This window comes from Rhodococcus sovatensis (genome assembly GCF_037327425.1).
GTDB lineage: Bacteria > Actinomycetota > Actinomycetes > Mycobacteriales > Mycobacteriaceae > Rhodococcoides > Rhodococcoides sovatense.
Genome location: NZ_CP147846.1, coordinates 5,864,175 through 5,920,486, shown reverse-complemented (window position 1 = coordinate 5,920,486; position 56,312 = coordinate 5,864,175). Strand labels below are relative to the sequence as shown.

Annotated in this window: 57 protein-coding genes and 3 pseudogenes (2 of these 60 cut by a window edge); 28 read left to right on the top strand and 32 right to left on the bottom strand. The window is 62.5% G+C overall.

Annotated elements, in window-relative coordinates:
* The 6 genes from WDS16_RS27705 to WDS16_RS27680 all read right to left on the bottom strand — a co-directional run.
* Positions 1–580, bottom strand: partial view of a GntR family transcriptional regulator gene (locus WDS16_RS27705; protein WP_338889422.1) — the 5' portion only. Its footprint begins 161 nt before the window's first position; the window shows 580 of its 741 coding nt (coding positions 1–580); the start codon lies at positions 578–580; the stop codon falls past the left edge of the window.
* 67 nt (positions 581–647) lie between these two features.
* Entirely contained in the window at positions 648–1,730 is a 1,083-nt protein-coding gene (locus WDS16_RS27700) for a zinc-binding dehydrogenase (RefSeq protein ID WP_338889420.1), read from the bottom strand.
* Positions 1,706–3,310: a phosphonate ABC transporter, permease protein PhnE gene (gene phnE / locus WDS16_RS27695; RefSeq protein WP_338889418.1), complete on the bottom strand. Its 1,605-nt coding sequence runs from the start codon at positions 3,308–3,310 to the stop codon at positions 1,706–1,708. Before phnE ends, WDS16_RS27700 begins: the two co-directional genes overlap by 25 nt.
* Positions 3,307–4,116: a phosphonate ABC transporter ATP-binding protein gene (phnC, locus tag WDS16_RS27690; protein ID WP_338889416.1), complete on the bottom strand. Its 810-nt coding sequence runs from the start codon at positions 4,114–4,116 to the stop codon at positions 3,307–3,309. The genes phnE and phnC overlap by 4 nt, the downstream gene beginning before the upstream one ends.
* An 11-nt stretch (positions 4,117–4,127) precedes the next feature.
* Positions 4,128–5,096: a phosphate/phosphite/phosphonate ABC transporter substrate-binding protein gene (locus WDS16_RS27685; protein WP_338889415.1), complete on the bottom strand. Its 969-nt coding sequence runs from the start codon at positions 5,094–5,096 to the stop codon at positions 4,128–4,130.
* 47 nt (positions 5,097–5,143) lie between these two features.
* Positions 5,144–5,866, bottom strand: coding sequence for a phosphonatase-like hydrolase (locus WDS16_RS27680; protein WP_338889414.1), 723 nt, complete (start codon positions 5,864–5,866; stop codon positions 5,144–5,146).
* 107 nt (positions 5,867–5,973) lie between these two features.
* Here WDS16_RS27680 and WDS16_RS27675 point away from each other — a divergent pair, with 107 nt between their 5' ends.
* Complete coding sequence (locus WDS16_RS27675) at positions 5,974–6,687, top strand: GntR family transcriptional regulator (protein ID WP_338889413.1); 714 nt, start codon at positions 5,974–5,976, stop codon at positions 6,685–6,687.
* Positions 6,688–6,708: 21 nt separating this feature from the next.
* Here the strand turns inward: WDS16_RS27675 and WDS16_RS27670 are convergent, their stop codons facing one another.
* The 6 genes from WDS16_RS27670 to WDS16_RS27645 all read right to left on the bottom strand — a co-directional run bounded on the left by WDS16_RS27670 (position 6,709) and on the right by WDS16_RS27645 (position 11,131).
* Positions 6,709–7,749: an alpha/beta fold hydrolase gene (locus tag WDS16_RS27670; RefSeq protein WP_338889412.1), complete on the bottom strand. Its 1,041-nt coding sequence runs from the start codon at positions 7,747–7,749 to the stop codon at positions 6,709–6,711.
* Positions 7,750–7,903: 154 nt separating this feature from the next.
* On the bottom strand, positions 7,904–8,197 hold the full coding sequence (locus WDS16_RS27665; protein ID WP_338889411.1) for a DUF2834 domain-containing protein: 294 nt from the start codon (positions 8,195–8,197) through the stop codon (positions 7,904–7,906).
* 53 nt (positions 8,198–8,250) lie between these two features.
* Entirely contained in the window at positions 8,251–8,739 is a 489-nt protein-coding gene (locus WDS16_RS27660; RefSeq protein WP_338889410.1) for a hypothetical protein, read from the bottom strand.
* Positions 8,721–9,854, bottom strand: coding sequence for an NAD(P)/FAD-dependent oxidoreductase (locus WDS16_RS27655; RefSeq protein WP_338889408.1), 1,134 nt, complete (start codon positions 9,852–9,854; stop codon positions 8,721–8,723). The genes WDS16_RS27660 and WDS16_RS27655 overlap by 19 nt, the downstream gene beginning before the upstream one ends.
* 51 nt (positions 9,855–9,905) lie before the next feature.
* Positions 9,906–10,214 (bottom strand): EthD family reductase, encoded by a 309-nt coding sequence (locus WDS16_RS27650; protein WP_338889407.1) that lies wholly within the window; start codon positions 10,212–10,214, stop codon positions 9,906–9,908.
* A 50-nt stretch (positions 10,215–10,264) separates the two neighbouring features.
* Positions 10,265–11,131 carry an alpha/beta fold hydrolase gene (locus tag WDS16_RS27645; RefSeq protein WP_338889405.1) on the bottom strand — a complete coding sequence of 289 codons (867 nt, stop codon included), beginning with the start codon at positions 11,129–11,131 and terminating at the stop codon, positions 10,265–10,267.
* 114 nt (positions 11,132–11,245) lie between these two features.
* On the opposite strand from WDS16_RS27645, the gene WDS16_RS27640 reads away from it, so the two are divergent.
* The gene (locus tag WDS16_RS27640; RefSeq protein ID WP_338889404.1) at positions 11,246–11,896 is read left to right on the top strand and encodes a TetR/AcrR family transcriptional regulator; all 651 of its coding nucleotides are present in this window, start codon (positions 11,246–11,248) and stop codon (positions 11,894–11,896) included.
* Here WDS16_RS27640 and WDS16_RS27635 read toward each other — a convergent pair.
* Positions 11,887–12,477 (bottom strand): TetR/AcrR family transcriptional regulator, encoded by a 591-nt coding sequence (locus WDS16_RS27635; RefSeq protein ID WP_338889403.1) that lies wholly within the window; start codon positions 12,475–12,477, stop codon positions 11,887–11,889. The two genes, WDS16_RS27640 and WDS16_RS27635, sit on opposite strands and share 10 nt — an antisense overlap.
* 74 nt (positions 12,478–12,551) lie before the next feature.
* Between WDS16_RS27635 and WDS16_RS27630 the strand changes: the two genes are divergently transcribed.
* A complete protein-coding gene (locus WDS16_RS27630; protein WP_338889401.1) occupies positions 12,552–13,322 on the top strand; it encodes an alpha/beta hydrolase in 771 nt (256 codons plus the stop codon).
* A gap of 296 nt (positions 13,323–13,618) precedes the next feature.
* Positions 13,619–14,275, top strand: a complete 657-nt coding sequence (locus tag WDS16_RS27625) for a hypothetical protein (protein WP_338889400.1) — start codon at positions 13,619–13,621, stop codon at positions 14,273–14,275.
* A gap of 56 nt (positions 14,276–14,331) precedes the next feature.
* On the opposite strand, the gene WDS16_RS27620 is transcribed toward WDS16_RS27625, so the two are convergent.
* From WDS16_RS27620 to WDS16_RS27610, 3 genes are all read right to left on the bottom strand, one after another.
* Entirely contained in the window at positions 14,332–15,264 is a 933-nt protein-coding gene (locus WDS16_RS27620; protein ID WP_338893628.1) for a DAPG hydrolase family protein, read from the bottom strand.
* A gap of 98 nt (positions 15,265–15,362) precedes the next feature.
* On the bottom strand, positions 15,363–15,587 hold the full coding sequence (locus WDS16_RS27615) for a hypothetical protein (RefSeq protein ID WP_338889399.1): 225 nt from the start codon (positions 15,585–15,587) through the stop codon (positions 15,363–15,365).
* Positions 15,588–15,743: 156 nt separating this feature from the next.
* Entirely contained in the window at positions 15,744–15,890 is a 147-nt protein-coding gene (locus WDS16_RS27610; RefSeq protein WP_338893644.1) for a hypothetical protein, read from the bottom strand.
* Positions 15,891–16,031: 141 nt separating this feature from the next.
* On the opposite strand from WDS16_RS27610, the gene WDS16_RS27605 reads away from it, so the two are divergent.
* The 5 genes and pseudogenes from WDS16_RS27605 (at position 16,032) to WDS16_RS27590 (ending at position 21,668) form a co-directional block, all read left to right on the top strand.
* The gene (locus WDS16_RS27605) at positions 16,032–16,988 is read left to right on the top strand and encodes a LacI family DNA-binding transcriptional regulator (protein WP_338893627.1); all 957 of its coding nucleotides are present in this window, start codon (positions 16,032–16,034) and stop codon (positions 16,986–16,988) included.
* A 207-nt stretch (positions 16,989–17,195) separates the two neighbouring features.
* The gene (locus WDS16_RS27600; RefSeq protein ID WP_422395729.1) at positions 17,196–19,766 is read left to right on the top strand and encodes an AMP-binding protein; all 2,571 of its coding nucleotides are present in this window, start codon (positions 17,196–17,198) and stop codon (positions 19,764–19,766) included.
* A gap of 79 nt (positions 19,767–19,845) precedes the next feature.
* Positions 19,846–20,367: pseudogene (locus WDS16_RS28285) on the top strand (alpha/beta fold hydrolase); the annotation flags it as partial.
* A gap of 128 nt (positions 20,368–20,495) precedes the next feature.
* Positions 20,496–21,080 (top strand): TetR/AcrR family transcriptional regulator, encoded by a 585-nt coding sequence (locus WDS16_RS27595; protein ID WP_338889397.1) that lies wholly within the window; start codon positions 20,496–20,498, stop codon positions 21,078–21,080.
* Positions 21,081–21,107: 27 nt separating this feature from the next.
* Positions 21,108–21,668 (top strand): hypothetical protein, encoded by a 561-nt coding sequence (locus WDS16_RS27590; protein ID WP_338889396.1) that lies wholly within the window; start codon positions 21,108–21,110, stop codon positions 21,666–21,668.
* Between the two features lie 362 nt (positions 21,669–22,030).
* Here the strand turns inward: WDS16_RS27590 and WDS16_RS27585 are convergent, their stop codons facing one another.
* The 3 genes from WDS16_RS27585 to WDS16_RS27575 all read right to left on the bottom strand — a co-directional run bounded on the left by WDS16_RS27585 (position 22,031) and on the right by WDS16_RS27575 (position 23,314).
* Complete coding sequence (locus WDS16_RS27585; protein WP_338889395.1) at positions 22,031–22,240, bottom strand: hypothetical protein; 210 nt, start codon at positions 22,238–22,240, stop codon at positions 22,031–22,033.
* 153 nt (positions 22,241–22,393) lie between these two features.
* Positions 22,394–22,714 (bottom strand): hypothetical protein, encoded by a 321-nt coding sequence (locus tag WDS16_RS27580; RefSeq protein WP_338889394.1) that lies wholly within the window; start codon positions 22,712–22,714, stop codon positions 22,394–22,396.
* A 177-nt stretch (positions 22,715–22,891) separates the two neighbouring features.
* Entirely contained in the window at positions 22,892–23,314 is a 423-nt protein-coding gene (locus WDS16_RS27575) for a phosphate acetyltransferase (RefSeq protein WP_338889393.1), read from the bottom strand.
* Between the two features lie 19 nt (positions 23,315–23,333).
* Between WDS16_RS27575 and WDS16_RS28280 the strand changes: the two are divergent.
* Positions 23,334–23,572: pseudogene (locus WDS16_RS28280) on the top strand (helix-turn-helix domain-containing protein); the annotation flags it as partial.
* Positions 23,573–23,752: 180 nt separating this feature from the next.
* On the opposite strand, the gene WDS16_RS27565 reads toward WDS16_RS28280, so the two are convergent.
* Entirely contained in the window at positions 23,753–25,153 is a 1,401-nt protein-coding gene (locus WDS16_RS27565; protein ID WP_338889392.1) for an Nramp family divalent metal transporter, read from the bottom strand.
* Between the two features lie 231 nt (positions 25,154–25,384).
* Between WDS16_RS27565 and WDS16_RS27560 the strand changes: the two genes are divergently transcribed.
* The 3 genes from WDS16_RS27560 (at position 25,385) to WDS16_RS27550 (ending at position 28,606) form a co-directional block, all read left to right on the top strand.
* Complete coding sequence (locus WDS16_RS27560; RefSeq protein WP_338889391.1) at positions 25,385–26,098, top strand: GntR family transcriptional regulator; 714 nt, start codon at positions 25,385–25,387, stop codon at positions 26,096–26,098.
* 85 nt (positions 26,099–26,183) lie between these two features.
* Positions 26,184–27,110 carry a dihydrodipicolinate synthase family protein gene (locus WDS16_RS27555; RefSeq protein ID WP_338889390.1) on the top strand — a complete coding sequence of 309 codons (927 nt, stop codon included), beginning with the start codon at positions 26,184–26,186 and terminating at the stop codon, positions 27,108–27,110.
* Positions 27,111–27,163: 53 nt separating this feature from the next.
* Positions 27,164–28,606, top strand: a complete 1,443-nt coding sequence (locus WDS16_RS27550) for an aldehyde dehydrogenase family protein (RefSeq protein WP_338889388.1) — start codon at positions 27,164–27,166, stop codon at positions 28,604–28,606.
* 133 nt (positions 28,607–28,739) lie between these two features.
* On the opposite strand, the pseudogene WDS16_RS27545 reads toward WDS16_RS27550, so the two are convergent.
* A pseudogene (locus tag WDS16_RS27545) lies at positions 28,740–29,073 on the bottom strand (IS21 family transposase); the annotation flags it as partial.
* Between the two features lie 174 nt (positions 29,074–29,247).
* The gene (locus tag WDS16_RS27540) at positions 29,248–30,021 is read right to left on the bottom strand and encodes an SDR family NAD(P)-dependent oxidoreductase (protein ID WP_338889384.1); all 774 of its coding nucleotides are present in this window, start codon (positions 30,019–30,021) and stop codon (positions 29,248–29,250) included.
* Between the two features lie 346 nt (positions 30,022–30,367).
* Here WDS16_RS27540 and WDS16_RS27535 point away from each other — a divergent pair, with 346 nt between their 5' ends.
* The 4 genes from WDS16_RS27535 (at position 30,368) to WDS16_RS27520 (ending at position 34,399) form a co-directional block, all read left to right on the top strand.
* Entirely contained in the window at positions 30,368–31,726 is a 1,359-nt protein-coding gene (locus tag WDS16_RS27535; protein WP_338889381.1) for an MFS transporter, read from the top strand.
* A complete protein-coding gene (locus WDS16_RS27530) occupies positions 31,723–32,628 on the top strand; it encodes a transketolase (protein ID WP_338889379.1) in 906 nt (301 codons plus the stop codon). Before WDS16_RS27535 ends, WDS16_RS27530 begins: the two co-directional genes overlap by 4 nt.
* On the top strand, positions 32,625–33,614 hold the full coding sequence (locus WDS16_RS27525; protein ID WP_338889377.1) for a transketolase family protein: 990 nt from the start codon (positions 32,625–32,627) through the stop codon (positions 33,612–33,614). Before WDS16_RS27530 ends, WDS16_RS27525 begins: the two co-directional genes overlap by 4 nt.
* 125 nt (positions 33,615–33,739) lie before the next feature.
* Positions 33,740–34,399 carry a GntR family transcriptional regulator gene (locus WDS16_RS27520; protein WP_338889374.1) on the top strand — a complete coding sequence of 220 codons (660 nt, stop codon included), beginning with the start codon at positions 33,740–33,742 and terminating at the stop codon, positions 34,397–34,399.
* On the opposite strand, the gene WDS16_RS27515 is transcribed toward WDS16_RS27520, so the two are convergent.
* Complete coding sequence (locus tag WDS16_RS27515) at positions 34,396–35,361, bottom strand: alpha/beta hydrolase (RefSeq protein WP_338889372.1); 966 nt, start codon at positions 35,359–35,361, stop codon at positions 34,396–34,398. The two genes, WDS16_RS27520 and WDS16_RS27515, sit on opposite strands and share 4 nt — an antisense overlap.
* Positions 35,362–35,567: 206 nt before the next feature.
* Positions 35,568–36,221 (bottom strand): helix-turn-helix domain-containing protein, encoded by a 654-nt coding sequence (locus tag WDS16_RS27510; protein ID WP_338893625.1) that lies wholly within the window; start codon positions 36,219–36,221, stop codon positions 35,568–35,570.
* A 143-nt stretch (positions 36,222–36,364) separates the two neighbouring features.
* Here WDS16_RS27510 and WDS16_RS27505 point away from each other — a divergent pair, with 143 nt between their 5' ends.
* The 11 genes from WDS16_RS27505 (at position 36,365) to WDS16_RS27455 (ending at position 46,599) form a co-directional block, all read left to right on the top strand.
* Positions 36,365–36,649 carry a putative quinol monooxygenase gene (locus tag WDS16_RS27505; RefSeq protein WP_338889370.1) on the top strand — a complete coding sequence of 95 codons (285 nt, stop codon included), beginning with the start codon at positions 36,365–36,367 and terminating at the stop codon, positions 36,647–36,649.
* A 33-nt stretch (positions 36,650–36,682) separates the two neighbouring features.
* Positions 36,683–37,909 (top strand): NAD(P)/FAD-dependent oxidoreductase, encoded by a 1,227-nt coding sequence (locus WDS16_RS27500; protein WP_338889367.1) that lies wholly within the window; start codon positions 36,683–36,685, stop codon positions 37,907–37,909.
* Between the two features lie 49 nt (positions 37,910–37,958).
* Complete coding sequence (locus WDS16_RS27495; protein ID WP_338889365.1) at positions 37,959–38,897, top strand: VOC family protein; 939 nt, start codon at positions 37,959–37,961, stop codon at positions 38,895–38,897.
* Positions 38,898–39,008: 111 nt separating this feature from the next.
* Positions 39,009–40,166, top strand: coding sequence for an alpha/beta hydrolase family protein (locus tag WDS16_RS27490; RefSeq protein ID WP_338889362.1), 1,158 nt, complete (start codon positions 39,009–39,011; stop codon positions 40,164–40,166).
* A 78-nt stretch (positions 40,167–40,244) separates the two neighbouring features.
* Entirely contained in the window at positions 40,245–40,538 is a 294-nt protein-coding gene (locus WDS16_RS27485; protein ID WP_338889360.1) for a putative quinol monooxygenase, read from the top strand.
* Positions 40,539–40,562: 24 nt separating this feature from the next.
* On the top strand, positions 40,563–41,528 hold the full coding sequence (locus tag WDS16_RS27480) for a fumarylacetoacetate hydrolase family protein (RefSeq protein ID WP_338889357.1): 966 nt from the start codon (positions 40,563–40,565) through the stop codon (positions 41,526–41,528).
* Positions 41,525–42,340, top strand: a complete 816-nt coding sequence (locus WDS16_RS27475; protein ID WP_338889355.1) for an SDR family NAD(P)-dependent oxidoreductase — start codon at positions 41,525–41,527, stop codon at positions 42,338–42,340. Before WDS16_RS27480 ends, WDS16_RS27475 begins: the two co-directional genes overlap by 4 nt.
* On the top strand, positions 42,325–43,755 hold the full coding sequence (locus tag WDS16_RS27470; protein ID WP_338889354.1) for an aldehyde dehydrogenase family protein: 1,431 nt from the start codon (positions 42,325–42,327) through the stop codon (positions 43,753–43,755). Before WDS16_RS27475 ends, WDS16_RS27470 begins: the two co-directional genes overlap by 16 nt.
* A complete protein-coding gene (locus tag WDS16_RS27465; protein ID WP_338889352.1) occupies positions 43,752–44,813 on the top strand; it encodes an SMP-30/gluconolactonase/LRE family protein in 1,062 nt (353 codons plus the stop codon). The genes WDS16_RS27470 and WDS16_RS27465 overlap by 4 nt, the downstream gene beginning before the upstream one ends.
* A gap of 50 nt (positions 44,814–44,863) precedes the next feature.
* The gene (locus tag WDS16_RS27460) at positions 44,864–45,949 is read left to right on the top strand and encodes an S-(hydroxymethyl)mycothiol dehydrogenase (RefSeq protein WP_338889351.1); all 1,086 of its coding nucleotides are present in this window, start codon (positions 44,864–44,866) and stop codon (positions 45,947–45,949) included.
* Positions 45,946–46,599, top strand: a complete 654-nt coding sequence (locus WDS16_RS27455; RefSeq protein WP_338889349.1) for an MBL fold metallo-hydrolase — start codon at positions 45,946–45,948, stop codon at positions 46,597–46,599. The genes WDS16_RS27460 and WDS16_RS27455 overlap by 4 nt, the downstream gene beginning before the upstream one ends.
* A gap of 47 nt (positions 46,600–46,646) precedes the next feature.
* On the opposite strand, the gene WDS16_RS27450 is transcribed toward WDS16_RS27455, so the two are convergent.
* The 8 genes from WDS16_RS27450 to WDS16_RS27415 form a co-directional block, all read right to left on the bottom strand.
* The gene (locus tag WDS16_RS27450; RefSeq protein WP_338889347.1) at positions 46,647–47,858 is read right to left on the bottom strand and encodes a cytochrome P450; all 1,212 of its coding nucleotides are present in this window, start codon (positions 47,856–47,858) and stop codon (positions 46,647–46,649) included.
* A 28-nt stretch (positions 47,859–47,886) separates the two neighbouring features.
* The gene (locus WDS16_RS27445; protein ID WP_338889345.1) at positions 47,887–48,882 is read right to left on the bottom strand and encodes a PDR/VanB family oxidoreductase; all 996 of its coding nucleotides are present in this window, start codon (positions 48,880–48,882) and stop codon (positions 47,887–47,889) included.
* Between the two features lie 99 nt (positions 48,883–48,981).
* On the bottom strand, positions 48,982–49,743 hold the full coding sequence (locus WDS16_RS27440; RefSeq protein WP_338889342.1) for an IclR family transcriptional regulator: 762 nt from the start codon (positions 49,741–49,743) through the stop codon (positions 48,982–48,984).
* 133 nt (positions 49,744–49,876) lie between these two features.
* Complete coding sequence (locus tag WDS16_RS27435) at positions 49,877–51,793, bottom strand: propionyl-CoA synthetase (RefSeq protein ID WP_338889340.1); 1,917 nt, start codon at positions 51,791–51,793, stop codon at positions 49,877–49,879.
* Positions 51,794–52,134: 341 nt separating this feature from the next.
* On the bottom strand, positions 52,135–52,677 hold the full coding sequence (locus WDS16_RS27430) for a DUF779 domain-containing protein (RefSeq protein ID WP_338889339.1): 543 nt from the start codon (positions 52,675–52,677) through the stop codon (positions 52,135–52,137).
* Positions 52,677–54,200, bottom strand: coding sequence for an aldehyde dehydrogenase family protein (locus WDS16_RS27425; protein ID WP_338889337.1), 1,524 nt, complete (start codon positions 54,198–54,200; stop codon positions 52,677–52,679). The genes WDS16_RS27430 and WDS16_RS27425 overlap by 1 nt, the downstream gene beginning before the upstream one ends.
* Before the next feature lie 371 nt (positions 54,201–54,571).
* On the bottom strand, positions 54,572–55,798 hold the full coding sequence (locus tag WDS16_RS27420; RefSeq protein ID WP_338889335.1) for an NADH:flavin oxidoreductase: 1,227 nt from the start codon (positions 55,796–55,798) through the stop codon (positions 54,572–54,574).
* A 448-nt stretch (positions 55,799–56,246) separates the two neighbouring features.
* On the bottom strand, positions 56,247–56,312 hold the final stretch of the coding sequence (locus WDS16_RS27415) for a DUF1326 domain-containing protein (RefSeq protein ID WP_338889334.1). Its footprint extends 636 nt past the window's final position; only the last 66 of its 702 coding nucleotides appear in the window; its start codon lies beyond the right edge, outside the window; it ends in the stop codon at positions 56,247–56,249.

Sequence of the window (56,312 nt, the reverse complement as noted above, 5' to 3'; positions counted from 1 at the left end):
TACCGAGACTGTCGGCGTCGACCGAATCGGCAGATACCGCATCGAGAACGTGCGACATCGACTCGAACCGCACCCCGCGGCCGGTGAGGTAGTCGGTGATCGAGCCCGAATCGGTATCGAAATCGAACAACAACGACCCCACGGTATCGACGAAGACACTTCGTTCGATCATCGTGGGTTCGTTGTCGAGATACCGAACACGAACAACTTCGACCACGAAATCACTGGACTCGATCCCCAACGCTCCTGCAGCCGACGACGATGCCCGACGACGTGAAACCTCGAGAGTCTTGCTTCCTGCCTCCCGCCCCGTTCTCCGAGCCCACTGGGAGAACGGAGTGAAGGTGTCCAACGTCTGTGCCGCATCACCGGAACGAACCACAGCCGGACGTCCCTGGGACAACTGAATCAGTCCCTCGGCGGACAGCGACGCCAGTGCCTGACGTACCGGGCCACGGGAGACCTCGTACTGCGCGCACAACGTGCTTTCGCTCGGGAGCGACCGGCCTACCGCGTATTCGCCGCTGGTGATCAGTGAGCGGAGTTGCCGGGCGACGAACTCGTGCCTGGCTTCGGCCACGTTCGATCACCTCCCAGGACTGGAACAATTCACCTCATCGTATGCCGTTGCCGACAGATCAGGGACCTCAGGTGTTCGCCAGCGAATCGGTGGGAGTGCCGCCCTGAGTCGGTGCCACCGATGACCGCAGTATTCCAGGAGGCGCCACAGCCAGGACGCGGGTCAGCTCGGTGAGAGGCACCGGCGCATCGACCAACTCGGCCCACGGGTACTTTTCGCGAGTCGCATCGAGAAATGCAATTGCCTGTGCGAGATGGCGAGGCTCGTAGTTGTGTATTCCGGTGATGGTCAACCACCGTCGTACGACCGCCTCGGGATCGACGGCGATCGGCGGGCCCGGAGTGACCGATCCAGCGAGGACGAGACGTCCACCGGTATCGAGCCGTCCGAGCGCAGTTTGCACCGCCGCCGCGGAACCAGTGAAGTCGATGGCCACGTCCGTCGATTCTCCGTCATCGTCGATCGCCCCGAATGAACGAGACAAGTTCTGCCGCAGTGGATTGTGATCGATGACGCGGACCGTCGAGGCTTCCCGTTCTGCTGACGCAGCTGCCGCGGAGACACCGAGCATCCCGGCGCCGTAGATCAACACCCGTTTGCCGGCGAGGGCGCCCGCAGCTTCCAGCGCTGCCATGACGGTCGCCGTCGCACATGCTGCGGGCGCGGCGACCGCGTCGGGCATCGAGTCCGGAACCTGTACGACGGCTGTGCCTCGCGGCAGGACGATGTGCTCGGCGTACGATCCACTCAAAACCCAATCACCGACGGCTGATTCGTGCCCTACCTTGCGCACATCGACACACTTGGCGGTGAATCCGGACGCGCAGCGTGGGCAGTTCCCGCATGGGACGGTGACGGACCACACAACACGGTCCCCGACGACGACCGACGCGGCAGCCCCGGCTCCGGCCGGTCGGCCTCCGTCGCCGACAGCGACCACGCGGCCGACAGCCTCGTGGCCGAGAACGGACGGGCACGCGGCGGGGCGTCGACCCGACACGGTATGCAGGTCACTCCCGCACACCGTGGCCAGGTCGACACCGACAAGGATGTCACCCGGCCCCAACTCAGGGATGTCGAGCGTCCGAATGTCGATGCCGTCCGGGGTCCATACCGCGGCCTGCGTTACACGAGGAGTGATCTGATCCATCCGGAGATCCTTTCGACTGCGTAGACGACGACAAAGATGACGAGAACGATGGCGCCGGCGACGTCGAAATTCAGAGTGCGAATCGACTCGAACAACAGGAATCCGATGCCGCCTGCGCCAACGATTCCAAGGATGGTCGAGGTCCGGATGTTGACATCGAGCAAGTAGAGGCTCGACCCGACCATCGACGGCACTGCCTGCGGGATCACCGCATTGACGATCTTGTTCCACCACCCACCACCGACGGACGCCACAGCTTCGAGCGGACCGGGATCGATTTCCTCGACGGCGTCCGCGACGAGCTTGCCCAGAAACCCGACCGAACCGACAGCGAGGGCACACGTGCCTGCGACCGGCCCGAGTCCGAGCGCGGCGACAAAGACCACCGCGAGTATCAGTTCGGGTACCGCGCGCACCAACAGAATCCACGCCCGCGCCAGCCAGTAGACCACCGGATGTGGCGTCACGTTGCGGGCAGCGAGTATTCCGACCGGAATCGAGAGCACGACGCCGATCGCCGTGGCGACGATACCGATCGCCGTGGCGACGATACCGATCGCGACGGTCTGAACGGCGGCATCGACCAGTTCGACGCCGAGAGAGGAGAAGTCCGGCGGCACCATGCGGCCGAAGACCTCGATCGACGGTCCGATCCAGGTGAACAGAGACCAGGGGCTGATCTCGAGTACAACGAACGAGGCGACGGTGGACACGACCAGTACCGCAGAGGCACCGATCTTCATCGCTCGATCGCGACGGGGTCCGGCCGCGGACGGAACGAGCAACATCCGCCTGAGCGCGATGGCCGCGAGTTCCATTGCCGCGATGATGACCAGGATGACCAGAACGATTCCGAGCGCACGCGGGTAGATCAGTCCCCGCAGCGCATCCTGCAACGCGAAGCCGATACCCCCTGCCCCGACGAAGCCGAGGACGACAGACATTCGCAGGTTGATGTCGATCCGGTAGACGAACGCACCGATCCACGCTGGAACCACCTGCGGAACAACGGCATTGACCATCTCCCGGATGTACCCCACACCAGTCGCGCGAATCGCTTCGCGCGGGCCGTTGTCGACCTCCTCTATGGCGTCGGCGAACAGCTTGCCGAGCATGCCGATCGAGTGCAGTGCGAGCGCGAGAATGCCGGGTAGCACGCCGATCCCGAGTGCCCGCACGAACAGGACCGCGAACAGCAGATCGGGCATCGCGCGACAGAACGTGATGACGGCCCGCGCCACCGTGTACACGATCGGGTGTGGGGTGGTGTTGCGCGCGGCGAGAAAGGCAAGGGGGACCGAGACGATGGCGGCCAGGACAGTCCCGAGAACCGCCATCAGCAAGGTGTCGAACGCCAGGGAGACGATCCGGCCGGTGTCGTCGACACGTGGTGGAAGCATTCGCGCCACCAGACGCTGGACGTCTTCGACGCCGTCGATGAGCGCCGTGGGGGCGAACTCGATGTAGTTGGCCGACAGGATCGTCAGGACGACAGCGATCGCACCGAGTGACGGAAGGAGCCAGCGTCGCCGCGTCACGGGCTGCGGTCGTTCGGTTTTCGGTTCCAGGGTGATCGTCATGTGGACTCGGCCCGTGTCGTTTCCGTCATCGTCCGTATATCGCCTGCTGGGGCGATGCGCTGGTAGATCGGCATGATGTCCTCGCGTGACAGACCTGCTGCCGGCCGATCGAGCACGACCTCTCCATCTCGAAGACCCACGAGCCGATGGGCCCAGCCGAGAGCGAGATCAACCTGGTGCAGGGTGCACACGACCGTCAACTTCTCCTCGGTACAGACGCGTTGCAGCAGATCCATGACGATGCCCGCGTTCTCCGGGTCGAGGGAGGCGACGGGTTCGTCGGCGAGAACGATGGAAGGCCGCTGCATCAACGTGCGTGCGATAGCGACGCGCTGCTGTTGTCCGCCGGACAGGGTGTCCGCGCGGCGCTCGGCGAAATCGACGAGGCCGACGCGGTCGAGGCACCGCAGCGCCTCGGCCCGCATTGCCTTGGGGTAGGTCACCGCGCCGTAGCGCGGAATCGTCAAACGACCGAGGCCACCGACGAGAACGTTCTCGATGCAGCTGAGACGTCCGACGAGGTTGAAGTGCTGAAAGATGAAGCCGACGTTCTTGCGCAGCTCCCGCTTTCGTTTTCGAGATGCCAGGTCGACACGGGTGTCGAGTGCGGTGATGTTGCCCGAGGTGATCGGGTGCAGTCCGTTGATGCAGCGCAGCAGCGTGGACTTTCCAGAACCCGAAAGCCCCAGCAAAACCAGCATTTCGCCGCGATGTACGTCGAGGTTGACGTTCTTCAATGCGGTCGTGGAACCGAACTTCTTGGTGACGTCGTGTGCGCTGACGACGATGTCCTTGCGATCGATCATTCCGGACATGATCAGCCCTGACACTTCTCGGAGCCGGTGACCTCGCATACGTGGCGTACGCCGTCGTAGTCACTGTCCTGTGCAGGCACCACGCCCCATGCGTCTTCGTCGGTGATCCGGCATTCTTCGGCGCAGATCCCGTCGGCAACGAAGGCGTCGGAGTTCATCCCGTCGCTGAAGACGTCTTCGAGTTTCGCGATGGCCTCGGTGCCGAGATCGTTGTTGGCGGCGAAGAGCGACCCTGCGATCGTTTCGGACTTCCACACCGTCTTGAGTTCACCTGGCGCCAGTTCACCGTTGTCGATCATGGTCCGGTCGACCATCGTGTCGAACGCGAACCCGGCGTCGCAGTCTCCAGCCTTGACGGCGAGCGCGGAGGCGTCGTGCCCGCCCGCGTAGATAGGCGTCACACCGGCCGAGATATCCCCCTCGGATCCGGACGCCACGACTCCTTCCTCGATCAGCCCTGCCGACGGGTAGAGGAATCCGGACGTCGAACTCGGGTCGACGAAGCACACCTTCTTGCCTGCATAGTCGGCGAGAGAGTTCACGGAAGCGTTGTCTGCACGCGTGATTCCGTAGGACTGGTAACCGGGCGGGGTTCCTTCGTCCTGTACGACAGCGCCGAGGGGCGTCATCTGCGCCCCGTTGATGCCTGCAACCACGTACGCGAACGGTCCGAAGAAGGCGAGGTCGACGTTGCCTGCGATCAAACCCTCGACGACTCCTGCGTAGTCCGAAGCCTGGACGAACTCGACGGTCGCGCCGGTTTCGCGCTGGAGGCGCTCGATGACCGGGTCGTAGCTGGCCCGCAGATCCGAGGAGTTCTCAGCGGGAATCGCTGCGAGGGTGATTGTTTCAGGAAATCCTTGCTCGGTTGTGGCGTCGGAGTCGGAGCTGGAACAACCCGCCGCAACGAGAGCGGTGACGGAGAGCAAGGCCGCGGCGATACCGGTGCGACGAGCGGTGAGAGTGGTCATGGCTGTGGTGTCCGTTCGGTGAAGTGTGGAGTTCGAGGAAGGAGCAGTCAGGACAGAATCAGAGCGGGGAGATCGGCGACGCTTGCGAGAACATGGGTGGGGTTGGCAGTGCGCAGCTGGTCTTCCGAATGCGCACCGGTGAGTACACCGACGAGCACGGAAGCGCCTGCGCGTCGGCCGGACATTATGTCGTTGGAGGTGTCACCGACGACGGCGACGGCCGCGATGTCGCTGACTTCGGAGTGGAGAGCTGCGGTCAGGACCAAGTCGGGGTGGGGGCGCCCGCGGCCTGCTTCGCCGGGTGCCAGGCAGGCGTCGGCGAGATCGTTCCATCCGAGTGTGTCGAGGATGCGCTGCTGGGTCGACGGTGAGAAGCCCGTCGTCAGAATGACTCTGATACCGGCGTCGCGTAGTTGCGTGATGGTCTCGGCGGCGCCGGGCACGGCCTTCACGCCGTCGTCGATGCGGGCGTCGTAGGCCGCCTCGAATGCAGTGTTGGCGGCCTGCGCTCGGTCCTCGGCGTCGAAGAGTGCGCGGAACACCTCGATCTTCGATTGGCCCATGGTGTCGAGCACGTAGCGGCGGGCGTCGTCGCGCTCGAGGCCATGTTCTGCGAGGCCGACAGAGGATGCTGCGGTGTCGAATGCAGCAATCACCAGGCCATCGTCGGTCACCGTGGTTCCGGCCATATCCATGACGACAAGTTCGATGGCCGGGCCGGGGGCATCGCCGAGTAGGTGGGGCGCGGTGAGCGAGGTCGTGTTGGGCATGGGAGAGACGATGCCGTTTGGTATAGACCAAAGGATGGAACAGAGGTGAACTCGAAGTGAACGGTCTACGACCATTTGGTCTAGACCGACTGCTGTATCGTGAGCCCATGGTTGTCGACTCCGAACCCCGGATGCTCAAGCATCAGGTCGTGCGCAAGAACCTCGACGCGCTCCTCGACGGCCTGGCGCCCGGAGATCCGTTTCCATCCGAACGAGACCTGGCCGAAGAGCACGATGTATCGCGGGAAACGTTGCGGCAGGCTATCCGTGAGTTACTCGTAGCCGGTCGGATAGAAAGACGGGGCCGCGCGACTGTGGTTGCGGCTCCGAAGGTGGTGCTACCCCTTGCGATCGGTTCGTACACCGAAGCAGCTCGCGACAAAGGGCTGTCGGCATCTCGCATCCTCGTCGGCTGGAGTGTCGATGAGGCGAACGAAACGCTCGCCGAACTACTGCACATCGACGCCGGAGATGCCGTCGTGCAACTCGAGCGTGTCTTCACCACCGACGACACCCGAGTGGGTTTGGAGACGACCCGCATCCCTGCCTACCGTATTCCCGGTCTTGTCGAGACTTTCGACTACCGAGTTTCGCTGTATGCGGAACTACGTTCGCGCGGAATCATATTCGGACGCGTTGTCGACAGTATCGAAACGGTTTTGCCCGACGCCCGAGAAGCGGCTTTGCTGTCCGTCGACAGCCGGACACCGATGTTTCTGCTCAACCGTGTGTCCTATGACCGTACGGGCGTACCGATCGAGCATCGACGCTCGCTGTATCGCGGCGACCGTATGACTTTCACGGCCGAGATGGATGCGTGAACTCTTGGGGATGAGCGTTCATCACCGCAGCATGGCCGAGATCCGAGCAGTGGTGTCAGCGGCGGTTGTGGCCACGACATCGTAGTGTGTTGCACCCGGAATCGGAAGATACGTCAGGTCACCGGCGCCGCCCGCAAGTAGTTGAGCGGCTAGGGCGGTAGTTCCGAGCGGGGGCACTACGGCGTCGGCGAGACCTTGCTCGATGACGACCGGGCGCGTGTACCCGACGACAGGCACAGCCATGTAGTCACGGAGAGCCGCGACCAACGTCGGATCGGACAAGGGCCGACTCAACAACTGCTGCGGAGCGATACCGTCGACCGACTGCCGGAGATCACCGATGCACATGTCCTCAGCAGACGCGACCCTCTCACGTCCGAGGTCGCTGAGATAGCTGTTGATGTCGATGTCCGGTCGAGCGTCCTGCAGCCCGTACAGAATGTAGATCAGCGTGGCAGTGATGTTGGTCAGCTGCGCGACCCGCGGCGTCTGCGGCGTCAACACGGCGATGATGTTCTCCACATTCGACGAGGGCGCAATGGCGACGACCCCACGTAAGTCGGGCGAGTTCCCGTATGCAGCGGCCTGGACCCCGGCGGTCAAGGCCGCCGCTCCCCCCTGCGAGTGCCCGGCGGCCACCCAGGTCTGCGACAACTCCGGAAGTGAATCTGCCGCTGCGCCAACGATATCGATCACCGCGCGGGATTCCGATTCGCTGTTCAGGTATTGGTGCCGATCCACAGTTCCCAGGCCGATGTAGTCGGTGGACACGACCGCGATTCCGCTCTCGAGCACATCGGTGAGCAGTGGTTCGGACAGCGCCACCGCAAACGGATCGGGGAGGCCGCGTGCAAGTGCAGTACTCATGGCACAGCCGTCACCGACGCCGACCGTACCCTTCGCCCACGACACCACTGGCCACCCGCCCGGAGGCGGGTTGCCGACAGGCAGGTAAACCTGACCGTTCGCAACCGTCGGACGCCCGTGTTCGTCAGAGGTCGGGTAGGAGATCGCGTAACCGATGCCTGCGCCCCCGATCAACCGCGGGAGCGGACTGAGCACCGTAGATTCGGTGGGGCTCCTCGATGGAGCGGCTGCCGCGACCGGACACCCGAGAGTCACAATCACCACAGACGCCGCGACCACCGCAGATATCCTTTGGAAGCTCACACGCATTCTCCCGCTCGATCGAACTCGCCGGTCCGGACTCGGCCAGTCATCTCGTGTATTCGCGCATAAGAAAATACAGAGGCACGGCGAAACAAATGCCCACCGAGCAGGTACCGAACGGCACCAACCACCAGTGTTTCACGCCGTTCGCCTTCGAATCCAGCCCGGACCAAAGCCAGAACACCACGCTGGTAATCCCGAGATCTGCCGTCAGCGCACGCGTCGGAGTAGATCCGACCCACTCGGAAAAGAACGCGGTTGCGCTGTCCCGACTCACTCCATGTGCCCTGAAGTGAACGACGACGAACGCGTTGGGAACGACGAATCCTAGGATTGTCATGAGCAGTAGCAGACGGCGACGTGTGCGGATCGTGGCGACTCCATCTTGTTTATTCACGCGGACACCATATCCTCGATCGCGTTTCGCCCGAGTACCGCGGAGGCGGCGATGATTCCGCCCTGGGTCGCGCCTACCACTCCTGCTGCAGCTACATCCTGGCCGGCTAGGTACAGACCGGGGACCCCACTGTGCGCACCGAGATCTCGAATCGCAAAACGCGCTGGGCTCGCGGCCAGGGACATGAAGTCGCCGTGACTGCGGCCGAGAAAGTGGTTGAAGCTCAGTGGAGTTGCCAGTTCGGTGTGGTCGATTTTTCCGCGCACCTGCGGGCAAAAATGGTAGACCTGGTCGAGCAGTTCGTCGATGAGTCGAGATTTCAGCGCCTCGTACTCGACGCCACGGTTCATCCACGCGGTGTCGGAGAACTTCTCGAACAGCGACCAGCTGGTCACCCCTGCAATGTCGATTGTGGCCCGATTCGGATGTCGGGCCTCCCAAGTGGAGTCCTTGACCGACGGGAAGGTCAGGAAGAACAGTGGCATCGGTGACGTAGCTGGCTTCTTTTGGAAAGTCTTGATGTGAGCGTCGATATCAGGCTCGGGATGGATCCAGATATTGCCCTGCGGTAGGCCGAGGTCTGCTGCGGACTCCGCGATTCCGATGTTGAGCACGACCCACGGCAAGGACGGGCCCGCGGCGGTGCTCGCGTCGAGTACCGCACGAGCAGTTGGGTTGTCGACCGTGTCGGGCAACAATCCGCCCAGAGTAGGAGCCACACCCGCGCGTCACTGATCACCGCGCTCGCTGTGAACTGTCGCCCGTCTGCCATCTTCACGCCCGTCGCCGTTCCGGTGTCGTCGACCAGAACCGAGGCCACTTCGGCACCGACGAGGACTGCTCCGCCCGCCGAACCGATGACCGCGCCGATGGTTTCTGCGAGCCGCCCGGACCCACCGCGTGGATAGCTGGCACCATCGATGTAGTGCCGAATAAGCATGGCGTGCACGGCAAATGAAGCATCACCCGGGGACAGGCTGTAGTCACCGCAATGGCCGCAGAGTACGGCAATCAGCTCACTGTCGTCGGTCAGTTCCGACAACACCTCGATGACGGTACGATCGGAGTATTCACGGAAGGGACCGCACATTTCGTCGTACGCAGATTCGCCAAATTGTGGCGGCAGCGCGCGATGCGCAAAGAACATGCGTGCCGATCTGTTGACCTGCGATACCACTTCGAGGTATCTGTCGATCGCTGCCACTTCGCTCGGAAAGTACTCTTGCATGCGGGCCGCAAAAGCCTTTTGGCCAGAGGGATACTCATAGGTGTTGTCTCCGACGACTATCGTGTTGTACACGTCGGACATCGGATCCCACTCGAGCTTGCCGTTGCTGATGTAGTCGAAGATTCGACGCAGGCCGCTGTCCGGTCGATGCACCTGACCGATGTAGTGCAACCCGGCGTCCCACTCGTAGCCCGCTCGTCGGAACGTCTGAGTAGCTCCTCCTGCGGTGCTGTGTTTTTCGAGGACGAGGACCCGCTGGCCCGCACGCGCCAGAAACGCTGCAGCGGTGAGGCCTCCGATCCCCGAGCCTATGACGATCGCATCCCAAGACTCGGCGGGACGACTACGCTTGTAGCTTTCTCCGACTGACATGGCATTCTCCTTTTGTTCGTTCGAGTGAGCGACGGGTCCGGCAGAGCCGCGCTAGCCGCAGATGAGATCCTCGGCGGTGTACATGGTCACCTCGGACGCGAAGTTCTTCAGATCTTGTCCCGCCGATGTCATTTCGCTGGACCGCAGTGCCGCTGCCAGGTCGTCCGCAGTCCCGAAACTCAACTGAGCAACCATGTAGAACGGTGTCGAACTGCCTGGACCGAGAGCCCGGCATCGACTCGCAGTAAAACTCGCCAAACCCGGAACCGTCCGAACGATAGGGGCATGGACGGTTGCGTAGTACTGGTCGAACGCGGCTGCGTCCGCCGGCTCGTGGTAACAGATGGAAACACTGAACATGCGTGGAACGCTCCTTGATGTTGAGGTCGATGGGTGAGAGTAATGCCCGATCACTGCGGTGGGCAGTGGCTATCGGGTGCTGTGCGGACGCGCGCGGCGATCAGGGCGGCGAGCGCACGCGGATGCTCGTCGGGAATCCAGTGGGAGCCGTCCAGTATTTCGAGGCGGTAGTCGGCCCTAACGTAACGGCCGGTGAGCTCGGCCCCCGATCGCGCGAGGGAGGTATCTCCGGTGGACCAGACGTGCGTGGTCGGTACCAACACCGCCGCTGAAGTGCGCGGCGATGCGATCATCATTGCCCGGTACCAGTTGATCCCTCCGGTGAGCGCGCCGGACGGGACCACTTCGGTGACGACGCGCTCGACCTCCGAGGGACTCATACCCGTTCTGCGCAAAACCTTTCCGAATGCAGATGGGTTGCTTCGAATCCACCGTTCGGGAAGCCATGGCAGCGCAAAAATTGCCATGTAGACCGCCCGCTTGCCCTGGTCGCTGGTCACCATCGAACACAGAAAGGCCTGGGGGTGCGGAACCGAGACCGTCGTCAGCGATGCCACCGAGTTCGGTCGTGTGGCAGCGACAGCCCACGCCACGAGCGCGCCCCAGTCATGCCCGACGACCGATACCGGTCGCGGCCCGAGCATGTCGATCAATACCGACACATCCGAAGCCAACGCCCCGACCCGATAGGCGAAACGGCCACGCGGGCGAGCCCTAGGCGCGTACCCTCGCTGGTCGAATGCGACTGTGCGGTGTCCACGCAGATGCAGCTCGGCTCGCACCATGTCCCAGGAATGGTGATTCTGCGGAAACCCATGCAGGAGAACAACTATCGGGCCGTCCATCGGACCCTCATCACTGACATCGAACAACAGACGCCCATTCCGGAAGTTCGCGATCCGCGTTGGTTCACTCACGAAATGCCCCTTCGAGTTGCCCGGACCCGCTTACTATAGCATGTGTTATAGCGAGTGAAATAGCCGTCGACCGCACCTCGATCCGTCTACGCACGCCGTGAAATACTCAGATTCATGTCACGATCGACCGACCCGAAAGTACGTTCCGACCTGCTGCACAGCGCAGCGCGACTGATCGCCCAGCACGGCCCCGACGCAGTATCCACGCGAAAGGTCGCTGCAGAGGCCAATACGTCGTCGATGGCCGTGTACACGCATTTCGGCTCTATCGGTGGGTTGATCTCCAGCGTGATCGAGGACGGATTCGCAGCCCTGGCAGAGGAACTCGAATCCGTTGAAAGTACCGATGATCCAGTCCGAGACCTCTTGGCGCTGCTACTGACGAGCATCGGGTTCGCCCGGCGTGAGCCCAAACTGTACGAAGTCCTCTTCGTCACTGCGTCGCTCGGGAAGTACCGTCGTTCGGCACCCACCGAGATGCTCACCGGGCGAGACGGCACCTTTCGTCGCGTCGAGGAAGCCTGCCATCGGGCATGCTCTGCTGGGCGCTTCGTAACGGACTCCGACATCTCCCCGTTGGCCTACCAGTGGTGGAGCGCAGTACACGGCTACGCGATGCTGGAGGTCGCAGGGTTCATCGACCCTGCACCGGGCAGCGAGAAAGTTCTCCTTCCGCTTCTCAGGACCCTGGCACACGGCCTCGGCGACGCACCGATCGACACCGAAATGTCACTGCGCTCGGCGCTGGCGGGATCTCACAACTGACTGGCCATCGCGTCGACCACCAGGTGATACGCCGCCTCGACCCGATCCCTGTCTCCCGTCATCGCAAAATCCATATGCAGCCCGCGCAGGAGCGACAGCACGACCGTGGCCAGGGCTCTAGCCTGCGAGATCTCGGTTCCGACTTCGACCAGAACATCCTCGATCGGTGCGAGCCAATCCGAGATCACCGATTCGGCGAACCAGCCGTACCGATCCGGATCACGCAGTGCGACACCGAACAGCTCGAACAAGAATGTGAACTGCCGGGCCTGGGCGGGGTCCAACCACCGGCCCCACAGAACATCCAACGTCTGTCGGGGATCGAGACCCGCGAGCTCAGGATCGTACGCGAGAGTATCGAGCATGTCGAGATGGATGCTCCGGCAAATCTGTTCGAGCAGTTCATCTTTCGAACCGAACCGCCGAATGAGGGTGGCGATCGTGACCCCGACCGCCTCGGCAAGGGGCCGCATCGTCAGTGTGGCGACACCGTGATCGAGTACATATTGGGTGGCTGCTGCCAACAACTCACCGTCACGGTGCTCCCACCGGACAGTTCGCCCATCGGGCACCGCGTTCATGATCCCACCGTAGCGGGCGAGAAAGTTTTCGACAAGACTTACTCAAACCGTTCGATTCGGATACATTGTCAGGTATGACACAGAACGTTCTCCTGATCCACGGCACCTGGTGCAACGGCGACTCGTGGGCACCGGCTCGTGCACAGTTCGAATCGCGCGGAATGACCGTGCACACCCCCACGCTGCGGCATCACGAACTTCCACTCCTTGAAGGTTCCCCGTTCATCGCAGGCCTGAGCCTGACCGATTACGTCGATGACCTCGTAGCACTGACGGGAACGTTCGACACCCCGCCGCTGATAGCAGGACTGTCGATGGGCGGGCTCATCGCACAACTCGTCGCCGCTCGCGTCGAGAACGTTGGTTTGATTGCTGCCGCACCGGCACCCGCCGCGGGAATCTTCAACCTGTACCCGTCGATGCTCCGTCTTTTCTACGGGCATTTCTTGCAACTTCGGCCACGGGCAAAGCCGCTGTATCCCACCTGGGAGCGCTTCTACTGGGGAGCTGCAGGCAACATGAGCGAACGGGACGCCCGGGTAATGTTCGAGACGCTGGTGACCGAGTCGGGCCGAGCCTACTTCGAGATGGGGTTCCCGTGGCTCGATCGACAACATGCGGCACGGGTGGACTTCGATCGAGTCAACACTCCGGTACTGACGGTCAGCGGAACCCGCGATCGGATAGTTGCACCGCGAGTCGCTCGCGTGACCGCGTCCAAGTATGCGAACGGCACCTTCGTCTCGATACCTGGCGCCGATCATATGGTCTTCGACGGAACCGCACTTCCGGTCACCATGAGGGCGGTCGATAAGTGGCTCGAGACAGTCCGGTGGAGTCGGTAGCGCTGCCAGCAGAGCAGTCCGATAGCCGTCCTGTATTTTCATCAGCCCTTCACACCACTTTCCGTTTGGGCCGGTGTCCGACCGCCCCGCTCAAAACGGGATCGATCGGAAGCCGGGCCTCGAACGGTCTACTCGGTCCACCAGTTGCAGCCCCAACACTTGACGGCCACCGGACGCCGTGGAAGTCGACAAGTTCAACACATCAAGTCGAGCAAGGGATTCGGATGAACGCGCCTCGCTTCGAACGAGTGTCGTCAACTCTTGGATTTCGGGAGTCGAAGGGTCAGACTTGGGAGATGGGGGAGGCAGCAATTCGGTACATCAAGCGTGACTATTCGACGTGGACGGCCCTCGGGCCCGGTGGGCTGCCGTCCAATCCATTCGGATGGGTTGTCACTACAATTCTGCGCGCGTTCAAGCGCCCCGATCCACTGACTGTTCGCGGAGCATCGAACTCCTCGAACACGTGGACCCTCGAGCCTCGACTTGCACCGCGACCGTTCATCGCACCCCATCCGGTCCCCCATCGCCAACTCAGCGGCCACAGCACGCCCTCCCTCATACATCAGATCGGCGGCGTCATCGCCGACGAAGCGCGTAGGAACGACTCGCTCCTTCATCTCGGCCGCAGCAGACTCGAACGTAGAGGGGACGCGTTGTACCTTTCGGACCCGTCGTTGGCAGACCCCAATATCTCCCGCACACAGTGCGAAATCGCCCACGTCCATGGAAGCGACGGGTCTCTGCATGTCGTCATGACAGAAGATGATGCGCAGACAGTGATCTCGGCAGGATGGGGTGAACTTCACCCGCTCGCAGGGCGACCGCTCATCGGACTTCCCGAATCATACGTACTCATCTATGCACCCACTTCCGACCATGAGGTCAACTGCATTGCGCACATTGTCCGTCGCGCAGTTCATACCGCCTGCATCACCGGGCCGTGCCAATGAGACTCAGGCTTTACTCGACAGACTTTTGCGCCCCGTTCTCGGTCGCGCCGGTCTTGCTAGGAGCCGAATTCTGCGTAAAGCTCAGGCAGAAACCCAGCTAGATGGTTCATCTCTTGTCCGCAATGCAACATCAAGTCTCGGGCTAGATCCAGTCCGATAACCAGATCGGCAGGATCCACCGAAGCGCCACGGCGGACGGCGCACGCAACCTGCTTCAGGTCGGGAACGTGCAGGCCACGCAGGTTCAGATAGAAGCGACTTCGCATTTCGGCACCACCGTCGCATGGCCTGACCTGATGAGCGAGCCAGCCCAAGTCCACCGGTGCGATGACGCTACCGACCCGCCCCAGAATCACCGTTTGGTCCACGGGGACATCGAACCCGTGCGCTACCGGATCACGAAAGCCGATCATCAACTGCTGCAGCTTGGGGCCGACGTATTCGTCCACGAATGTTGTGTTGCCGATGTACTTTGCCTTGTCGGGAATGTCGAAGCCTGTTCGGTCCTCCGCGAGGGCGGCATACAGGTGAGCGTCGGGATGCCAGAGTTTGTAGCGGGCAGCCTCGGTGGAGTGCCATCCGAACCACCAATCCCACATCGCTGCCGTGACACGCGGCATCACAGTGTGGACAGCGACGAAAACCACTCCATCGGCAAGTTGTCCGTAGCCTGTCTCGATCGATGAGTAGCCGACCGCCCCGAGATCGGTTGTAATCGAGGCGAATTCGGGCACCGAGTCGGGCTTCAGGGCCGGGCCCGCGTAGGCGTCCTCGACGGCGGCCGGTGCCGGAGCCGTTCGGTCTGCCATGTAGCGGGCATACGGTCGACCTCGATCGGCTTCACGATAGCCCTGGTATCGACCGCCGCACTCCTCGACAGAGCCGCCCCTGGGTGCAGCACTCGACTTCGCCGACGGACCGAGAACAGCTGCGACCACCCCTGCTGCCGCGCCGATGACCATCTGGCGTCGCGTCGGTCCCGCCCGCATCACAACGCATCACTCAACATATGTTGAGATTATGGCCTTGGGGCGGTACATGTCAACGCTGCGACACCGAGCTATCGACCCGGAGACGCGGTGCCGATTCAATCCGGCCGCACTGCCTTACGCGAACTCCGCACGATTGCCACGATGCCGATGATCAGGGGCACCTGTAGGAACACGATCGCATTCAGGGCATCGTGCGGGAGCGGAAGCCGATCGAAAAATTGCGCTGTCCCCGTGACGATCAGGACCAGAACCGTGGCCTGCATCGCCGCGGCGTGGCGACGCTGCCAATCCCGGCGTCTACGGAACGCCACCTGTGTCACTCCGTACCCCGTCAGGGCGATCAGCAGAATCGAGAGACCGTGAAAGACGCTGGGGCCTGCGCGTAGTCACCTTCCTGATGCGACCGGTCGGCTCGTGGTTCTTCGGCCGCTACGCGGACCGCAACGGTCGACGCGCTGCCCTGACGTTCAGTGTTTTCATCCCGCCGTCGATGGCCGCGCGAGCGGCGGCGAACCCGGCGTCGAACCGCCGGGCACCCGTCGGGCAACGATCTCGGCATGGTTCCTGCCGATTCGACCCGCCCCGACGAGGGCCACCCGGACGGTTTCGCATGACGATGACATCTTTTCTCCAGACTGGAACTGCTGCTCAGCGGTACTAGTACGTTCTAGTTGCACTACGGTAGAGCCACTGGGCAGATGCGTCAACTACCGTTTGACCGAACGAACGGACGGAGCACGGTGACCAACGGGACTCGACCCACGATGGCCGACGTCGCACGGATCGCGGGGGTCTCCCCCGCATTGGTGTCGATCGTCATGCGCGGCGTTCCGGGCGCAAGCGAGTCGACGCGCACGCGCATCAAGTCGGTAGCCGACAGCATCGGATATATCCCGGACCGCCGAGCGCAGAAATTGCGTCAAACCACCTCACGCCTCCTCGGCGTGACCTTCGATCTGCAGGAGCCGTTCCACGGAGACCTGGTCGAACACATATATGCCGCAGCCGATGCGCGCGGGTACGACGTGATGCTCAGCGCCACGGCGCCGAGCCGCGACGAGGACGCCGCCGTTCGGTCGCTGATCAGGGAACGGTGCGAGGGCACGATCTTGCTCGGATCGAATCTCGAGTCGGACTACGTTGCAGCACTGGGCTCCTCGGTCCCGACAGTGACGGTGATGCGCCGCAGCGGGACCGAGGGCGTCGGTTCGGTACGCAGCGACGACGTCGCCGGCGTCGGGCTCGCCGTCGACCATCTTGTCGAGCTAGGCCATCGACGAATCGCGCACATCGACGGCGGCAGCGCACCCGGCGCCGTTGATCGCCGCAACGGATTTCGTGATGCCATGACTCGTAACGGACTGTCCGACTTCGCCCTGTTCACGGTGGGCGGAACAACGGAAACCGACGGCACGGAGGCCACCAAGAGATTGATGCGTAGCGAACCACCCTCTGCCATAATCGCTTTCAACGACAGATGCGCGACGGGTGTCCTCGACTACCTCGTCCGAACTTCCGTGTCGGTTCCCGAGACGGTCGCTGTCGTCGGCTATGACGACTCACGCCTGGCCAGCATCGCGCACGTGCAACTGACGTCCATTGCGCAGGACGCGACAGCTCTCGCCGACGCTGCGGTCGACGCTGCGCTCGCACAGATCTCGGGTGCCGACGCACGCGATACCGTCCTCACACCCAGGTTGGTCCGCCGCTCGACGACGTAGCACCACGCCCGCCACCAGCTGCACGGGCGCCGGACCTCCCTGCACACTATCGCCCGAATCCGACGGATTTCAGTCGATCCCCGACGGTAGTGTGCAGCAGGGTCCGCAGCTGGAGTATCCACCCGAGCGCCGACGCCCGTTGGGCGGTCTTGTCGGATCAAGGCACGATGCCGTGAAGTTAGGTTCGGCATGCCTTATGATCCGTCAGTGCCCAGCGAGATCAACTACGTCGACCGGCCCGGTGTGCGCTTCGCGTGCGACCTGGGCCGCTTCGGCGATGCACCAGCGCTGGTCACGGCGCACGAGACGCTCTCCTACCGCGAGCTGGACGAACGTGTCGAGCAGCAGGCGTCGAAACTCGGGACTGAACGTGGTCTCGTGCTCATCGCCGGCGCCAACGAGATCGACGTCGTCGTCACCTATATTGCGGCGCTTCGAACAGGACATCCGGTGTTGATGGCTCCGGGTGACAATTCCGACCATCTCGACGGCCTGATCGATGCGTATCGGCCCGATCTTGTGGTGCGAAACAGCGACGGTCGCACTGCCATCGAGAAACACGGCCGACAATCCAAGCATCAGCTGCACCCCGACCTCGCGTTGCTGCTGAGTACTTCCGGTTCGACCGGATCACCCAAGCTCGTCCGCCTATCGCACCGAAACGTGCAGGCCAACGCCGAGTCCATCGCCGAGTATCTCGGTATCCGCGCCACCGACCGCGCAGTGACGACGCTGCCCATGCACTACTGCTACGGGCTGTCGGTAATACACAGCCACCTTCTACGCGGCGCCACACTGATTCTGACCGACTTCTCCGTCACCGACCCCCAATTCTGGGACCTCGTGCGGACCGAGCGTGGCACCACGTTCGCGGGCGTGCCGTACACCTTCGATTTGCTCGACCGTATCGGGTTCGACCAGCTGGATCTGCCCGAGCTGCGCTACATCACGCAGGCCGGTGGCAAGATGCCGCAGGACCGCGTCCGGCGATACGCCGAGCTGGGTCGGCGTCGGGGATGGGACTTGTTCGTCATGTACGGGCAGACGGAAGCAACCGCCCGGATGGCCTATCTGCCACCGGAACTTGCCGCCACCCACCCGCACACCATCGGCCGTCCGATTCCCGGGGGATCTTTCCATCTACAGGTGGTCGACGACGCCCCGGACGGGACAGGTGAGCTTGTCTACTCGGGGCCGAACGTCATGCTCGGCTACGCCGAGGGTCCCGACGACCTGGGCCTCGGTGACACCCTCGACGGAGAACTGCATACCGGTGACCTAGCCCGGCGCACGGACGACGGACTGTACGAGGTGGTGGGCCGCCTCAGCCGGTTCGCAAAGGCGTTCGGCCTGCGTATCGACCTGCAGTACGTCGAGTCCGCGCTCGCGCAACGCGGGCTGACAGCGTGCTGCACCGGCGGTATCGACGAGCTCGTCGTGGTCGTGGAGGATGGCGACGTCGACGTCGTCCGACGCACAACAGCGCAGGCCAGCGGACTTCCCGCGGCAGCGGTACGGGTGTGCCTCGTCGACCAACTACCGCGAACATCCACCGGCAAACCCGATGTGCGAGCGGTCTCCGAGATCGCGGGCCGACCCTACCCGTCGGACACTGTCCCGACTACCGCCGACGTGAAAGCGCTGTACGCCGAGATTCTGCACTGTTCGCACGTCGGCGACGACAGTACGTTCGTGAGTTTGGGCGGCGACTCCCTGTCGTACGTTCGGATGTCGTTGCGGCTGGAGGAAATGCTCGGCCGCCTCCCCGAGAGCTGGCACACCACCCGAGTACGGGACCTCGATCAGGCGCCGCGTCTGCGCCGAGGCTGGCGCCGAGTGGAGACGAACGTTCTGCTGCGTGCCCTCGCGATCGTCCTGATCGTCGGCTCGCATATCCACCTGTTCTCGGTGCTCGGCGGGGCGCATGTGCTTCTCGGGATCGCCGGCTACAACTTCGCCCGCTTTCACCTCGCGGCGGCCGAACGCACCGAACGAACTCGCCGTGTGCTCCGAAGCGTCGCCCGGATCGCCGTCCCCAGCATGGTGTGGATCGGGGCCGTCATCGCCCTCACTGGGGACTATCGAATCACCAGTGCATTTCTGCTCAACGGGATCCTCGGCCCGGACGGTTGGTCGGCGGAGTGGCGGTACTGGTTCGTCGAGGCGATCGTGTACATCGTGCTCGCCGCCGTCGCCGTACTGTCCATTCCATTGTTCGACCGTCTCGTGCGTCGTCACTCATTCTGGTTCCCGATGGGGGTCGTGGGCCTTGGACTCATCACCCGCTACGGGCTGATCGAAGTCGACGACACCCCCAACCGCATACTGACCGCGTCGGTAGTCTTCTGGTTGTTCGCCTTGGGTTGGGCTGCAGCGCAGGCGAACACGGTGTTGCATCGAGTGTGGGTCACCGCAGCGATCGTGGCAACGGTGCCCGGGTACTTCTTCGGCGATACGCAACGAGAAGTCATCGTCGTTATCGGCCTCTGCATGCTGGTGTGGCTGTCGTCGGTTCCATTCCCCGCGCTGCTGAGCCGAGTGGCAGGAGTGTTGGCGAGCGCTTCCCTCTACATCTACCTGACTCATTTCCAGGTGTACCTACCGTTGCGCGACGACCATCCCTGGCTGGCATTCGCCCTGTCGATCATCGTCGGGATTCTGTACTGGCAGGCGGTGAACTTCGCACTCTCTCTCGGTAGACGGGTGAGATCGCGCGCTCGACACGCTGACCGGAGCGGCGCCACCGAGCCGGATATGCGGGTTTCCGAAGTCGGCTGACAGCAGTGGTGCCGCCTTGACGTAGAAAGCTACGTTCACTAGCTTCCAGCTATGACACCGCTTCCTCACCCCTGCACTCGTGTCAGCTGAGTACAGGGTGGCGAACCACGACCTTCGTGGTTGCGGTGAATCCAGCCTCGGATGGGACGGCTACACCCGCACCGACATCGCTAGTGACCTGGTGGCGCTCGTGCGTCACCTGGGCGGGCCAGCGGTCATCATCGGCCAGTCGATCAGCGGGGTCGTCGAGCTGGCGCCGTTTGCGCGCGCAGTGTCCTACTCAGTCCGTGGGCAGCTGACGAACAAGGGCTACCGCAGCGGAACTATGCTGCTTGGACAAACCGTGATGACGGGCAGCCTGAAAGCCTGGGAGAAGTACCTCGACCTGGCCTACCCGACCAAGCCTTCCGACTGGGATGTCGAACTGGACCGCATCGAGAACACGCTCCGAGAACCGGGCAGAATGAAAGCCCTTCAAGCCATGTGCAAGTCCAAGCCCACCGACGCCGGCGAGCAGCTGAAGAACGTCCGCTGCCCCGTCCTGGTCGTCGAGGGCAGTGCGGACCCCGACTGGACCGACGCCCGCGCCGAAGGAGAGAAGATCATCGCCGACCTACCGTCAGTCTCGGAGAACTCGCCGTTCTCGACGGCGTCGGCCACTACCCGCACGCCCAGGCGCCCGAGCAGACACTTGCACTGCCCTGCCTTTCCTGGCTCGGACTCTCCCTCGTGCCTAGGGCCGGACTCGCGTCATCGTCGGTCACCGAAGCCGGGGCCGCGCTCGCCGAAGAGGTCGGTTTCTCGCGCCTGTCCATGGGCCTGCTCGCCGAGCGACTCGGCATCAAACCACCCTCGCTGTACAAGCATGTCGACGGCATGGCCGACCTCGCACACCGAATAGGTGTGCTGGCCATGACCGAACTCGCCGATGCCATTCACGATGCCATCCAAGGGCGGGCGGGCCGCGACGCGCTGGATTCCGGAGCGCGAGCCATGCGTATCTGGGTCCGAGAACACCCAGGCCGTTATGCCTCTGGTAATGCCGCCGAAATCACCGGTCCCGACGATCCGCTCATCGCAGCGGCGAATCGAGTCATGGACTCCTGGGGCGCGATGCTGCACGGTTACCGCATCGAACCCTCACAGCAGATCCACGCTCTACGAATGCTGCGCAGCCAGCTTCATGGCTTCGTCACTCTCGAAACAGCCAGCGGGTCCCAGGTCCTCACCGACATCGACGAGAGCTTCGACTGGATCGTCGGCTTCATCGACCGCGGACTCCAGGTGCCCACCCCTGAAATGAGATCACCATGAGTGCCGTGGTTGCGGAAGACTACGTCCATGCAGATTTCTGGACGGATGACCCCGGAACAGTTTTGGCGGCACATCGACGAGACTGACGCGCAGGTGCGTCTCGCCGCGGCGAAGACTCGCCTGTTCGGGATGGAGCAGTGGGACGAATCGCCGATCATGATCGGCGATTGGGGATGGGAGTGCCAGCGGCTGAAGACGGCTGGTCTGGCGTACGCGACACCCGAAGAAGACGTGTCGGTTCACATCGCGACCGTAGTCGGGGACCCACGCCGCGAAGCCTTCCGCGTAATCAGCCGCGCGACCGGCGTCCTACCAAGTGACCCCGCCTACAGGGACGAACGACGACGCATCCGAGAATCCCGGGGTGAGGCCGTGACTCTGCGGATCGACGGCGTGGGTGTCGAGTTCGAGATGTGGGGAGGTCCGAGCCGATGGTGGGCGGCCGGCCACGTCGACGGCGTCGGGATCACGATCGAAAGCCGCAACTACCCGGTCGAACAGCTCAGCCTCATCGAGGTCCACGACGTCGAGCCGTACTTGCTGGGACGCCGCACATTTCTCCAGGCCGCTCGGGGAGAACTCGAATAAAGTTCCGCCCCATTCGAACCCCGGCCACGACCCAGCTTGCACCGACGAAAACACCGCAAATCATTGCCCCCGATACTGAGAAAATTTGCGGGATCCCGTCGATCCGCCGAAGTATCGGGCACTCCTTCCCAGATACTGTGCCGAACTTGAGCAACGAGGATCCGCGGTGGCGCTGCGGTCCACACGCCTACACGACAACGACTTCCCGAATCGGTGATCAAGGTCGTACCTGGTGGAATAGGCGCCCAGGCATGGAAGGGTTTCTGCCCAAGCGTTACTGGATGCGCGCTCCATCCTCAGCTTTTTCAACTGCGTCTGCTCGGAGCCGGCTTCGCAGATGCGGGGAAGCCGCCGGTAATGCTCTATTGGCCTCCGCTGGAGGAACCTGAGCTGAGCAGCACGAGCAGGTCGAGGATAGGACGGATGGGGCAGGGGTTGAGGTCGGTGGAGGTGCAACCGAGCGACGACGACCCGGAGCCTGCGACTGGAACCGGGGCTGCCTGAGCCGAACCGAACGGCACTGCGACAGAAAGGGCTACGGCCGCGAGTGCTCCGGTCACAATGCGCTTCATCAATCCACTCCAAGTCTCGGTGCGCCGGTCAAGCCGACCGACCAGGGCGACGATACTGACCTTCCAGGCTTCGAGAAAGCCCCGAATTCTAGGGTGTCGGTGCCTACCCGAGCGAGGCGAAGATGTGGCCTGGTCAGCCCTGTCGACCCGCAGCTACCTGAGCAGCGAAGTCAGCTGAGGCCGTTTGGCTGTACGACTGTCGCCCGACGAGCGTCTGCGGACTCGGCGAGTCAACCACGGCGCGAGGAACATTCCGGCCCAGGCGAGGTCGGCACGAACTCGCGAGAACAGGTGCGGGCGTGCGAGCGGCGCCAGAGGGCGATTCCATGCGTCAGTGGCACCCGGCAGACCAAGTGCGAAAGCGGCGGCCGCGGCAAGCCGCGCATGTCCTGTCTCGTTCAGATGCAGACGATCCCAACTCCACGGCCTAGGGTCCGAGGCCACATCATGCTGCTCGAGGTCGATCGATGACATCACCGTGATGGTCCGTCCGCTGTCGGCGGCACAGGCACTCTCCCGAGCCATGGCCACGGAATTCGCCGCCGAGATGGCCCCGGTCACTCCCACGAACAAGACTGGCTGACGCGCAGCAAGAACGAGTAACACTGATCAGCGAAGAGGGGAAAGGCCTGCTCGCCCGCCTGCCGTGATCTACTTCTGTGCGAGAGCTATTGCCGCTGAGAGATACTCACGCGAATCTCGAAATGTCTGCGCTACACCGCGTCCCGCGACGGCTATGTACCGACTGATCTGATCGTCATCGAGAAGATCGAGCACGGTGCTGGAATCCGCGTGCATCCAACCGCCGTCTCGCACCAATTGGTGGGCGCGTTTGCCCTGCAGGGCTGAAATTCCCTCGACCCTGATTCCGTTCGGATCGGTCGACGCTGCGATGTAGAAAGCCTTCTTGCCGGGGTAACCGGCCTTGACCTTCGAGCGCAACCGCAAGACGGCATCGACCGCGTCATCGATGGCAGATGACTGCTCGTCGGAGCCCGATTCGGCAGCAGAGACTCGCGCAATCTCAGCATCCAGTCCAGCAAGCAAAGTGGCGAGGTATTCAAGATCGCTCATCAACTCATGATGCCCTACGCCACCGATACGCCCGGATCGGGAGCCTGCGTTCTGGACACAGATCGCCACCGGAGACCAGTGACGACGCGGCGATAGCGGTCGGCATGTCGGGTCCGGTGGGCACGCGGTGGTTCCGCAATGCTGGCTTCGATGCCACCCATCGATCTGGCCCCGGTGTTGGGGAGATATCTGTCGTTCCCCGAGCGTGAGGACGCCGCTGTGATGCGTGCGGAGGGAGTGAGTATGCGCACGTTCGCTGAGAAGTAAGTGTCTCACTTGGTCCTGACAGAGAGGGCCCTTGATGCGCCAACCGGGTTCGAAACACAACCCCGACCCGCTCAGGCCAGCGCATCTCACGAAACCGAATCCCGGCCGGCGGTTGCTCGACTGGGAACGGCCGGTCCTGGTATTGCACGACGCAACGAGATGACGCAGTCACTAGGCGAATGTCGAATACAGCGTGTAGACGCCCAAAAGGGTAATTGCAACACTACTGATTCCGAGCATTACGGTGAAGAAGGCATTCGACCGAAACTCTTCTGGGATCTCGCTAGTCCGGAGTTTCCACACTGCGATGACGACAGCCACCAGGAACACGGCCGTCGCGGTGCCTCCGATCTGGAGCATCAACACGGGCGATTGAGTGACCAGATAGGCGATCATCCAGAGCAATGGAATGACGACACTGAGCACGCGCGTCACTCGATTGCGCACCTTCGAGTCATCGAAGTCGAATACCTCGAAGCGGGCAATCGTATCGGTCCATAGCCTCGGATTTGCAGCACCGACAGCAATTACAGTGCTGAACAAGATGACAAATGCAGCCACCAGGAACACTGCATTGGCCCAGCCTCCGAGGGTGTCGACGTACATCCTCGACAGAGTCCGGATAACTTCGTTGCCAGCCGGGACCAGAGCTTGAGGGTGAAGAACAGCCGCGCCGATAATGTAAAACCCGAGGGTGCAGCACGTGGTGATCACCCAGGAGACCAGAACGTCGAGTTTTAGAACTTTGATCCACCCCTTGGCCCGTTCAGCGCGCTCGGGAGTACCGTCGTCGGGCCCTGTGAATCGCGCATACCCCTTCTCGATGCACCACACGGTGTACGCGGTCATTTCGTCGGCGCCCACTCCCGTGATACCGAACATTGCTATCGCGATACCAATGGTTCCCGCTGGGATAGCGAACTGCAGGCCGGACACCAGATCGGTTCCGTCGTATCCGAACTGGGTGAGCGGCAACATCAGCGCCAGCAGCACCGTTCCCACGGTGAAAACGAATACCGAATACGTCGCGAATCGTTCGATTACCTTGTACCGGTTGCTCATAACGATGGCGATCGTCACCGCAGTGATCAGCAACGACCACACAAGCAACGATGCTGCACTGAGGGAGTCGCCCGTGATGGGAAACAGCAGTGAACCCGCTCCAGCAGACCCGCCGATCAAAGCTCCGCGTTTCATAATGCTCGGTATCTCGGCGAGTATCCACACCACCGTGATCGCCCCCGCACCCCGCCACTGCCTGCCTACTTGCGCGTAGCCTTGTATGGCGGTCTTACCTGTCAGAATCGTCCACGTACCGAGCTCCAGCTGTACCCACACCTTGACTGTGGTAGCGAGTACGACCATCCACAACAATGCAAAGCCCGCTTGGGCTCCGAGTGTCGTGGTCAGAATCAACTCGCCCGATCCAACGACGCTCGCCGAGATGAGCAACCCCGGACCCAGATACCTAAGCCGCTCACGAAAGGTGGTCGGCGGCTCCAGCACGTCTGCGGGGTCGAGAGCGTACGGATCGTTTGCTTTCCTGACCTCGGGCGATACTGATCTTGTCATGGGCAGTCTCCTAAAGAAGAGTGAATATGCCTGCTCGGCGGACTCTTGCCTGCGATGGCGGCTCGACGCCGGCGGCTACGTGATCGAGGTAACAGTATATTGGTATTCCAAGACTGACAAGCATGACTTTTCTGGAACGCGCAGCAGGACGACTGACGACGGTCGCCGAAGCCGACCGACAAGGGAACTGCGGACGTGGTCGGCGTACAGTTGCGCCAACTACAACGAGCGATGTCACGAGAGGCCGCCGTGCTGGACGACCCCCTTCAAGATTCCCTCCAACTGTCCGGGACTGCCTCGTCGACAGCAGACCTGATCGAGCGGTCCATTCGTGGCGCCATTCTGGGCGGCTCACTCAAAGCTGGATCCCCACTCGTGGAAAGAAAGATCGCCGAAGAGTTGAGCGTCTCCAAAACCCCTGTTCGAGAGGCCTTGATCAACCTGACGCGTCGAGGCCTGGTCGAGTTCGAGCGCAACCGAGGCGCACGAGTTCGTCATCTGACAATTCAAGACGTGTTGTTCGTGTACGAAACCCGCTCACTGCTCGAGCCCCAGGCCGTGGCCGACTGCATCGCGCACCGACCGCCCGATTTCGACCGACGCGTGAGCCGCGCGCGGGAAGCGCTCGATTTCGCCACGCAGGCCAGCGCGGCTCGGGACCACGTCGGACGCAGCCGCCACAATCGCGAATTTCACCAACTACTTTTCAGTGGCTCACCCAACTATTTCGCGGTGGACACCCTGCTCACGTTGCAGGACATCGCCGGCCTGGGTGCCACTCAGATCCTCTGGGAGCACACCCCGAGCTGGGACGAGGAGTCCGAAGAACACACCCGTCTCCTGTCCGCGTTCGCGCTCGGGGATGCGGAGCGATCGCGCGAAATACTGAGCCTCCACATCAATACGGCCCATCGACGCATTCGAGCTAGCGTCAAGACCCACTGAGTATTTAGCCGGTCGAGATCGAAGGATTGACATTCCACGTCTTGGTATACCAAGATATCTTTTGTCGCCGACACTAGGAGATCGCATGCCACCGACGCTTGCTTCGACCGAAGAGTTCAAACAACAAATTGCAGGGGTAGTCGGCATTGCCGTGACACCTTTCGACTCCGACGGCACTTCCATAGATGACGAGGCCTTCGAAGTACTTATCGACCGCGCGGTTTCGGCCGGACTGCAGAATATTACGCCCAATGGCAACACCAGCGAATATTTCTCCCTGACAGCCTCGGAGCGTCTGCGTTCGGTGGAGCTCAGCCGCAAGACAGCTCCCGACGCGCTCATCATCAGCGGCATCGGCGAAGCGATCACTGATGTTGCTCACACGGCCGGTGCCCACCTGCTAGCGGGTGCTGACGCGTTCATGGTGCATCAGCCCATACACCCGTTCTGGTCCGTAGAGGGCTGGATAGACGTGCACAAGGAGCTCGCGCGCGCACATCCAGGAGTGCCCTTGGTCCCCTACATCAAGGATCGCCGACTTAACGCGGAAGCCATTGTACGGCTGCTGGATTCGGTTGACGAAGTCGCAGCCATCAAATATGCCATCGGCGACCTCGAAGCCTTCGCCTACGCGACTGCCGCCGTCCCTGAAGGCAGGGTGACGTGGATCTGTGGACTGGCAGAAAACTGGGCACCCTACTTCTCGGTCGGCGGCACAAAGGGATTCACCTCCGGATTGGTCAACGTCGACCCTCAACGCAGCCTGCGAATCAGTGCACTCCTGGCGGAGGGCGACTTCGCCTCGGCAATCAAAGAGCAGCGAGAGATTCTCGAATTCGAAGGCATGCGCGCTGCCAACTCATCGCAGCACAATGTTTCCGTGGTCAAGGAAGCACTCCACCAGTTGGGACTGTGCAACCGAACCGTGCGCCCTCCTCTGTCACAACTCGACGCAACCGATGGAGCGTCGGTCGCACGCATCATCGAGCAGTGGCAGATTCGCGGAAACTGATTCCGCAGGGTGCACAGGGGCTTGAAAATACAGAGGAGCTTGGTTTTTTCATCATGGACATCGAAGATACGTCTGCGGACGACCTGTCCGCAGTACTCGACTCGGCTCGGCGCGCATCCACGCAGTGGGCTCGGACTCCACGAAGCCTCCGATCGGCTGCGCTCGACGCGATTGCGACCGGTCTCGAAACTGCCAACGACGACCTCGTTTCGATCGCTATCGAAGAGACGCGACTGACCGAGGCCCGACTGCGAACCGAACTCACTCGCACGTGCTTTCAACTTCGGATGTTCGCCCAATACATCGCCGAAGGTAGTTACCTCGATGTCCGCGTCGATACAGCTGACCCGAACTGGCCGATGGGGCCGCGCCCGGACTTGCGGCGCGTCTTACTGCCTATTGGACCAGTTCTGGTATTCGCTGCCAGCAACTTTCCGTTCGCCTTCTCCGTCCTCGGCGGTGACACCGCAGCAGCACTTGCAGCCGGTAACGCGGTCATCGTCAAAGCCCATCCCGGCCACCCAACACTCTCCCGCACGACCGCGGATCTCGTCACGGCGGCCCTCGATGAAACCGACGCACCCGAACGACTGCTGCAGGTTGTCTTCGGGACCGAAGCGGGAGTACAAGCTCTGCAGGCCCCTGCGGTCAAAGCAGCGGCCTTCACTGGCTCGATTCCGGGTGGGAGGGCACTTTTCGACATCGCCAATGCACGGCCGGTACCAATTCCGTTCTACGGTGAACTCGGTTCTGCAAACCCGGTGTTTGTCACCCGCGCTGCCGCGGAAGCTCGTACGCAAGACATCGTCGACGGCTTCGTGGCCTCGTTCACCTCGAGCTCCGGGCAACTGTGCACCAAACCCGGAGTTCTGTTCTACCCAACCAACACCCCAATGCATGATGCACTCGCAACGGTCGAGCTACCACGAGTTCATAGGCTTCTCAATTCGAGTATCGAAAGCGGCTTCGATGCAGCGCGCCGCTCGATTGCAGAACATGCAGATGTCGAAACCCTCACCGAGCGGCACGATTCGCTCGCAACCGAGCCCACCACGACTCTTCTGTCGACGACAGCAACCGCAATCGCATCACATCCGAGTTTGCTGCACGAGATGTTCGGCCCTGCTGCGCTGGTTGTTGCCTACGAATCGGACGGCGAACTCTTCGACGCGATCACCCAGATCGACGGACAGTTGACTGCATCGATATTCGGTGAAGAGAATGAGTCCATCGTCCCTGAACTGATCGAGCAGCTGTCCGGCATTGCAGGTCGAGTCTTGTGGAACCAATGGCCGACCGGAGTATCGGTAACCTACGCTCAGCAACACGGCGGACCGTATCCCGCAACGACGGCGCCGACGACAACATCGGTCGGAATGGCTGCAATCGATCGATTCCTGAGGCCGGTGGCTTACCAAAATGTCCCACAGCAACTGCTGCCGCACGAGTTGAAGGACAGCGAGACCGCCGTGCGGCAGACGAGAGACGGCCGGTAACGCATCGGGATGCGCCGCCAACTCTGGGCTCAACTCGAACGTCGGCGTAGGCATATCCAGTGCCGGTCCATAAAAGTACGGAGTCGACAGTCGCTCAGAAATCAGCCGACTGACTACTCGATGAAGGGTGGCCCGCAGCGAGCGCTTCTGCGATCAAGGCCGTTGTCGTGGTTGATTTCTCGTCGTCCGCAAACGGTACGAACCGCCAGCGTGAAGAGGCCAATAGAAGCGCAGACCAGATGCAGACCGCCGATGGTGGCCCAGTCGATGACCAGATAGTCACCCGGAGCCCACACCGCGGGGCGGCGACCGCGGTGGTGCTCGGCCCGCCACTTCGCTTTCTCGTCGGCGACCAGGCACCGGATATTGCGGTCCGACCCGTCGTAGCCGGCGGTGCGGTCAATCGGCAGGCTACGTTTCGCCGAAATCGTGCCTTGGGGTTTCTCGACGCGTTCTGCGACCAACTGGGCGACTGGCGTCGCAGTTCGCGTTCGCGTTCGCGTTCGCGTTCGACGCGGATAGCAGGTGTGTGACCTGCTTGTTGTGAATCTCGAGCTGTACCTCTGCGATGGACGACACACGTCTGGACCGGTATGACAGATCTGGCCATCGGAACCTCCTGAAGTCGACGGACCGAACCGTCAGTGCATATGGCTTCCGCCGTTGATGTCGATGGTCGTTCCGGTCAGGTACGCGGCGTCGTCGGACGAGAGGAAGGTGATGACCGACGCGACTTCGCGGGCGGTCGCGGTGCGTCCGAGCGGGATTCCCTGCGTGATGGCCTTCTCCTGCTCGTCGGTGCTGCCGACGCGAATGTTGGTGTCGACGGCGCCCGGGGTGACGGCGTTGATGGTGACGCCCGTGTCTTCGAGTTCACGTGCGAGCGACTTGGTGAAACCGAGGACCGCAGCCTTCGCGGACGAGTACGGAACCTTGCCGAACACGCCTCCGCCGCGCTGCGCGGACACCGACGACATGGTGACGATGCGGCCCCAACCCTCGGCGATCATGTCGGGCAGATACGCCTTGGTCACTAGATAGGTACCGGTGGCGTTGACGGCGAACACCTTGTTCCACAGTTCGAGGGTCGTCTCGAGAAACGGCACCGGCGACGTGATCCCTGCGATGTTGGCAACTGCGCCGACGGGAGGCAGCGAACCTGCGCCCACTTCGGCCTTGGTGGCGGCGTAGGCCGTCTGCACCGAAGCCTCGTCGGACACGTCGACGGCGTGACCGAACGAGGGCACGTTGTAGGCGGCGCCGATCTCGGCGGCGACCTTGGCCGACGCCTCCCCATCGAGGTCGAGTACGACGACGGCCCAGCCGTCTTCGGCATAGCGCTCGGCGGTGGCGCGGCCGATACCCTTCGCGGACGTTGCGCCGGTGATCACTGCGGTACGAGTCTTCGTGGTCATGTTCTTTCCTCCTGGTGTGAACGAATCAGATTGTGGCGCGAGTAATCGACTGTTCGATCTCCGTGAAGCCCAGGCCGGCGATGGTCTTCAACGCCGGTCGCAGTGCCAGGTGCCGAAACGAGATGGTCGAACACCCCAACCGTGTATCGAACAGCGGTGTCTCCCACATACGAGTTCTTTCGTCGTGGTGGTGATGCGGCCCACAGTATGCGCACTCGATACCTACCGTCAACCGTCACCGGTTGACTGTTGACAGTGTCAGTGGACTGGGTCACACTGAGTGCTGTTGACAGTCGACGGTCACTTGGACGAGTTTGAATCCCACTACCTCTGCAGGAGGGTTCCCATGAGCGAAAAGGCTCTCGAGATGCGCGGACCGGTCCACGGCACGAAAGACGCCAAACGCGTCGCCGTCGGATCCTCGGTCGGCGCCGTCATCGAAACGTACGACTTCATCGGCTTCGGCACCGCCGCCGCCCTGTACTTCGGTACAGCGTTCTTCCCCGGCTCCAACTCGGTGACCGGAACGCTCGCAGCGTTCGCCACCCTCGGCGTCGGCTTCGCCGCACGTCCGCTCGGCGGCATCGTCGGCGGACACCTCGGCGACAAGGTCGGCCGCAAGCCGGTCCTCGTCGGATCGTTGATTCTGATGGGAATCGCGACGTTCGCCATCGGGCTGCTCCCCACCTACGCCCAAGCCGGCATCATCGCCCCGATCCTGCTCGTCGTCGTCCGCATCATCCAAGGCCTCGCCTTCGGCGCCGAATGGGGCGGCGCAATCCTGATGAGCTACGAACACGCCCCATGGCGCAAGAAGGGCGCATTCACCGGCATCGTCCAAGCAGGCTTCCCTGTCGGCCTGCTCCTGGCGAACCTCGTCTTCCTCGGCAGCGTGCACCTCGGCGGCGACTGGGCATGGCGCGTGCCGTTCCTGTTCAGCATCGTGCTCGTCGCGGTCGGCCTGATCATTCGCTCCAAGGTCCCCGAGTCCCCCGTCTTCGACGACGTCAAGGAAGCCGGTGTCACCAAGTCCCCGATCGTGGAATCGATCAAGCAGGACTGGCCGAACATCCTGCGCGGCATCGGCCTGCGCATCGCCGAAACCGCAGGATACGCAGTGTCCGTCACCTACATGATTTCCTACCTGCACACCCAAGGACTCGCCACGACGCAGGAAACGATCACCGCACTGTGCATCGCATCGTTCATCGGAATCTTCGCCACCATGGGGTGGGCGGCACTCACCGACAGGATCGGACGACGGCCCCTCTACATCGGAGTCTGCATCTTCGCTGCCCTCTTCGGTATCCCCATGTTTCTGCTTGTCAACACGGGCCTCTTCGCCTTCGTGATCGCCACCATCGTCCTGGCCTACGCCGTCTGCCAGAACGCTCTCGCCGGATCACAGGGCGCCTGGTTCCCCGAGCTCTTCACCGCAGCACGACGCGCATCGGGAGCCTCACTCGCATACCAGATCTCGGCCATGGTCTCCGGTTTCACTCCGTTCATCACCACCCTGCTGTTCGTCTGGCTCGGGTGGCTCGGACCGGCCCTGCTGTTCATCACCTACGCACTGATCGGCCTCGCATCCGCCATCGCCACCAAGGAGACCTGGGGCGCGACCGAACGCACACTCGCGCAGGAGGCCGAGCGCACCACCCCTAGGCCGGCCGATCTCCCCACTCGCGAAAAGGAACTCGCATGACCATCACGACCCCCGCCCCGACACACAACGAACGTGCCCGAATCGACAAGGCCGCCGACTTCGCCTACCGCATGCGCCACCACGTCATCGACATGGGCGAAGCTCAGGGCCAGGGCTACGTCGGACAGGCCCTCGGCGCCGCCGACATCTTCGCCGCGGTCTACGCAGACCGCCTGAACTACCGCGCCGACAACCCCCACTGGAACGAACGCGACCGGTTCCTGCTCTCCACCGGTCACTACGCCATCGGTCTCTACGCCGCACTCGCCGCTGCAGGAATCGTCCCCGAGGACGAACTCGAAACCTACGGATCCGACGACTCCCGCCTACCGATGTCCGCAATGGCCACATACACACCCGGAATGGAAATCTCCGGCGGCTCGCTCGGCCACGGGCTCACCGTTGCGGTCGGCATGGCACTCGGCCTCCGGCACCAGAACTCGCAGTCCCGCGTGTTCAACTTCCTCTCCGACGGCGAACTCGACGAAGGCTCGACATGGGAAGCAGCGATGGGCGCCCACCACCACCGACTCGGCAACCTCATTGCGATGGTCGACATGAACGCACTCCAGGCCGACGGCCCGACCGCAGGTGTTCTCGGCATCGAACCCGTCCACGAGAAATGGGCAGCCATGGGCTGGAACGTCTACCGCATCGACGGCAACGACCCCGCCGCGCTGCTCGGGGCCTTCGACTCCGCGTGCGCTGCCTCAGCTCCCGCCGGGAAGCCCTCGATCATCATCTGCGACACCAAAATCGGCTACGGAGTTCCCCTGCTCGAAAACCGCGAGAAAGCACACTTCATGCGCATCGACGAACACGAGTGGGCCATCTGCCGCCAGCAACTGACCGACCGCTTCACCGATCCGACCTACCTGCAGGAAAACGAGGTCCAGGCATGACCACCACGACTCCCCCCAAACTGAAAACGTCCGCGATGATCGCGTCGTTCGTCGACCCGGGGCAGCGCACCGCCAACGCCCCGTTCGGACACGCACTCGTCGAGGCCGCCCAGGGCAACGACAAGATCGTCGGACTCAGCGCCGACCTCGCCAAATACACCGACATGCACATCTTCGCGCACGCATTCCCCGAGCGCTTCTTTCAAATGGGCATGGCCGAGCAGCTCCTCTTCGGTGCGGCAGCAGGCATGGCCGAAACCGGTTTGATTCCCTTCGCCTCGACCTACTCGGTATTCGCCGCCCGCCGCGCCTACGACTTCCTGTGCCTCGATATCGCAGAGCCGAACCTCAACGTCAACATCGTCGGCGGACTCCCAGGCCTCACCACCGGCTACGGGCCCAGCCACCAGGCCACCGAGGATGTCGCGATCTTCCGGGGCATGCCCAATCTGACGATCGTCGATCCGTGCGATTCCGTCGACATCGAGCAGGCAGTTCCGCAGCTAGCGGCATCGGACGGCCCCACCTACCTGCGCCTGCTGCGCGGCAAGGTCGCAACGGTTCTGGACGAGTACGACTACACCTTCGAACTCGGCAAGGCCAAGGTCATCCGCCCCGGCAACGACGTCGTTCTCGTCGCCAGCGGCCTGATGACCATGCGCGCCCTGCAGGCCGCGGCGAACCTCGAGAAGCACAACGTCGATGTCGCCGTCGTGCACACGCCGACCATCAAGCCGTTCGACGCCGACACCGTGCTCGCCGAGCTCGATACTCCGCGGCTCGCGTTCACCTGCGAGAACCACACCAAGATCGGCGGCCTGTTCGAGACCGTGGCGTCGGCCATTGTCGAGCGCGGAATCGGCAAGAAGGTCGGGGCGATCTCGCTGCCCGACGAGTTCTTGGCCGCAGGCGCTCTGCCGACCCTGCATGACCGCTACGGCCTGTCCACTTCGAGCATCGAATCTCGAATTCTGGGCGAGCTGTAGGGATAACGATGGATCTGCGGTCCGAGAAGAGTGGTGTCCGTACCCGTACACTCACTGTCGACAGCTACCGGTCGACTGTCTGCAGTGAGGCGCCTCTGGCGTCTCCGACGAAAGGAGTCTCCACGGTGGGGCAACCCGGCGCACTTCTCGGACTGCAGAAGACCAATCTGCGTCAACAGGCAGTCACCGCTCTGCGGTCCGCCATCACGAGCGGCGAACTGAGGCCGCGCAGCGCGCTCGTCGAGACCGAACTCTCCGAGCGCCTGCAGATCAGTCGCGGAACTCTTCGCGAAGCACTTCGGCAGCTGCAGCAGGAAGGTCTCGTCGTCACCGGGGCGCGCGGGCGGTTGCACGTCAGGCACCTCGACACCAAAGAAATTCAGGACATCTTCTCCGTCCGCGCCGCCCTGGAAGGTCTCGCTGCCTCGGCGATCGCTCGGCATCCCGAACGGCCACTCGTCATCGCACGATTGCGCGCAGCACTCGAGCTGATGGGCCAGGCCCCCAAGGACGAAACGCTCGACGACCGTATCGAAGCCGATCTCGACTTCCACCGCCTACTGTGCCGGTCCGCCGACAACGAGACCCTGTTGCATTCCTGGACCAACCTCGAAGGCTCCATCCGCATGTCGATCATGTACGCCGGCCGCGAGCGAGCCGTCGGAAACATGGACACCGACCGCCATCACGAGATCGTCGACGCCATCGAAGCGGGCGATCCCGAAGACGCCGCCCTCGCGGTGCGCACCCACATGAGCTGGGCCGTCAGCAATCTCGTCGCTTAACTCGAACCCATCAACCGGGCGATCGCCGCGACATCCATCGCGCGCGTGCGTCGACCGAGGTCTGTGTCGAACATCCGGAAACCGTGGAAGGCACCGGGCCAGCAATGCATTTCGACGCGTACATCCGCGGCGAGCAATCGGCGCGCATAATCGATGCCCTGGTCTCGCAGCGGATCGAGCTCGTTGACGGTGAGGTAGGTCGGCGGCAAACCGGACAGATCCTGCTCTCGGGACGGCGACGTAAACTCGTCGGCCGGTCTGCCCGCGAGGTAGTGCTGCCAACTGAGCATCGCGTTGCGGGTGTTCCAGAAGACCGCGTCGCCGCCCTGGACCATGGACGGGGTACCGTCCCGGTCGTCGAGAGCCGGTTCGATCAACGCCTGCATCACAGGGATCGGGCCGCGGTGATCGCGCCGATACCGGTCACGAAGATGCAGAGCAGTGCACGCAGCGAGGCACGCACCCGCGCTGGTGCCGAGCAGGCCGACCCGGCTCACGTCGCCTCCCAGCTCGCCGGCATTGTTCGTCGCCCAGGTCACGGCCGCCACGCAGTCCTCTACCGCGGCCGGGTAGGGAAACTCTGGGCTCAACCGGTAGTCGACTGCAACGACGATGCACGGCAGCGTCGACGCCAGCTCGCGGTTCCCGTCGTCGTTCGACGCACCGGAACCCAGAGCGAACCCACCACCGTGCACCTCTACGATCACCGGCAGCGGATGGCCCGGCGCCAGCACGGGCGCGGTCACCCGCACGCGCACCGTGTGTCCATCTGCCTCCACGTCCATATCGGTGACAGACATATCGGTGACAGTCACGCCGAAAGCAGCAGCGTTGTCGGAAGCAGCGGCGGACGGTGTCGGATCCGCGAGCGCTGCCCGGGTTGCAGCGATGTCCGCGAAGTCCAGCGCCGGAACCTCTCCGAGTAGAGCGGCAAGTTCAGCGTCGAGCGCCTCGATGTGCACGGCATGATTTTCGCATGGCAAACGCGGTCGGTGTCGGGGTGCTGGAGACTGAGCCGCCGTCGCCAGTGGCGAGCGGCCGCTTCCGGCGTAGCGAACCGCTAGCGGCGCTCTCAACGGGGGGCTTGTGCGTCGTGCCCTGCCGACATTTAGTTTAAAGGCAGATCGGCGACATGCAGTGGCGGGCAACCTGATCCGAGAAGCGCGCGTCAGTGGTCCTCGTATCGGAGCAGGTACGAATCGGCCATGTCGGAAAGCTGGCTGACAAAGGTTGCGTCGTCGACTGCAGGACCGAAAAAGCCTGGCCCGTAGCTCGTACGCAGGACGATCGAGGAAAACGCTGATGTGAACGTCATACGTATCGCTGCCTCTGGATTCGCATGACGGATCTCAACTTCACCGCGCATCAGAATCGCCGTGAATTGGTCTCCGAGGTTCCGTGCATGCAGGCTACCGCGCCGGTACACCTCACGGTGAACACCTGAAATCAGGATCACCGAGCTCAGAAACGCGCGGTGAACCGTGAACACCGTGACCATGCCTTCGATCGCGCCACGTATCAGTTGCTGCGGTGTCATTCCTTCCCAAACGGTTTCGTGGAACGCGGCACTCTGATCGGCGAGGACCTGTTGCATCTTGTGCTCGTAGACGGCGAGAAACAACCCGTCCTTCGTATTGACGCGTTCGTACACGGCCCGTGGAGCGACCTCGGCACGTTCACAGACCTCGGCGATGGTGAAAGCGTCGTAGCCCACGTCTTCCATGATCGCGACCCCGGCATCGAGAATACGGGCCCAGGCTTGCCTGCTTCGTTGCTGCCTCGGGAGCCGGACGGCGAGCTCGTCGTCGCTGGGCGAATTCATTGTCACGACGACGATTATCGCGCCTGGGCAACTTGTGAGAATCCGGGGGTTGACTTTTTAGTGACTCAGAGCACATCATAATCAAACCGTATCGATCACTACGTTTTGAGTCGATTCGGTTGAGTTCCCTCCAGGAGTGTCAAATGTTGATTGTGACCGGTACCGCCCGGATCGACCCCCTCAGTCGCGCCGAGTTCATCGCTGCGGCAACGGAAATCACCGTCGCCGCCCGGGAAGACGACGGATGTCGGTCCTACGGCTTCTATGCAGATCTCACCGACACCGACACGGTGGTCAGCATCGAGATCTGGCGCGACCGCAGTGCACTCGAGGAACACATGACGCATACCCACACCCAAAACTTCCTGGCGGTGGTCCCCGACTTGATCGTCGGGGAACCCGAGATGTCCGCATACGACGTGCAATAGCTACTCAATTTCTCTACGAAGGAGACGTAACTCGTGAACACACCCCCCACCGGGCGGGTTGCCGTCATCGGCGCCGGACCCGCCGGAATGGCAACCGCCCTTTCGGTTCACCAAGCAGGCCACGAAGTAGTGCTGCTCGAGCGATACAAGCAGGCCCGCCCGGCCGGCAACATCCTCAACCTGTGGCCGCCGCCCATCAAGGCCCTCGGCCTACTGGGAGTCGACATCAGTGACCTCGGCGCACCGTGCGAGTCCGAGTTCCGGAACGCGGGCGGACATCGACGCGTCCGTATCGATCTTCCCCCCGATGTCGTCCGGGACTACGGCGGAGGCTTCATCGGACTGCTCAGACCGGAACTGTACGAGCGCCTGATCGCGGCACTCCCGCCGAACGTCCTGCAGCTCAACCGCAGCGTGGACAGCCTTGATCAGGACGAATCAAGGGTTCGACTCCGGATGACCGATGGCTCCGTCGAGGACGCAGACGTGGTGATCGGTGCAGACGGTATCGATTCGCTCGTTCGTCGCACACTGTGGGGTGACTCCCCCAAGCGTGAGCACAACCTACAAATCTTCGGCGGCTTTACTTACGCCGATGACCTCGGAGCGGAACCCGGACTCTGCGTCGTTTCACACAGCCGCACGGTCCAAGGCGCGTGGACGTCGATCCGCCACAAGGGCCGCAGCGGTTTTCAGTGGTGGGTACTTCACCCCCACGACGCATCCGAGGAATTCACCGGTGACCTGCACGCAAGCGCTGCGGAGTTGGGTAGAGAGTTCGCATTCCCGCTGCCTCAACTGATCGCCGCAACACGGCCCGAGGATGTGCAGCGCTGGCCGATCAGAGATCGTAAGCCCTTGAAGCAATGGTCGAAAGGCCGTGCGACCCTCGTCGGTGACGCTGCGCACCCCACCTCGCCCTACGCGGCGTATGGGGCCGGCATGGCCACCGAGGACGGCTATTTCATCGGTCGCCGACTGGCAGGCGTCGATCTATCGGACTACCAGGCGGTCCGCACGGCACTCGACGCATTCGAGGCCCCTCGTAAACCTCACACCGCGCGTCAGTCGCAGCAGGCGTATGTGCTCGGGCAGATGTTCCATCATGCGCCCAAACCGCTGCAATACGTGCGCGATCAGATCCTGGACCGAACTCCGTTGCTGCAGAAAGTAGTCGGAGAGTCGAGTCCTCGGGAAATTCTGTCGCAGATCGCGCTGATCGACCAAGCAGAACAGACGTTCACGACGGTTGTTCAGTGACGAGCTCGACCGTGCGCCGCCCAACCACACTGTTCATCAGGAGTACTCGATGACCGACTACGCATTCACCCATCTACGCCATGTCGCCCTGGCTGTCCCCGACTACGAGAAGCAACTCGACTTCTTCACCTCCCGGTGGGGACTGTCCGTCGCCGGAACAGACAACGACGTTACCTACCTCGCTGCCGAGGGATCACCCGAGCAGTACGTCGTTCGACTGCGCAAGGACAACGACAAGCGGCTTGACCTGATCTCCTACGGTGCTGCCGACGCTGACTCAGTGGATGCACTGGCTCTCGAACTCGGCCGGGACGGGGTACGGCTGGCGAACGAGCCCGGCGTGCTCCAGACACCGGGAGCGGGATACGGCTTCCGGTTCTTCGACCACGACGGCCGAACCATCGAGGTCTCCGCCGACGTTGCGGTACGCAAGCACCGCAAGGTCGAGGAAGGCGAGTCGATTCCTGTCAAGCTCTCCCACGTCGTAGTCAACACTCCGAACCCTGAAGCGACGGTTGCCTTCTACGAGAAGCACTTCGGGTTCAAGGTCTCGGACATCCTCATGCATCCCCGAATGGGAAAAGTGATGTGGTTCATGCGCACCAACAGTTTTCACCACTCGATGGCGATCGCGCGAGGCCCGCACGTCGCCCTCCATCACGCATCGTTCGAGCTGCGTGGCATCGACGAATACATGCGCGGCACCGGACGGATGCTCCGCGCGGGGGTCGAGAAAGTCTGGGGGCCGGGTCGACACATGGCCGGCAACAACACCTTTTCGTACTTCCTCGACCCCAACGGCAACACGATGGAATACACCACTGAGCTCGAAATTCTCGACGAGGATCTGTGGCACCCGCATCTGTACGACTCCTCCGATCCTGATGTTGCCGACCAATGGGGCACGGCCAACGCGATGGATGAGTTCGTGGCGGCCAAGTCGTTCAACGATGTCGACAAGGGTCTCTTCGTGGCTCCACCGGTGTAGTCGAACCAACCTCTGCGGATATCGATGATCCGAGAGTTACCAAGCAGCAGCCGAATTCCGGACGTGCCAACGGTCGAGATGGCTGCCGGACGTACAAAGTAAGGAATAGACGTGTTCGAGTATTTCCCCGGCAATTACGTGTGGAACCTCGGTGTCGTAGCAGTGCTCAACAGTGGCGGCTATATCGACGAAGTCGACCGTGCCTGCAAGCCTCTGCTGAAAGCAGCAGCACGCGGCGAAGATGCCGGCACCGCAGAACTGCTTGCCTCATGGACCAGCGTCGTCGACCAAGTGATATCCAGCGCAGACGCCGACCACGAGTCGGGGCACAACATCAGCGCCGGCCATGCCTATGCACGAGCCGCGAACTATCTCGTCAACGCCGAAAGAATGCAAAGCGCGGACGCGCCCGACCGGAGCAGCATCTACCGCCGAGTCTTGGAATTGATGACTCGTTCGTTCGAGCTGTCGGACCCGTCCACGAAGCGAGTGGAAATTCCCTACGGGCAAACCTTCCTTCCCGCCTACCTCACTGTTCCGGTAACCGAGGCACAGACCTATCCGTGCATGATCATGTGGAACGGTCTCGACAGCACCAAAGAGCACATGTATCTGTCCGGCTTCGCCGCCGAACTGGCTCAGCGTGGCATTGCCACCTTGATGGTGGATTGCCCGGGGAGCGGCGAAGCGCTCCGTCTGCATGGGCTCACCGCACAGATCGATACCGAAGAATGGGCGACAGCGTGTGTCGACTACCTCGAAAAGTTCGACACGATCGACGCTAGTCGCATCGGAATCGTGGGCTGGTCGTTGGGCGGCTATTTCGCGCCCCGCGCAGCGGCTTTCGAGAAGCGCCTCGCGCTCTGCGTGGCGTGGGGAGCAAATCACGACTGGGGCGCGGTGCAGCGCAGACGCGTCGAACGGGAAGGCGAACTGCCCGTACCGCACTACTGGAAACATGTCATGTGGGTATGGGGAGAATCCGATCGTGACCAGTTTCTCGCGCGCGCCGATTCCGCGAATCTCGACGGCATAGTCGCGCAGATCACGGTCCCATTTCTCGTGGTACACGGCGAAAACGACCGACAAATACCCGTCGAATACGCACACCGCTCGTACTCACAAGCCACCGCCAGCCCTAAACGCGATCTTCGAATCTTCACCGCCGAAGAGGGCGGTGCGGAACACGTCGGACTCGACCACCTGCCCTACGTGAGCAGTTTCGTCGCCGACTGGATACACGACACATTCCACGAACTCGAACAATAAATCCACTCAGCAACCCTGCGCAGTACCAGGCCGAGCCCCGACACAGACGAGCTCGGCACACAACAGAAAGAGAAACCGATGGCATTTGTCTGCTCAGCGACCTGGACCGCCCAAGAATCGACCGCCGACATCGTGCTCGACGCGCTGACCCAGCTCGCACCCGCCTCACGTGACGAACCAGGCTGCCAGGTCTACATCGTCCATCAGGACACGGACCAGCCGACGGTGTTCAAGATCTTCGAGGTATACGACGACGAAGACGCCTTCAAGAAGCACGGCACCTACCCACACTTCGAACAACTGGCGCTGGGCACAGCCATTCCGGCTCTTGCGAAGCGCGAGAGGGTGTTCACCACCGTCCTGGACATCTGACCGACATCGAAACAAAGGCAAAACGTGAAATATGCACGGATCGACGTCGCCGGGACCGAACGGGTCGCCCTGGTCGAGACTGCCGGCGTCGAGCACAACCTGACACTGTTTCCGATCGGGACCGATCTTCTCATCGCAGCCTGCGAGCATCAGGTTCCTCCGACCGACGCACCCGTCGTTGCACTGTCCGACGTTCGCCTCCGCGCACCGCTCATGCCTCGTAGCTTCCGCGACTTCGTCAGCTTCGAGGAGCATGTCGTGGGGGCCTCGGCGATGACAGCCGACCCGGCCTCGGCTGTGGAGTTGTGGCACGAGCAGCCGACGTACCTCTACGGAAGCCCCCACGCGATCATCGACCCTGGGTATCCGGTTGCAGGTCTGCCGGCGAGTTCGCAGCTCGATTTCGAGCTGGAAGTCGGGATCGTCATCGGCAAAGACGGCCGAGATCTGACCCCCGCCGAGGCGTCCGATCACATTGCCGGATATCTCATCGTCAACGACTGGTCGGCGCGAGATGTGCAGAAACACGAGATGCGAGGCGGTCTGGGACCGGCAAAAAGCAAGGACTTCGCTACGACCATCGGCCCATGGTTGGTCACACCGGACGAGCTCGAAGACTGCCGGGTAGGTGACCGCCTCGACCTTCGCATGTCGGTGTTCGTCAACGATTCCGAATTCGGATCCGACAACCTGGCCCACATGGGCTGGTCGTTCGAGGAACTCGTCAGCTATGCCTCTCGTGGGGCCTGGGTTCGCTCCGGCGACCTGATCGCGTCCGGGACTTGTGCAGGTGGATCGCTCGCCGAGGCGTGGGGGCGATCCGGGGCTCTCGATCCGCCCCCGCTGAGCCCAGGTGACGTCGTGGCTATGAAAGTGGATCGGCTGGGATTCTTCTCCAACCCGGTCGTGGCGCCGCCCGCGGAGCGATACAAGACCGTGGCCGCAACTCCACTGCGGGACTTACACACCCTGACAGGAACAACAAAATGAGCGAAGGACGGGTCGACGGGAAAGTCGTTGTCGTCACCGGCGCAGCGCGCGGTCAGGGCGCAGCAGAAGCGTACGCTCTCGCTGCGCAGGGCGCGACGGTGATCGCAACCGACATCTCGTTCGACGAGAAGGCAGAGCTGGATACCGCCGGAACCGGACGAATCATCAATTGCCGGCTCGACGTGACCGATCCGACCGCATGGGCGGCCTTGGCCGACGATGTGCGTACCGAATTCGGTGAGGTACACGGACTGGTGAACAACGCTGGGGCAACACACCGCGCACGGCTACTCGACGTCGAACTCGCCGACTGGGAACGGATGTTCCGCATCAACGCGACCGGGCCGCTTCTCGGCATCCAAGCGATGACACCTCTGATGCACCCCGGTGCCTCTATCGTCACGATCGGAAGCGTTGCGGCCATCACCCCTCACTACACAGTTGCGTACACCGCATCGAAATGGGCAGCGCGAGGTCTGTCGAAAGTCGCCAGTGTCGAACTGGGACCACTGGGCATCCGCGCCAACACAATTCACCCCGGCTATATCGAGACGCCGATGGTGGCGAACGCGCCCAGCGAATTCCGTCAGGCGAATCTCACAGCAAACCCTCTGGGGGTTCTAGGAGTGGTGGACGATGTCGCGCACCTAGTCGTGTACCTGATCAGCGACGAATCTCGATTTGTATCCGGAGCGGAGATCGCCGTCGACGGGGGCTTCTCCAATCAGGCGGGCGTGAAGTTCCTTTCCGATGCAGTGCGCACGAATTCACCCGAAGCAAGCAGAAAGGCAGCTACATGGGCACCCTCGTGAGCATCTCGCCGACAACAGGAGCCGAGGTCGGTCGATGGACATCCCATACAGAGGATGACCTTTCGACCGCGGTCCAGCAGGCGTCCGAAGCGGCCGATCAGTGGCGGTTCTCCAGCTGGGACATACGCGCGGCTCTTCTGCACGCCGTGTCGCACGAACTGTCGTCCCGCAGGGTCACCCTTGCGAACCTGATGGTCGACGAGATGGGAAAGCCCATCTCGGAGGCGCTGAGCGAAATCGACAAATGCGCCGTTGCCGCCGAGTTCTTCGGTGAACATGCCGAGGGGTTTCTGGCCGACAGGCCCGTCGAGACATCAGCCAGCCGTAGCTGGGTCGCGCACGAACCTCTCGGCGTGATCCTTGCTGTCATGCCATGGAACTTTCCGTTCTGGCAGGTGGTCCGGTTCGCTGCGCCTGCGTTGGCAGCGGGAAACGCAGCGCTGCTCAAACACGCGCCCTCGGTCACCGGTTGCGCACTTGCCGCCCAAGAGCTCTTTCGAGCTGCAGCCGCATCCGTCGGTGCCCCCGAGGCACTGTTCACCACGCTGCTGATCGACGAGAGCGATGTGGCAGAGGCGACAACACGCATCATCGACCACCCCTCGGTTGCAGCGATCACTCTGACCGGAAGCGAGCGCGCCGGAATGTCCGTCGCGGCTGCTGCGGCACATGCGTTGAAGAAGTCCGTACTCGAACTGGGTGGATCGGACCCGTTCATCGTTCTCGGTGATGCCGACGTACCCGCTGCAGCACGCGCCGCCGTCAAGTCACGATTTCTCAACGGAGGCCAGAGCTGTCTTGCCGCCAAAAGGTTCATCGTCGCCGAGTCCGTGGCCGATGAGTTCACAGAGATATTTGCACGTCTGACGTCCGAACTGATCGTCGGTGACCCTCATGATCCCGCAACCCAGATCGGTCCCGTCGCACGCATATCCCAGGCCGAAGCGCTACAACAACAGGTCGATACCTCGATCGCGGCCGGAGCGGTAGCCGTCGTCGGCGGCCGGCCGCTGGTTCCGGGAAGCGCCTTCTTCCAGCCGACCATCCTCACCGACGTCACACCCGAGATGGCTGTCTTCAAGGAGGAGACATTCGGTCCCATCGCTGCCGTCGTCCGCGCATCGGATGACGAACATGCTGTCCGCCTTGCCGATACGACCGTATACGGACTCGGTGCAAGCGTGTGGTCGACGAATGTGGACCGCGCACTGGCAGTGGGACGCCGCATCAACTCCGGCGCATTGTTCGTCAATGCAGTGGTGGCCTCGGACCCACGAGTGCCGTTCGGAGGTACGCGCAGAAGCGGGTACGGACGGGAACTGTCGGTCGAGGGTATTCGAGAATTCACCAACGTCCGGACCTTCTGGGTCGACGATTCGACGCCGGATTCGAACGAACAAGGGACAGTGAAGTGACAAACCCACTGCTTGGCTGGTCCGTCGACCCTTCGACCATCAGCACGACCGGACACAGCCTGCGACGGCCGGAGTGCATCCTCGCAGAACGATCGGGCGACCTGTGGATCGCCGATCTCGGCGGAATCGTGCACCTCGACGCGCACGGGACGCAGCGTCTGATCCGTCCTGACGGCGGCGGCCCGTTTGCCCCCGACACCAATCCCAATATCGAAGGCAACGAGGGATACTCACTGCCCAACGGACTGTGCTTCGACACCGACGGCAATTTTATCGTCGCGAACTTCGGTACCAACCGAATCGAACACATCACCCGTGATGGAACCTGGTCCCTTGTCGCCGATCGAGCAACATGGCCGGATGATGTCGTTCGCCCACTGGGCAAAGCGAACTTCCCCAACCTCGATCGAGAAGGGCGACTGTGGTTCTCGGTCACGGCATCGGCGGAAGCGTGGCGCTCCCGCAGTGCTGGCCTGCAACCCGACGGCTACATCGCAGTCATCGACGATTGGAAGCCAGGGATCCACACGGTCGCGCGTGTGGTCGCCACAGGACTGTGTGGGACCAACGAGATGCGCTTCGACGCCGACGGAACGACACTGCTCGTGGCCGAAACCGGTGCAGATCACCTGACCCGATTCACTGTCGAAGCGGGCGGCGTACTGAGCGGCAGAGAAACGTTCGGCCCCGAAAAATTGCACGGCGCACCTGACGGATTCGCGTTCGACGCTCACGGAAACGTGTGGACCACACTGATCGGGCAGGACAAACTCGTTGCCATCACACCAGAAGGTGACCTTCTGACTCTGTGGGAAGACGGTGACCGCGACGCAAAGAACTCCATGCGGACCGGACCGGGAAACCTTGTTGCCACTGTCGGCGGCACCAAGCCCGGGGACGGCCTCGCGCCGCGAATGGCAAGCGTCACCTTCGGAGGCCCCGATCTCCGGACCGTGTACATCGGTTCGCTCGAAGGATCGTCGTTGCCGACATTCAGATCGCCGATACCTGGTGCACCACTACCACATTGGTCTCGAACCACAGCCCACACTGCCTGACACGTCCTAGCAGTCCGCCGCAACTTTTCTTCCAGCACGAAAGCACCCTCATGACCCAAACTGTCCGCGGCGTCATCGCCCGAACCAAGGACGCCGCCGTCGAACTCGTCGACATCGTCATCCCCGACCCCGGCCCCCACGACGTCATCGTCACAATTCAGGCGTGCGGGGTCTGCCACACCGACCTCACCTACCGCGACGGCGGCATCAACGACGAATTCCCGTTCCTGCTCGGCCACGAAGCCGCCGGGATCGTCGAGACCATCGGTGACGCCGTCACACACGTGAGTGTCGGCGACTTCGTCGTCCTCAACTGGCGCGCGGTCTGCGGGGAATGTCGCGCCTGCAAGCGCGGCCGGCCCTGGTACTGCTTCGACACCCACAATGCGTCGAAGAAGATGACCCTCACCGACGGCACCGAACTCACCCCCGCACTGGGCATCGGCTCGTTCGCCGACAAGACCGTCGTCCACGAAAAACAGTGCACACAGGTCGACCCGACCGCCGACCCCGCCGTCGTGGGACTACTGGGCTGTGGTGTCATGGCCGGCCTCGGTGCCGCTGTGAATACTGGCAACGTCGGCCGCGGCGACTCTGTCGCGGTCATCGGGTGCGGCGGCGTCGGCGATGCTGCCATCGCCGGAGCAGCGCTTGCTGGTGCGTCGGTCATCATCGCCATCGACCGCGACGACACCAAACTTGCCTGGGCGAAGGAACTCGGTGCCACGCATACGATCAACGCCTCCCACACTGCCCCCATCGACGCTGTCAAAGAACTCACCGGCGGCCACGGTGCCGATGTCGTCATCGACGCCGTCGGGCGTCCGGAAACCTGGAAACAGGCCTTCTACAGTCGCGATCTCGCCGGCACCGTGGTCCTCGTCGGCGTCCCCACCCCGAATATGCGCGTCGAGATGCCGCTGCTCGACTTCTTCTCTCACGGCGGATCATTGAAGTCATCGTGGTACGGCGACTGCCTGCCCGAACGCGACTTCCCCACACTGGTCGAACTGTACATCCAAGGCCGCCTCCCGCTGGAGAAATTCGTCACCGAACGCATCGACCTCGGCGACGTCGAAAAAGCCTTCGACCGTATGCACGCCGGCGAAGTCCTGCGATCGGTCGTGGTCCTGTGACCGTCGAAACCCTGGTCGACGCACACGGAGTACGGATCGAGCGGGTCGTCACCTCAGGAGTCTTCGCACTCGACGGCGGCACCTGGGAGGTGGAGAACAACATCTACCTCATCGGTGACGACACCGACGTCGTCGTCATCGATGCCGCCCACACCGCCGGACCGATCATCGACGCGGTCGCTGGTCGCCACGTCAACGCGGTTCTGTGCACCCACGGCCACAACGATCACGTCACCGTCGCTCCCGAACTCGGCCACGAGCTCCACGCGCCGATCGTGCTGCACCCCGGTGACGACGTCCTGTGGAAGCAGTCGCATCCCGACGTCGCCCATTGGACCCTCGACGACCACCAGCGGATCGCCGTGGCCGGCACCGATATTCAGGTCATACACACACCCGGCCACTCCCCCGGCTCGGTGTGCCTCTATCTCCCCGAGGTCGGTGTCCTGTTTTCCGGAGACACACTCTTCTCCGGCGGCCCCGGTGCCACCGGGCGGTCGTACTCCGACTTCCCCACCATCATCGGATCGATTCGCGACCGACTCTTTACCCTGCCGGAGGAGACCACTGTCTACACCGGACACGGCGACGCCACCACCATCGGCACCGAATCACCCCACCTCGCCCACTGGATCGCCCGCGGCACCTGAACCCGCCCGATGCTCCTGCATCGGGCGGGATTGCTGGACCATCGTCTTTACCGCCGGGTGATGCGGACGGGGATCGATTCCCATGACCGCAGCGTGTTGTTCAGGTGCCGTGAGGCGGGTGCGGCGGGTTCGATCGTCTCGATGCGCGCCGCGAGTGCGGCCAGGAGAGCTTCGGCTTCGAGGCGGGCGACGTGCTGGCCGACGCACTGGTGGATTCCCATTCCGTAGCCGACGTGTCCTGATGGGTTTCGTGTGATGTCGAACGCGTCGGGATCGGTCCACCGGCGCGGGTCGCGGTTCGCGGATCCGAGGAACATCAGGATCTTGCGCCCACTGGGGATCTCCGTGCCCTCTATGTCGATGTCGGAGGTCGCAGTTCGAAAGAACGTCTGAACCGGTGACTCCCACCGCACGGCCTCGTCGAATGCGGTCTTGGCCAGCGTCGAAGGGTTCTCCCGTAGTCGTGCCCATTGAAGTGGATTGTTGGCGAAGGCATACAGGACTGCAGCGAGTCCGTTGACCGTCGTGTCGACGCCGGCCGAGAGCAGCGAGCGCACGATCAGCGGGGCTTGCTCGTGGGTGATGTCCCCACGGTCGGCCGCCGCCCAGATCTCTGCACCGAACCCGTCGTCGGAGAGTGCATCACGCGTGCACTGGGCATTGACCCAACCGGACAGTTCCGCAACGCGAGGAGCGCCTTTCTCCACCAACGAATTCACCGGCCCGAAGGCGTTGAACAAGTGATCGCCGTACGGCAGCAAATTCTCCCGCCCGGCGTCCGGAATTCCGACTGCGTCGGGAAACACGCGCAGCGGGAATGCTGCGGCGAGTGCCGATACGGCATCGAATTCGGTGTGCGCGTCGAGAACCTGGTCGACGAGGATTTCGGCGTCGACCATCCACGACGCTCGCAGTTTGGTCAGGGCCCGTGGCCCGAGGACCTTGCTGAGAACTGCGCGTGGAGCATCGTGGTGCGGAGGGTCGGTCTCGAGCAGCAAACTCGGTGGTCGCCAGGGAGTTTCGTATCGGAAGTTGCTCAGCCCGACTCCGGCGGCGGACTGAAAGCCCTGCCAGTCGGTGAGTGCGGCATGGACTTGTTCGTATCGGCCCATCGCGAAGACGTCGTAGCGGTTGAGGTAGACCACGGGTCCGGCCTCGCGCAGAGCGGATTGAAACGGTAGCGGGTCGTGCAGCACATCGAGAGCGAAGGGGTCGGCGTGGCTGACCGGTGCATCGGTGGTCGGGACGGCAGTGCTCATGTGTGTTGTTCCTTGCGTATCGGAAGTGTCAGAGATCGAGGACGAGGCGGTCGGAGCAGGATCGGGATACGCAGATGAACATGCAGTCGGCGTTGTCGCGTTCGGAATCGTCGAGGATCGAATCTCGATGATCGGGCTGCCCTGCCAATACCGTTGTCTCGCATGTCCCGCAGGTGCCCTCGCGGCAGGAAGACAGGACGGTGACGCCGGCCTTCTGTACGGCGTCGAGAACGCTGCCGTCCGGGGTGACTGTGACCACGAGGCCCGAACGAGCGAGTTCTAGCTCGAACGGAACAGTCCGCACCGGCGCGGACTGCCGTTTGGGAACGAAACGTTCCATCCGCAGTTTGCCCACCAGCCAGCCGCTGCACCCGGTCTCGACGGCATCGAGGAGCGGTTCGGGGCCGCACACGTAGACCTTGGTGTCATCGGCGGCTGCGGCACCGAGCCAGGTAGGCAGATCGAGCAAGCCCACCTCGTCCTGCGGGGCGAGGACCACACGGTCTCCGTAGAAGGAGAGTTCGTCCAGAAAGCCCATCGAGGTTCGAGTGCGTCCGCCGTACAGCAGGGTCCACTCGATGCCCATAAGTTCTGCCTGCGCGATCATCGGGATCAATGGAGTGATGCCGATCCCTCCGGCGACGAACAAGTACCTCGGTGCAGGGACCATCGGAAAATTGTTGCGTGGACCCCCGACCCCGACCGAATCACCGACAGCCAGAACGTCGTGGACGAAGGCCGATCCACCCCGTCCGGCAGGCTCACGCAGAACCCCGATGCGGTAGCTGCGCGGGTCCCACCGATCACCGCACAGCGAATACTGACGGGTCACACCCGTCGGCAGTATCAGGTCGATATGTGCTCCCGGTGCCCAATCCGGCAGCCGTCTGCCGTCGGGATGAGTCAGTGTAAGCGCCACGACGCCCTGCGAGACAACCTCTTTCGCTGTGACCGTCAGGGCGGAATCAGTACGTGTCTCGGCGCTGACCCCGCCCGTGTCGACGTACGCGGTGCTCTCGGACATCTGCAGCTCCTCGATCTCTTGTGTTGATCGAGAATCACCCAGACGGCACCGGACCGGCTACGGCATTCTCAACCATTGAGAGAGATTCTGTGCCGCGGGTCACGATTGGCCGGGTATCGAGGCGGACATCACGCGAGTGACGCCGCGGCCCGCCGCTTGAAGGGCAGGTATCAGCGACCGCGCGGCATCGTCGTTGGGCACGATGACCGACAACGCCGCAACGACTGTCTGATCGGCATTCCGCACCGGCACAGCTATTCCAGTTGTTTCTGGGTAGATGTGTCCGGCACAGAACGCGAAGCCCTGCCGCCGCACTTCAGCCAGGATGGCACGAAGTTCCCGACCCGTCCGCACTGTCCGATCCGTGAACACCTTCAACGGTGCACCGATCGCGCGCTCTTGCTGCTCCTGCGGCGAGTTCGCCAGCAAGACCAGGCCGGAAGACGACGCATGTAGGGGTAAGCGGCCAGCAATTCTCGAATAGTTGACCGCCGCTTTCGGCGCGGTGAGCCGCTCCACGAACAGCACTTCGCCGCCTTCCATCACGCCCAATTGGGTGTGATGACCGATCACCGCGTGCAGATCCTCCATGAACGGCATAGCTGCCTGGCGCAGTCCGACCGTCGAGGAAGCCCGTGACACGACCTCCCACAGCCGAACCCCGATGCGAACCTGTCGGCCCTCGCGCTCGAGCCACCCCGTCCCCACAAGCTCTTCGATCAACCGAGAGGCAGTGGCAATGTGCAACCCGGAGCGCCGCGCGATGTCGGTGACAGTCAAGCTTCGATCATCGAGACCGAACGACTCGATCACGCGAACTCCGCGAGCCAACACCGACTCACCTGTGGCAACCCGCGACATAACACCTCACCCCGTTCCCTGGTGGGATGACGGACCGCCGCGGTTGGCGTGTCCGAACCCTGCCCAGCTTCATGTACAGGATGCACGGTGCGGGAAGCTCAACTAAACCTTTGAGAAGGATTGCATGCAAGCGCTATCCGCGGAGGAGTTTCGATAGGTCGTCCAGGACGGTGGCATCTTCGATGGTCGAAGGCACTGTGTATGTTTCGTTGTCGGCGATCTGACGCATGGTCTTTCTTAGGATTTTTCCTGAGCGAGTCTTCGGTAGCGCCGACACAATAGTCACGTCTCGGAAGGTTGCGACCGCGCCGATCTGATCGCGAACACGGGCCACCAGCTCCTGGCGCAGAGTTTCCGGATCTATGCTCACACCGGATTTGAGCACGACGTATCCGCTGGGTCGTTGCCCTTTCAGGTCGTCGTGAATGCCGATGACGGCGCATTCGGCGACCGCGGGATGCCCGGCGACCACAGCCTCCATACTTCCCGTCGAAAGACGGTGTCCGGCAACATTTATCACGTCGTCGCTGCGGCCGAGAACGAAGACGTAGTTGTCCTCGTCGATGAATCCGGAGTCGCCGGTGAGATAATAGCCTTCGAATGTCGACAGGTAGGACTTCACGTAACGGTCCTCGTCGCGCCACAGACCGGCGAGTGTGCCGGGGGGAAGCGGCAGGCCGATCACGATGTTGCCCTCGGTGCCCGGTCCGACGAGGGCGCCCTCGCTGTCGACTATTTCGACGCGGTATCCAGGGCATGCGACCGTAGGTGAACCTGCCTTGATTTCCATGGGTTCGAGACCGCGCAAGTTTGCGCAGATGGCCCACCCGGTTTCGGTCTGCCACCAGTGATCGATCACTGGGCGATCGAGTACGCGGGTCGCCCACGCGTAAGTATCCGGATCCAAGCGCTCGCCCGCGGCGAAGAGTGTGTCGAGCGAGGAAATATCGTACTTGGAAAGCTCTTCCGCGTTCGGGTCCGCCTTGCGGACGGCGCGTATCGCGGTAGGAGCGGTGAACAGTGCCGACACCTTGTAGTCGGAAATGATCCGCCAGAATGCGCCGGCATCGGGGGTACCTACGGGCTTGCCCTCGTACATGACCGTAGTAGCTCCGGCGAGCAAGGGGCCGTACACGATGTACGAATGGCCGACCACCCAACCGACGTCGGACGCGGTCCACCACACCTGGCCGGGGCTGATGTCGTACAGGTTCTTCATTGTCCACGTCAGGGCGACGGCGTGGCCACCGTTGTCCCGGACGACGCCCTTGGGCTTGCCGGTCGTGCCGGAGGTATAGAGGATATAGAGTGGGTCCGTCGCTGCCACTGACACGGGATCCGCTGGCGTGGCGCCTGCGATCAGCTCATCCCAATCGAACCAAGCTGCGGTGCTCGACTGGTACTCAGCGGCTGTGCCCGAAATCTGCTCACGATTCTTCACGATGACCGTGTGGGCGGGAGTTGAGGACAGTTGCAGGGCCTTCTCGACCATCGGCAGGTACTCGATGGTTCGTGTGGGCTCTAGGCCGCCGGACGCCGTGACCAATACCACCGGCCCTGCGTCGTCAATGCGTGTGGCAAGCTCCTTGGCGGCGAAACCGCCGAATACTACCGAATGTACAGCGCCGATACGCGCACACGCGAGCATCGCGATCGCGGCCTCGGGGATCATCGGCATGTAGATGATGACCCGATCACCCGCCACCACACCCTGAGCTTTCAGAACACCGGCGAACAGCGAGACCTGCTCTAGCAGTTCCGAGTACGTGTACGTCGCTTTGGTGGGAACCATCGCGGAGTCGAAGATCAGGGCAGCCTGATCACCGCGGCCGTCGCGCACATGCCGATCGAGGGCATTGAAGCTGGTGTTCAGCGACGCATCCGGAAACCAGCGATAGATCGGTGCGGCCGAATCGTCGAGAGCTTGGGTGGGCGCAGAATCCCAATCGACGGCTCGCGCAGCATCGAGCCAGAACCTCTCCGGATTAACAATGCTTTCGCGGTAGGCGTCCAGGTACGTGGTGTGGGACGTCTGCTCCTTGGAGCTCATCGATGTGTTTCCTCTCGGATTCGCCTACTCGTGATGAGTCGGGAGTGGGGTAATTGGGGGCGGACCGCGGTACTGGCCGGACAGCCCCGCGCGGCAGTGAGCGATAGATGCGGAGAATGGGGTGTCCGTGGGTGGACCAGTGTGACGCCCACCCCGCTCGTCCGTGCCATTTCGGCGCAACATCGGGACGTTCTCCCGCCTGTGGACTCGCACGGATACCAGAGACGGTGGGAGCAGCATGCTCACCGATAACGAATGCTGCTCCCACCGCCCGGCATTCCTCTGCCCAGTGGGCAATGCGTGACATCGTCGGCATACAGAGAGATCGTGCTGTCGTAACGCTAGCTCTCCGAGTGGATGCCGGGTACGGGGCAGGCGTCGACCGCCTCGGCGACCACCTGCGGCTCGGCGGACGGGGCTGGCCGCCAGCCCAGCTCCCACCGCTCACCGACGACGACGTCTTCCGATGCGAGGCTGGTGTTCTCCTCGGGCGTGAAGGCGCGGGCCCGGCTGAGGAACCGTATCCCCTCCGAGCTTTCGACGCTGAAACCCGACCCACGACCCGGTGCGACGTCGAGCACCAGCTGCGTATGCTTCCACGCCTCGAACTGCGAACCGGAAATCCACACCGGAACCGCGTCGGCGCCCTCGGGGCGCGTCGGCGACATCTCACCGACGCCGAGACGGAGGTCCAGGACGCCAAGCAGCACGTCCCGGTCCCCCACGATGAACTCGCCGTCCGGGTAACACATCGGCGCCGAACCGTCACAACATCCACCCGACTGATGCATCATCAGCGCGCCGTGGATACCGCCGAGGCGGCGGAGCAACTCCACCGCCCCTGCGGTTGCCTTCAGGCGCACGGGCGCCCGAACCGCGTCCATCAGAAGAAGCCCTGAGCCTTCGCGGCGTAACTGACCAGCAGGTTCTTGGTCTGCTGGTAGTGCCCGAGCATCATCAGGTGGTTCTCACGGCCGATGCCGGACTGCTTGTAGCCGCCGAAGGCGGCGTGCGCCGGGTACTGATGGTACGTGTTGGTCCACACCCGGCCGGCCTGAATTTCACGGCCCGCACTGTAGGCGACTCCGCCGTCACGCGACCACACACCGGCTCCCAGCCCGTACAGGGTGTCGTTGGCGATCTCGATGGCCTGCTCGTAATCCTTGAACGAGGTGACCGACACCACGGGCCCGAAAATCTCCTCCTGGAAGATCCGCATCTTGTTCTGCCCGGTGAAGACGGTCGGCTGAACATAATACCCGCCCGACAGATCGCCGCCGAGCTCCGCGCGCTCACCACCGGTGACGACCTTGGCGCCCTCACCCTTGCCGATCTCGATGTAGGACAAGATCTTCTCGAGCTGATCATTGGACGCCTGCGCGCCGATCATCGTGTCGGTGTCGAGCGGGTCACCCTGACGTACCGCCTTGGTGCGGATGGCGGCCATCGCCAGGAACTCATCGAAGATGTCCTCCTGAATCAGCGCACGGGATGGGGCGGTGCACACCTCGCCCTGGTTGAAGGCGAACATCGTGAAGCCCTCGAGCGCCTTGTCCTGAAAGTCGTCGTTGGCGGACAACACATCCGAGAAGAAGATGTTGGGACTCTTGCCACCCAGCTCGAGGGTGACCGGAATCAAGTTCTGCGAGGCATACTGCATGATGAGCCTGCCTGTGGTGGTCTCGCCCGTGAACGCGATCTTCCTGATCCGGGGGCTCGACGCCAACGGCTTACCCGCTTCGACACCGAAGCCGTTGACAATGTTCACCACACCTGCAGGCAAAAGATCACCGATAATTGAAACCAGGTGCAGTATCGATGCCGGAGTCTGCTCGGCAGGCTTGAGCACTACCGCGTTCCCGGCGGCCAATGCCGGCGCCAGCTTCCACACGGCCATCAGGATGGGGAAGTTCCATGGAATGATTTGGCCGACCACGCCGAGCGGCTCATGGAAGTGGTAGGCGACGGTGTCCTTGTCGATTTCCGACAGCGCCCCCTCCTGCGCCCGAATTGCCCCGGCGAAGTAGCGAAAGTGATCCACAGCCAACGGAATGTCTGCGTTCAGGGTCTCGCGGATCGGCTTGCCATTGTCCCAGGACTCGGCGAGCGCGATGGATTCGAGGTTCTCCTCGATGCGGTCGGCGATCTTGTTGAGGATGATCGCCCGCTCGGCCGCGGACGTCTTGCCCCAAGCCGGTGCCGCGGCGTGAGCGGCGTCGAGCGCGAGCTCGATGTCCTCCGACGTGGACCGGGCAACCTCGCAGAACGGCTGACCGGTAACGGGTGTCGGATTCTCGAAGTACTGGCCCTTGACGGGCGCAACCCATTGGCCACCGATCCAGTTGTCATAGCGCGATTGAAAAGACATGACAGCCTCGGACGAACCCGGGCGGGCATATACGGTCATCTAAAACTCCCTGATGTCATAAAACAAGTGAAACGTATATCGTCGAACGACGGGCCGTTGTACCCGGTGAGGCGAGCTCCCGGTCATGACTCAGAACAATACTCAGCACCCGCTGCAACTAGGTCGCATACAGGCGGGGCGGTCAACTCGGTACGAATCAGACCTCGTACCCGAACGAACGCTGACGAATGCCAACCAGCAGCAAAGCCGTCGCGACCGATCGCCGGACCATCAAGGCTTCGTCAAGAAATTGGCACCCGCAGCGTCGACTGAATAGCGGCCCGAAATCAGGCGTCGAACTTCGCGCACGATGCCAGTACATATCCGCGGAGTTCACCGGGCTCCCTAAACAGCAGTTCAAGTCTCGGGTGTCAGGCGTGAGTATATCCGGGTTCCGGGAGGAAACACTGCAGCTTGTTTCCTAGAACGACTTCAACCAGACACTTGTTGCAACTGGAACACTTTCCCGGGTCCTCCCTTCCCGCGACAACTTCATTGGGGAAGTCCGGTTCCGCAGCGAGAACCCTTGCTAGAGACAGCATATCGGCGGTCCCTTCTTTGATGATCTGATTCATCGTCGCGGGATACTTGTGACCGCCCGTGAGGATCAAGGGAGTATCGCCACAGAGGGGCTTCAGGGCGAGCGCATGGTCATACCAATACGCTTCCTCGAACTTGACCGAGTCCCTTATTCCATACAACACGTCGACCAGTTCGGCGGAGATGCCCTCGACCGACCCGCCAATGCCCTTCCTCAGGGTTCCGATCGGAATTTCTCCCCGTGTCATCATGAAAACGTTGTCTACGATCGTGCCGCCACTGATCTCAATGGCGTCGACAAGTTTGGCCACTTCCGGGATAAATATTTTGGCTTCGTCGAGATTGATTCCGTCGTCCCAGGGTTCTTCGACGGAAATCTTGGTCCAGACAAGCATCTCTGGCCCGACCGCTTCCCTGACCGCCCGGAACGTCTCCTCGAAGAACTTGAACCGCTTTTCGGGAGTACCGCCCCACGCGTCGGTTCGCATGTTGGTGTGCGGTGACAAAAACTGCGCCAACATGTAGCCGTGGGCGGCGTTGGGCAGCACGATATCGAATCCGGCTTCCTTCGCCCTCGCTGCAGCAGCGGCCTGGTCTTCGACAGCCTGCCAGATCTCGGCCTCGGTCATCTCCCGACACGCAGCCTGGTAGAGCGGACTCGGCCCCATCGCAGACGGACCCATTACTGCCTCTGCGTCTGAGAAGAACAGATTGGGATTAGCCTGCCGCCCGGCGGCCGCCAGCTGCAGACCCGCTACCGCACCATGCGAATGGATTATCTCCGCCAATTTGGTTAGGCCGGGAATGTGGCTGTCACTGTACGAGCCGGCCTGGTAAGGCATACAGCGAGGCAGGCAGACATTGGTGTAGCCGGGAAAAATACAAGCAGCACCGCCGGCGGCCTGTCGTGCAATCCAGTCTTCCAGCTCGGGTGTCACCTCTCCCCGCTCCGTTGCCATACCCTCATACATGCCCGAGCGCATCATCCGGTTCTTGAACGTCACCCCCCTCATCTCGATCGGTGAAGAAAGTTCCTCCCACTTCGGTTGTGTCGACATCGTGACTCCTTTTTCATTCTCGGTGATCCTGAGGGAAGACGCAGAAACTGGTAGTTGTCGTTGTGCTGCGCCTTGCTGTCCTGCGCGGATAGATGTATCCGCCGGTTTCCATCGTCGCGACGGCGGCGGTCGGTGTTTCATTGAGGCAAATTCGGCAGTCCGGGCCGCAACCCGGCAACCGGCCGTCGGGTGCTCTGGAACGGCCCCCGGTCACCACGGACGGACCGAAAGTGGACTCATTCGACCTCCAATGACCTCATTCTCGAGGTGAGAGGTGCACTCCTTGGCGCCTGCCGAATGAAGAGGCGCACCGCGTAGTGTCGACACGCGAGAAAGAGGCCGGGGAATTTAGGGCTGCCGATAGCCTGAACTGTCACGGACAAGCGCTGTAGCTTGCAGATGGCCGGGGAGGAGCAGCGTGGCCTTGGTCCTCCCGCCTGGCACGCGCCTACCCGCTGAAGGCGAAGTCAGCCCAGGATCCACAGCGATCCTTGTAGTCGAAGTTCTTCCCGTG

What these genes read in the sequence shown, in the direction of transcription:
- WDS16_RS27435 (WP_338889340.1), bottom strand. Translation starts at nt 51,793, where the DNA reads ATGAGCTCCAAGGAGCAGACGTCCCACACCACGTACCTGGACGCCTAC.
- WDS16_RS27650 (WP_338889407.1), bottom strand. Translation starts at nt 10,214, where the DNA reads ATGTTCAGTGTTTCCATCTGTTACCACGAGCCGGCGGACGCAGCCGCG.
- WDS16_RS27425 (WP_338889337.1), bottom strand. Translation starts at nt 54,200, where the DNA reads ATGACCGTATATGCCCGCCCGGGTTCGTCCGAGGCTGTCATGTCTTTT.
- WDS16_RS27685 (WP_338889415.1), bottom strand. Translation starts at nt 5,096, where the DNA reads ATGACCACTCTCACCGCTCGTCGCACCGGTATCGCCGCGGCCTTGCTC.
- WDS16_RS27575 (WP_338889393.1), bottom strand. Translation starts at nt 23,314, where the DNA reads ATGAGCGATCTTGAATACCTCGCCACTTTGCTTGCTGGACTGGATGCT.
- WDS16_RS27560 (WP_338889391.1), top strand. Translation starts at nt 25,385, where the DNA reads ATGTCACGAGAGGCCGCCGTGCTGGACGACCCCCTTCAAGATTCCCTC.
- WDS16_RS27675 (WP_338889413.1), top strand. Translation starts at nt 5,974, where the DNA reads ATGGTTGTCGACTCCGAACCCCGGATGCTCAAGCATCAGGTCGTGCGC.
- WDS16_RS27495 (WP_338889365.1), top strand. Translation starts at nt 37,959, where the DNA reads ATGACCGACTACGCATTCACCCATCTACGCCATGTCGCCCTGGCTGTC.
- phnE (WP_338889418.1), bottom strand. Translation starts at nt 3,310, where the DNA reads ATGACGATCACCCTGGAACCGAAAACCGAACGACCGCAGCCCGTGACG.
- WDS16_RS27585 (WP_338889395.1), bottom strand. Translation starts at nt 22,240, where the DNA reads ATGAAGCGCATTGTGACCGGAGCACTCGCGGCCGTAGCCCTTTCTGTC.
- WDS16_RS27460 (WP_338889351.1), top strand. Translation starts at nt 44,864, where the DNA reads ATGACCCAAACTGTCCGCGGCGTCATCGCCCGAACCAAGGACGCCGCC.
- WDS16_RS27630 (WP_338889401.1), top strand. Translation starts at nt 12,552, where the DNA reads ATGACACAGAACGTTCTCCTGATCCACGGCACCTGGTGCAACGGCGAC.
- WDS16_RS27700 (WP_338889420.1), bottom strand. Translation starts at nt 1,730, where the DNA reads ATGGATCAGATCACTCCTCGTGTAACGCAGGCCGCGGTATGGACCCCG.
- phnC (WP_338889416.1), bottom strand. Translation starts at nt 4,116, where the DNA reads ATGATCGATCGCAAGGACATCGTCGTCAGCGCACACGACGTCACCAAG.
- WDS16_RS27660 (WP_338889410.1), bottom strand. Translation starts at nt 8,739, where the DNA reads ATGCCACTGTTCTTCCTGACCTTCCCGTCGGTCAAGGACTCCACTTGG.
- WDS16_RS27430 (WP_338889339.1), bottom strand. Translation starts at nt 52,677, where the DNA reads ATGGACGCGGTTCGGGCGCCCGTGCGCCTGAAGGCAACCGCAGGGGCG.
- WDS16_RS27565 (WP_338889392.1), bottom strand. Translation starts at nt 25,153, where the DNA reads ATGACAAGATCAGTATCGCCCGAGGTCAGGAAAGCAAACGATCCGTAC.
- WDS16_RS27625 (WP_338889400.1), top strand. Translation starts at nt 13,619, where the DNA reads ATGGGGGAGGCAGCAATTCGGTACATCAAGCGTGACTATTCGACGTGG.
- WDS16_RS27505 (WP_338889370.1), top strand. Translation starts at nt 36,365, where the DNA reads ATGTTGATTGTGACCGGTACCGCCCGGATCGACCCCCTCAGTCGCGCC.
- WDS16_RS27485 (WP_338889360.1), top strand. Translation starts at nt 40,245, where the DNA reads ATGGCATTTGTCTGCTCAGCGACCTGGACCGCCCAAGAATCGACCGCC.
- WDS16_RS27640 (WP_338889404.1), top strand. Translation starts at nt 11,246, where the DNA reads ATGTCACGATCGACCGACCCGAAAGTACGTTCCGACCTGCTGCACAGC.
- WDS16_RS27580 (WP_338889394.1), bottom strand. Translation starts at nt 22,714, where the DNA reads ATGTCATCGATCGACCTCGAGCAGCATGATGTGGCCTCGGACCCTAGG.
- WDS16_RS27530 (WP_338889379.1), top strand. Translation starts at nt 31,723, where the DNA reads ATGACCATCACGACCCCCGCCCCGACACACAACGAACGTGCCCGAATC.
- WDS16_RS27680 (WP_338889414.1), bottom strand. Translation starts at nt 5,866, where the DNA reads ATGCCCAACACGACCTCGCTCACCGCGCCCCACCTACTCGGCGATGCC.
- WDS16_RS27525 (WP_338889377.1), top strand. Translation starts at nt 32,625, where the DNA reads ATGACCACCACGACTCCCCCCAAACTGAAAACGTCCGCGATGATCGCG.
- WDS16_RS27540 (WP_338889384.1), bottom strand. Translation starts at nt 30,021, where the DNA reads ATGACCACGAAGACTCGTACCGCAGTGATCACCGGCGCAACGTCCGCG.
- WDS16_RS27605 (WP_338893627.1), top strand. Translation starts at nt 16,032, where the DNA reads ATGGCCGACGTCGCACGGATCGCGGGGGTCTCCCCCGCATTGGTGTCG.
- WDS16_RS27475 (WP_338889355.1), top strand. Translation starts at nt 41,525, where the DNA reads ATGAGCGAAGGACGGGTCGACGGGAAAGTCGTTGTCGTCACCGGCGCA.
- WDS16_RS27655 (WP_338889408.1), bottom strand. Translation starts at nt 9,854, where the DNA reads ATGTCAGTCGGAGAAAGCTACAAGCGTAGTCGTCCCGCCGAGTCTTGG.
- WDS16_RS27510 (WP_338893625.1), bottom strand. Translation starts at nt 36,221, where the DNA reads ATGAATTCGCCCAGCGACGACGAGCTCGCCGTCCGGCTCCCGAGGCAG.
- WDS16_RS27665 (WP_338889411.1), bottom strand. Translation starts at nt 8,197, where the DNA reads ATGACAATCCTAGGATTCGTCGTTCCCAACGCGTTCGTCGTCGTTCAC.
- WDS16_RS27620 (WP_338893628.1), bottom strand. Translation starts at nt 15,264, where the DNA reads ATGCGGGCGGGACCGACGCGACGCCAGATGGTCATCGGCGCGGCAGCA.
- WDS16_RS27590 (WP_338889396.1), top strand. Translation starts at nt 21,108, where the DNA reads ATGCAGATTTCTGGACGGATGACCCCGGAACAGTTTTGGCGGCACATC.
- WDS16_RS27450 (WP_338889347.1), bottom strand. Translation starts at nt 47,858, where the DNA reads ATGAGCACTGCCGTCCCGACCACCGATGCACCGGTCAGCCACGCCGAC.
- WDS16_RS27445 (WP_338889345.1), bottom strand. Translation starts at nt 48,882, where the DNA reads ATGTCCGAGAGCACCGCGTACGTCGACACGGGCGGGGTCAGCGCCGAG.
- WDS16_RS27440 (WP_338889342.1), bottom strand. Translation starts at nt 49,743, where the DNA reads ATGTCGCGGGTTGCCACAGGTGAGTCGGTGTTGGCTCGCGGAGTTCGC.
- WDS16_RS27535 (WP_338889381.1), top strand. Translation starts at nt 30,368, where the DNA reads ATGAGCGAAAAGGCTCTCGAGATGCGCGGACCGGTCCACGGCACGAAA.
- WDS16_RS27470 (WP_338889354.1), top strand. Translation starts at nt 42,325, where the DNA reads ATGGGCACCCTCGTGAGCATCTCGCCGACAACAGGAGCCGAGGTCGGT.
- WDS16_RS27550 (WP_338889388.1), top strand. Translation starts at nt 27,164, where the DNA reads ATGGACATCGAAGATACGTCTGCGGACGACCTGTCCGCAGTACTCGAC.
- WDS16_RS27635 (WP_338889403.1), bottom strand. Translation starts at nt 12,477, where the DNA reads ATGAACGCGGTGCCCGATGGGCGAACTGTCCGGTGGGAGCACCGTGAC.
- WDS16_RS27610 (WP_338893644.1), bottom strand. Translation starts at nt 15,890, where the DNA reads ATGTCATCGTCATGCGAAACCGTCCGGGTGGCCCTCGTCGGGGCGGGT.
- WDS16_RS27420 (WP_338889335.1), bottom strand. Translation starts at nt 55,798, where the DNA reads ATGTCGACACAACCGAAGTGGGAGGAACTTTCTTCACCGATCGAGATG.
- WDS16_RS27555 (WP_338889390.1), top strand. Translation starts at nt 26,184, where the DNA reads ATGCCACCGACGCTTGCTTCGACCGAAGAGTTCAAACAACAAATTGCA.